We start from the raw sequence: 57,671 nt of genomic DNA, 5'->3' as shown, positions 1-57,671 counted from the left end.
GCGAAGGCGATGTCGTGAAAAAAGGCCAAGTGCTTTTTGAAGACAAGAAAAACCCTGGAGTGGTTTTCACAGCCCCTGCGAGTGGTACTATCACTGTAATTAATCGTGGCGAAAAACGTGTATTACAATCTGTGGTCATTGATGTGCAAGGTAACGATCAAGTTACTTTCGCTAAATATAACGCAGGTGAGCTCAATACGCTTTCTTCTGAACAAGTTAAACAAAACCTCGTTGAATCCGGTTTGTGGACAGCGTTCCGCACTCGTCCGTTCAGCAAAGTGCCTGCCGTAGATGCAGAACCTTCTTCTCTGTTTGTAAATGCGATGGATACCAATCCTTTGGCGGCAAATCCAGAGGCGGTGTTAAAAGAGCATTGGCAAGATTTTATTGACGGTTTAACTGTATTAAGTCGTCTATTCCCAAATAAACCATTAAATCTATGTAAAGCTGGCGATAGCAATATCCCAACCGTGGATTTAGCTAACCTAAAAGTACATGATTTTGGTGGTGTCCATCCTGCAGGCTTAGTGGGCACACATATCCACTTTATCGATCCGGTTGGTGCTCATAAAACCGTATGGCACATCAATTACCAAGATGTGATTGCTGTAGGTAAATTATTCACTACGGGCGAACTTTATGTTGAGCGCGTTGTTTCTCTTGCTGGTCCGCAAGTGAAAGAGTCTCGTCTAGTTCGTACAGTAATAGGTGCTAACCTTTCTCAATTAACGGCAGGTGAGTTAAAAGACGGTAATAACCGTGTGATTTCTGGTTCTGTGCTTTGTGGTCAAACAGCAAAAGATGCTCACGACTATTTAGGTCGTTATGCATTACAAGTTTCTGTGATTGCAGAAGGTAATGAGAAAGAGTTCTTAGGTTGGATCACTCCACAATCGAACAAATATTCGATTACCCGTACCGTATTGGGTCACTTCGGTAAGAAATTATTCAACTTCACTACCGCAGAAAATGGTGGTGAGCGTGCAATGGTACCAATCGGTAGCTATGAGCGCGTGATGCCGTTGGATATTTTACCGACATTATTATTACGTGATTTAATCGTGGGCGATACCGACGGTTCACAAGCGTTAGGTTGTCTTGAATTAGATGAAGAAGACTTAGCGTTATGTTCTTTCGTTTGCCCGGGCAAATATGAATACGGTTCAATCTTGCGTCAAGTATTAGATAAGATTGAGAAGGAAGGTTAAAAATGGGTTTAAAAAATCTTTTTGAAAAAATGGAACCCGCGTTTTTACCAGGCGGTAAATACAGCAAGCTTTATCCGATCTTTGAATCGATTTATACCTTGCTTTATACACCAGGTACGGTAACGCACAAAAACACACACGTTCGTGATGCGTTAGACTCAAAACGTATGATGATTACGGTTTTCCTTGCGTTGTTCCCTGCGATTTTTTACGGGATGTATAACGTGGGTAACCAAGCGATTCCAGCTTTAAATCAATTAGGCAATTTAGATCAATTAATTGCTAACGATTGGCACTATGCGCTTGCAAGTTCATTAGGTTTAGACTTAACCAATAATGCAACTTGGGGTTCAAAAATGGCATTAGGGGCGATCTTCTTCTTACCAATTTACTTAGTGGTATTCACTGTTTGTACGATTTGGGAATTATTGTTCTCAGTAGTGCGTGGTCATGAAGTAAATGAAGGGATGTTCGTTTCAACCATTTTATTTGCGTTAATCGTTCCACCAACATTGCCATTATGGCAAGCTGCACTTGGTATCAGCTTTGGTATCGTGGTAGCGAAAGAAATCTTCGGTGGTGTAGGTCGTAACTTTATGAACCCAGCGCTTGCTGGACGTGCATTCTTATTCTTTGCTTATCCGGCTCAAATTTCCGGTGACTTAGTATGGACTGCTGCAGATGGTTTCTCTGGTGCAACCGCACTTTCGCAATGGTCTCAAGGTGGTCAAGCAGCATTACAACACACTGTAACTGGTCAACCTATTACTTGGATGGATGCATTCATCGGTAATATTCCTGGTTCAATGGGTGAGGTTTCAACGCTTGCGTTATTAATCGGTGGTGCGTTAATTGTATTCACCCGTATTGCTTCTTGGCGCATTATGGCTGGTGTCATGATCGGTATGATTGGTACAGCAACCTTATTCAACTTAATCGGTTCTGATTCTAACCAAATGTTCTCAATGCCTTGGCATTGGCACTTTGTATTAGGTGGTTTTGCACTTGGTATGATCTTCATGGCAACCGACCCTGTGTCAGCTTCATTCACCAACACAGGTAAATGGTGGTACGGTGCGTTAATTGGCGTGATGGCGGTATTAATTCGTACCGTGAACCCAGCTTATCCAGAAGGGATGATGTTAGCGATTTTATTTGCAAACTTATTTGCACCAATTTTCGACTACATCGTGGTTCAAGCAAATATCAAACGTCGGAGAGCAAGAACAAATGGCTAAATTTAATAAAGATAGCGTTAGCGGTACAGTTACCGTTGTTGTGTTGCTAAGTTTAGTGTGTTCTATCGTGGTTTCTGGTGCTGCAGTAGCATTAAAATCCAAACAAGATGAACAAAAAGCACTCGACGTTCAACGTAACATTTTAACTGTTGCCGGATTAATGAAAGAAGATAATGCATCAGTAATCAAAGACACTTACAACAAATTTATTGAACCTCGTTTAGTCGATTTGCAAAGTGGTGATTACGTTCAAGCTTCAGCAGAAGAAATCAGCAAATTTGAACCTAAAGATGCCATTAAAGTTCCTGCAAAAAGCCAAGCAATTCCAGCTGAAGCAGATAAAGCAGGGATTAAAGTTCGTGCAAATCAAGCACGTGTTTATCTTGTAAAAGATGAGCAAGGCAATGTAAGCCAAGTCGTATTACCAATGTATGGTCGCGGTTTATGGTCAACTATGTACGGTTTCGTTTCAGTTGCGCCAGATGCAAATACCATCAAAGGTATTACTTACTATGATCAAGGTGAAACAGCCGGTCTTGGGGGCGAAATTGCTAACCCTCGTTGGCAAGCACAGTTTGTCGATAAAAAATTATTCGATGAGCAAGGTAACCAAAAATTCAAAATCTACAAAGGTAGCTCTGCTGCAGATAAAGAGCACGGTGTAGATGGTTTATCAGGTGCAACTTTAACCAGTAACGGTGTTCAAGGTTCATTTGATTATTGGTTCAGCCAAAATGGCTTTGGTCCATTCTTAGCGAAATTTAAAGCAGGAGAAATCAAATAATGGCTGATGCAAAAGTAAACTTAAAAGGTCTTTTATTCGATCCTATTGTTAAAAATAACCCGATTGCCTTGCAAATTTTGGGTATCTGTTCTGCATTAGCGGTAACGACCCAATTACAAACAGCAATCGTTATGGCGATTGCGGTAAGTTTGGTAACCGGTTTCTCCAGTTTGTTCATTTCATTGATTCGTAACTATATTCCAAATAGTATCCGTATCATTGTGCAACTGGCGATTATCGCATCTTTAGTAATCTTGGTTGACCAAGTATTAAAAGCTTATGCCTATGGTTTATCTAAACAGCTTTCTGTATTCGTTGGCCTTATCATTACAAACTGTATCGTAATGGGTCGTGCAGAAGCGTTTGCGATGAAATCACCTCCGCTAGAAAGCTTTGTTGATGGTATCGGTAATGGTTTAGGTTATGGTGCGATCTTATTAATTGTCGCTACATTACGTGAATTAATCGGTTCTGGTCGTTTATTTGGTTTCCCTGTATTCCAAACGATTCAAGACGGCGGTTGGTATCAACCAAACGGTTTATTCCTTCTTGCACCAAGTGCGTTCTTTATTATCGGCTTCGTTATTTGGGGCTTAAGAACGTGGAAACCTGAGCAACAGGAGAAATAATCAATGGAACATTATATTAGCCTATTCGTGAAGGCGATCTTCATTGAAAACATGGCGCTTTCTTTCTTCTTAGGGATGTGTACTTTCCTTGCAGTTTCTAAGAAAGTTTCTACGGCGTTTGGCCTTGGTGTTGCGGTAACAGTGGTACTTGGTATTGCGGTGCCTGCGAACCAATTTGTATACGAACATGTATTAAAGGATGGCGCATTGGTAGAAGGTGTAAGCCTTGAGTTTTTAAACTTTATTACCTTTATCGGGATTATTGCGGGTCTTGTTCAATTACTTGAAATGACTTTAGATAAATTCTTCCCAGCACTTTATAACGCATTAGGTATTTTCCTTCCACTTATCGCTGTAAACTGTGCGATCTTTGGTGGTGTATCTTTTGCTGTACAACGTGAATACACTTTTGCAGAATCTGCAGTTTATGGTGTGGGTGCAGGGTTAGGTTGGATGTTAGCAATCGTTGCACTTGCAGGCTTAACCGAAAAAATGAAATATGCCGATGTACCGGCAGGCTTAAAAGGATTAGGGATTACCTTTATTACTGCAGGCTTGATGGCGCTTGGCTTTATGTCATTCTCTGGAATTCAGTTATAAGGAGGCATAAATGAGCGAATCTTCAATTTTATTATTAGGTGTTGCGGCATTTACGGTTATCCTTTTAGTGCTCGTTGCGATTATTTTATTCGCTAAATCAAAATTAGTGGATTCTGGTGACATCACCATTTCTATTAATGATGATCCTGAAAAAGCGATCACTTTACCAGCTGGCGGCAAATTACTTGGTGCTTTAGCAAGTAAGGGTATCTTCGTTTCTTCTGCTTGTGGTGGCGGTGGCTCTTGTGGCCAATGTATTGTGAAAGTAAAAAGTGGCGGTGGTGAAATTCTTCCAACTGAGCTTTCTCATATTAATAAACGTGAAGCAAAAGAAGGCTATCGTTTAGCTTGCCAAGTGAATGTAAAAGGCAATATGGACGTTGAACTTCCAGAAGAAATTTTCGGCGTGAAAAAATGGGAATGTACCGTTATTTCTAACGATAACAAAGCCACCTTTATTAAAGAGCTTAAATTAGCGATTCCTGAAGGCGAAGAAGTACCTTTCCGTGCAGGTGGTTATATCCAAATCGAAGCTGATCCACATACGGTTTACTATAAAGATTTTGATATTCCAGAAGAATACCATGAGGATTGGGACAAATACGATTTATGGCGTTATGTGTCTAAAGTGGACGAGCATATTATCCGTGCTTACTCTATGGCTTCATACCCAGAAGAGAAAGGCATCATTATGCTTAACGTGCGTATTGCAACGCCTCCACCTCGTCAGCCTGATGCACCTCCAGGTCAAATGTCTTCTTACATTTGGTCATTAAAACCAGGTGATAAAGTGACAATTTCAGGTCCATTCGGTGAATTCTTCGCGAAAGAAACCGATAATGAGATGGTCTTCATCGGTGGTGGTGCGGGTATGGCACCAATGCGTTCTCATATCTTTGACCAATTAAAACGTTTACACTCTAAACGTAAAATGTCATTCTGGTATGGTGCACGTTCTAAACGTGAAATGTTCTATGTGGAAGATTTTGATCAGCTTCAAGCAGAAAATCCAAACTTTACATGGCACGTGGCATTATCTGATCCGTTACCGGAAGATAACTGGACTGGTTATACCGGCTTTATTCACAACGTACTTTATGAAAACTACTTGAAAAATCATGAAGCACCAGAAGATTGTGAATACTACATGTGTGGACCTCCGGTGATGAACGCTGCGGTAATCAAAATGTTGAAAGACCTCGGTGTTGAAGATGAGAACATCTTATTAGATGACTTCGGTGGTTGATTTTAGTTAATCAAAACATCATGAAAACTGACCGCACTTTGTGATGAAGTGCGGTCAATATTTAAGGTGTTTTTAGAAAATTTTCTATGATTACAGGTAAATTTTGTTTAGTTTGCTAGTAGTTCACAGATTTAGGAAATCCAGATGAAAAAATTAATAAGCGGTATCGTGGCGGTGGCAATGGCATTAAGTCTTGCAGCCTGTGAAAAAGAAACAAAAGTTATCTCATTAAGTGGTAAAACAATGGGAACAACTTATCATGTTAAATACCTTGATGAAGGCTCAATGAAAGCAACATCTGAAAAGACGCATGAAGAAATTGAAGCTATCTTAAAAGATGTGAACGCGAAAATGTCCACTTACAAAAAAGATTCGGAATTGAGTCGTTTCAATCAAAATACCCAAGTGAATACACCGATTGAGATTTCAGCAGATTTTGCCAAAGTATTGGCCGAAGCGATTCGTTTAAATAAAGTGACTGAAGGTGCATTGGATGTAACTGTTGGCCCTGTCGTTAATTTATGGGGATTTGGCCCGGAAAAACGTCCAGAAAAACAACCTACACCAGAACAATTAGCTGAACGCCAAGCTTGGGTTGGTATTGATAAAATTGCCCTCGATATGAGTGCTGCCAAACCGACATTAAGCAAAGCACTTCCTCAAGTTTATGTCGATTTGTCCTCGATTGCTAAAGGCTTTGGCGTTGATCTGGTCGCTGAAAAGTTAGAACAATTAAATGCTCAGAATTACATGGTTGAAATCGGCGGAGAAATTCGTGCGAAAGGAAAAAATATTGAAGGCAAACCTTGGCAGATCGCAATTGAAAAACCAACTACAACAGGTGAAAGAGCGGTTGAAGCTGTCATTGGATTAGACAATATGGGAATGGCAAGTTCTGGCGATTATCGAATTTACTTTGAAGAAAATGGTAAACGCTTTGCTCATGAAATTGATCCGAAAACAGGTTATCCAATTCAGCATCATTTAGCCTCAATTACGGTACTTGCACCAACTTCAATGACTGCAGATGGCTTATCAACAGGGTTATTTGTGCTTGGTGAAGACAAGGCGTTAGAAGTGGCTGAGAAAAATAATCTTGCCGTTTATTTAATCATTAAAACAGATAATGGTTTTGTGACAAAATCATCCTCTGCTTTCAAAAAATTAACAGAAACAAAAGAATAGTTATGCAAACTTTATTTTTTACCCTAATCGTTTTTGTTGCAATTATTGTATTAATGTCTGTCGGCTTTATCTTTAAAAAACAAAGCTTAAAGGGCAGCTGTGGCGGGCTTTCATCACTCGGTATCGCCAAAGCCTGTGATTGCGATAAACCTTGCGACACTTTACAAGAAAAATTAAATGCTGGCGATGAAAATGCCAAAGCTGAATATGAACAAAAATTTGCGAAGAAAGACGATGATTCGCAATTTTATGAAGTGAAATAATTCACGCAAAATCAACAGCACTTTGTGCAATAACCTTAATTTATGGGGCGGAAGTCATTCCGCTATGTTTCAATCATTATCACCAATGTGCTTCGCCTTAACCGAAGTTACGGGAGACTTATGTTAACTTCAAATACTTATAATCAACATTTCGCACCATTGAGTGCAGAACAACTTGCCGAAAATGCCACTAAAAAAGTCATTTGTGGTATGTCTGGTGGGGTGGACTCCTCCGTTTCTGCGTTTATTCTTCAACAACAAGGCTACCAAGTGGAAGGTTTGTTTATGAAAAACTGGGAAGAAGATGACGACACGGATTATTGTACAGCCGCAGCGGATCTTGCTGATGCGCAGGCAGTATGCGATAAGTTGGGGATTAAACTACATAAAATTAATTTTGCTGCAGAATATTGGGATAATGTATTTGAGCATTTTTTAACTGAATATAAAGCAGGGCGCACGCCGAACCCAGATATTTTGTGTAATAAAGAAATTAAATTTAAAGCATTTTTAGAATATGCAGCTGAAGATCTTGGTGCTCATTACATTGCAACAGGGCATTATGTACGTAGGGCTGGTGATGATGAAAATGCAAAATTATTACGTGGTTTAGATGCTAATAAAGATCAAAGTTATTTTCTTTATACCTTAAGCCATAAACAAGTGGGACAAAGTTTATTCCCCGTTGGTGAAATTGAGAAGCCCATTGTTCGCGCTATTGCTGAAGAGCTTGGCTTAATTACGGCGAAGAAAAAAGACTCTACCGGTATTTGTTTTATTGGTGAGCGTAAATTTAAGGATTTCTTAGCTCGTTACTTACCGGCTCAACCTGGTGATATTCGTACTGTTGATGGTGAAATTATTGGTCGCCATGATGGTTTGATGTATCACACGTTGGGACAGCGTAAAGGGTTAGGCATTGGTGGTTTAAAAAATGCGGGTGATGAGGCTTGGTATGTGGTAGATAAGGATGTTGAAAATAATGAGCTTATTGTCGCTCAGGGGCATGACCATCCTCGTTTATTTTCAAAAGGTTTGATTGCTAGCCAATTACATTGGGTTGATCGCGAGCCAATTCGTGAATTAGTACGTTGCACGGTTAAAACACGTTATCGCCAACAAGATATTCCTTGTGTGATTGAACCGATTGATGATGAAACTATTCGAGTGATTTTCGATGAACCTCAATCAGCCGTCACACCAGGACAATCTGCCGTATTTTACCTTGGTGAAATTTGTTTGGGCGGTGGGATTATCGAAGAACGGATTAAATAACCTAACAAAAAAGGCTTGGGATCCCAAGCCTTTTTCTTTGCGAAATTATTCGCCCAAACGCTCTTTAATACGAGCAGATTTACCTGAACGTTCACGTAAGTAGTAAAGTTTAGCTTTACGTACTGCACCTTTACGTTTAACAGTGATTGAATCTACAACTGGTGAGTGAGTTTGGAATACACGCTCAACACCTACACCGTTAGACACTTTACGTAAAGTAAATGCTGAGTGCAAGCCACGGTTACGAATTGCAATAACCACGCCTTCGAATGCTTGCAAACGACGTTTGCTACCTTCAACTACCCATACTTTAACTTCTAAAGTATCACCTGGGCGGAAGCTAGGTACGTTTTGTTTTAATTGTTCTTGTTCAAGTTGTTTGATAATGTTAGACATTGTTTGATCCTTTATTGATCCTAGATGTAACTGAAACTAACTGTTATGCTCGGCTTGGGCCTCTTTTAACAGTCTACGTTGTTCGTCAGTCAGAGCTAGGCCTTCTAGGAGCTCAGGGCGTCGGAGCCACGTTCTTTGTAGCGATTGTTTTAATCGCCATTTGCGAATTTCTTCGTGATGTCCCGACATCAGCACGGGTGGTACAGTTAATCCTTCTAACACTTCCGGTCTGGTGTAATGCGGGCAATCTAATAAACCATCTACAAAAGAATCTTCTTCTGCGGAGGCTTGCTTGCCTAATACACCGGGAATAAAACGCGCAACAGCATCAATTAATGTCATTGCCGGCAATTCCCCACCGGTCAGAACGTAATCGCCAATTGACCATTCTTCATCAATTTCAGTTTGAATCAATCGCTCATCAATACCTTCGTAACGTCCACATACCAAAATCAATTTCTGATTTTGAGCAAGCTCGGTTACACCGCCTTGATCGAGTTTACGTCCTTGTGGCGAAAGGTAAATCACCTTTGCGCCTTCTCTTGCCGCTGCTTTCGCAGCATGAATCGCATCCCGTAAAGGTTGCACCATCATTAGCATTCCAGGACCACCACCATAAGGACGGTCATCCACGGTTTTATGCTTGTCGAATGTAAAATCTCTTGGATTCCAACATTCTACTTGCAGAAGATTATGTTTTACGGCTCTACCTGTAACCCCAAATTCCGTAATCGCTTTAAACATTTCGGGGAATAATGAAATCACCCCTATCCACATAAAAAGCCTACTACATTACGTTTGTGCATACTTGAGATTAGAAACCAGCGTCCCAATCCACTTCAATTGTTTTCGTGGTGAGATCGACTCTTTTAACTACTTGTTCATACAAGAACGGAATTAACCGCTCTTGTTTTCCAAAAGCATCTTTAGTATTGGCTTTCACCACTAATACATCATTAGAACCGGTTTCCATCATCTCTGTTACCGTTCCCATTGCGTAACCTTCTAGGTTGACAACTGAACAACCGATTAAATCGTGCCAGTAATAATCGCCCTCTTCCAGTTCAGGGAAAACAGATAAATCCACACCAATTTCAACATTTGCTAAAATTTGTGCGACTTCACGATCATCAACGCCTTTTAATTTAACGATGATTTCGTGATTATGATGACGCCAGTTTTCTAATTCAGTTGGCTGCCATTCACCTTTGATTTTTAAAAACCAAGGTTGATAATCAAAAATGCTTTCAGCTTGTTCTGTTGATGAATAAATACGTAACCACCCACGAATACCGTAGGTTGAGCCTAATTTGCCCACAACTTCAATGCGTTGTTGTTCCATATTTTTCACCTATCTTAGTTTAAGAACTAAATCAAAAAGCGAGATTATGCTTTTTGAGCTTCTTTTACCAAAGTTGCAACACGGTCTGAAAGTGATGCACCTTGAGCAACCCAGTGGTTTACACGCTCAAGATCAACACGAAGACGCTCTGCGTTACCTTGTGCGATTGGGTTGAAGAAACCTACACGCTCAATGAAACGACCGTCACGTGGTGAACGACTGTCAGTTACTACGATTTGATAAAATGGGCGTTTTTTAGCTCCGCCACGAGATAAACGAATGGTTACCATAACCTTCCTCTAAATGTTTAATTACTAAAAGAATATTCCCAAACTCGAAAGCGATTTAAGAATATAGCTTACTTTTTTCTCTGTATATATAGACAAAAAGCTTGCGAATTTTATACTTTTTGAGCAAACTTGCAAGTTTTCGATGAGCATTCTAATAAGTACGTTATATTCTCTTGAAAAGGTAAACATTATCATTCACATGCAATTTTGTTTTACGTATAATCTAAGAAACTCTCAAATAGTTTTAGGTCAAGTTTACGCGTTAAGCGGTATTTTATATTGATAAAATATCAGTTAAATGAGGTTTATTATGAAAATCGGTTTTCATTCTGTGTTACTTGGATTAGCGTCATGTATTGGCATTCAACAATCTGTGATAGCGAGTCCTCCTCCGTCTTCTCAACAATCAGTATCTACTGAGTCCGCTGAGGCTTTAAAACAACAATTTTCAATCGCTTTAGCCAAACAAGAAAAGCAACAAGTTTCGATTTTACAGAAAAAACTCACCGCACTTTTTTCTTTACCTCCTCAATTCCTAGATAATCAGATCCAAATAAGCGAAAAAATCCTAACTCGCATTTTTAAAACAGATAAAAATCTCACTCCTAAATTTCTTGATTACTTATACTTTGAGCCGATAAATACTGGCGATGCTAATTTAATTCAGGAAATGAAGAAAAACTTATTGGTGTCTTTTTTAGCGAATGAGCAGGCAAAAATTTATATTCGTCAAACAGATAATTCGGAGCAATTTGTTCAGGCTTTACTAGAAAGGGGAGCCAAACCAGATCAAATTATATTATTGTCTTTGGATGCTAAAGGCATATTTCAAAAAATTATTGAACAGATGCGTCAAGATTTTCCTAATCAAACAACTTTTTCTATTACTGAGAATCGAGTGAGTTTGATAACCCCTTCTTCTGAAATTAAGCCCCGCCTAGCTCTAGCCAATATGATGTTTGCTCGCCAATTTAAAGGGGTGGAGGTTGATGATTTTTCGTATTTAGATCAAGCACGTGAAAATCTTCAACACAATAACTATGCTATTCGTTATAAGACTTTCCAAGCAATGCTTGAAGGCTTAAATTAATCCGTTTACTCACAAGGAGCCATTATGTTTTTATCTAAAAAATCAGTTACCTTTGCAGTTAGTGCGTTAGCAATGCTTTGCTCAGGTGCAGCCTTTGCTAAAGAAGCGCCGCAAGCACATAAAGCTGTGGAGTTAAGTATCTTACATATTAACGACCACCATTCTTATTTGGAACCGCACGAAGCAAGAATTAATCTAAATGGTCAACAAACAAAGGTTGATATTGGCGGTTTTTCTGCTGTGAATGGAAAACTTTATGAGTTACGTAAAAAGTATAAAAATCCATTAGTGCTACATGCTGGTGATGCGATTACCGGTACGCTGTATTTCACACTTTTTGGCGGTTCCGCTGATGCGGCTGTCATGAATGCTGGTAATTTCCATTATTTTACTTTGGGTAACCATGAATTTGACGCGGGTAATGAAGGTTTATTAAAACTACTCGAGCCATTAAAAATTCCAGTACTTTCAGCCAATGTTATTCCTGATAAAAATTCAATTTTATATAACAAATGGAAACCTTACGATATTTTCACTGTGGATGGAGAAAAAATTGCCATTATCGGTTTAGATACCGTGAATAAAACGGTTAATTCATCTTCACCAGGTAAGGATGTGAAGTTCTATGATGAAATTGCTACCGCACAAATTATGGCAAATGCGCTAAAACAACAAGGCATTAATAAAATCATTTTACTTTCACATGCAGGAAGTGAAAAAAATATCGAAATTGCTCAAAAAGTAAATGATATTGATGTGATCGTTACTGGGGATTCACATTATTTATACGGAAATGATGAATTACGTGGTTTAAAACTTCCAGTAATCTATGAATATCCGCTTGAATTTAAAAATCCGAATGGCGAACCGGTATTTGTAATGGAAGGTTGGGCTTATTCTGCTGTTGTGGGTGACTTAGGTGTTAAATTCAGTCCTGAAGGTATTGCGTCTATTACTCGTAAAATTCCTCATGTGTTAATGAGTTCTCATAAACTTCAAGTGAAAAATGCGGAAGGTAAATGGACTGAATTAACAGGCGATGAACGTAAAAAAGCGCTTGATACTTTAAAGTCAATGAAGAGTATTTCACTTGATGATCATGATGCAAAAACAGACATGCTTATTTCAAAATATAAAAGTGAAAAAGATCGTTTAGCACAAGAAATTGTTGGCGTCATCACCGGTTCTGCAATGCCGGGTGGTTCAGCAAATCGTATCCCAAATAAAGCAGGCTCAAATCCAGAAGGTTCTATTGCAACGCGTTTTATTGCAGAAACAATGTATAACGAACTCAAAACAGTGGATTTAACCATTCAAAATGCAGGCGGTGTTCGTGCGGATATTTTACCAGGCAATGTAACCTTTAATGATGCTTATACTTTCTTACCTTTCGGGAATACGTTATATACCTATAAAATGGAAGGTTCGTTAGTGAAACAAGTGCTTGAAGATGCGATGCAATTTGCTTTAGTTGATGGTTCTACAGGGGCATTCCCTTATGGCGCGGGCATTCGTTACGAAGCGAATGAAATACCAAATGCGGAAGGTAAACGTTTAGTCAGCGTGGAAGTATTGAATAAACAAACCCAACAATGGGAACCAATTGATGATAATAAACGTTATCTCGTTGGTACTAATGCTTATGTAGCTAGCGGTAAAGATGGTTACAAAACTTTTGGTAAATTATTTAACGATCCGAAATATGAAGGCGTTGATACTTACTTGCCTGATGCGGAAAGTTTCATTAAATTTATGAAAAAACATCCGCACTTTGAGGCTTACACTTCATCAAATGTGAAATTTAATGCTTCTAGTGATGCGTTACCTAAAAAATAAAAGCTAAAATATATTGAAAATAGCGCGTATTTAACACTCGATTTTATACCTCAGGCAAACCCACTTTATAGACCATCTGGTAAAGGTGGGTTTATTTTTTGTCGTTTTATCTCTTTCTATTACATTTCACTTTAGATTGCCATTCAAGCAGTCAGTTTCGTAGAGTTTTTACCATTACCTCATATTAATAAAGTCTGAATTATAAAAAGCGTAAAAAAGCCCATAGCACAAGGGCATTTTCTTGATATTTTGTGCTTGCTTGCATGTGTACTTTCGACGAACCTCTGTAATGGGCATAACTATGTCTATGGTGTTGTTCTGCTTCCGTAAAGTTATGCTCAACCATTTTTGCTAGACGTTTGTAGAGTTTTTCCCTTGCTCCGATGACTTAACTGCATTGGCATTTTGAGTAGTGTAAAAGCGCATTTTGTTCAACAACGTGCCGATATTGTAGAAATGGAAGGAAAAATTTGGCTCAACCTCGCCAATCCTTTAACCTTACTTGGTGTGCATGGTTATGATGAACCTCCACACATAACCGATTGTAAAATTAAAATTTTTATTTCATCTGATTTAGATGATCAGACGTTTGATAAGCTTACTGAAGCTGCATTAAGAAATTGTTTTATCTACAACACATTAAATAAAACGTTTTCTTTTACTGTCTTGTTTGAGCAAGTTTTGTAATTCATTATATCAGTTAAAAATACGACTTAAATTAAATACCATCAATATTTTCCTAATTTGAAATAATTGGTATTTTTTTATACCATAAATGCACTTTTGGAAACAATCCACTCAAATCCTACTGAGCGTTTTCTTCAAAATCGCACTTCTCCGTGCTATCATTTGCGATGGTTCCATCTCACCATTTAGGGCTTAAGGCCTTATTTTATTTAATCTGATTTTATTTTTATTCACTTAATTTTTAAGGGGGAAGCGTTGTCTTTATCTAAATTTATGGAAAAGCAAACGTCGTTCAATCCTTTAGTGATTGGTGCAACGTTATTTTTTGTGGTGTTGCTTGTCGCGATGATTTTAATCGCACCTGAACAAACACAAACTTTATTAAATGCTGCTAAATCGGGCATTTTTGCCAACTTTAGTTGGTTTTACGTATTAGCATTCTCAGTATTTTTGGGCTTTTTAGTCATTTTATCAGTCAGTAGCCTAGGTAATATCAAATTAGGCAATGATGAAGAAGAGCCTGAATTTGGTTTTCTGTCTTGGTTGGCGATGTTATTTGCTGCCGGTATGGGGGTAGGGTTGATGTTCTTTGGTGTAGCAGAGCCATTGACGCATTACTTATCTGATATTACCACAGGCAGCGCAGAGCATAAGCAACAAGAAGCCTTGTTACACACCTTATTCCACTGGGGAATTCATGCCTGGGCGGTGTATGGCACGATTGCGTTGGCATTGGCTTACTTTGGATTCCGTTACAAATTACCTTTGGCATTACGTTCTTGTTTCTATCCGTTATTGAAAGAGCGTATTAATGGCAAGTTAGGCGATCTTATCGACATTATGGCGTTACTTGCCACCTTATTTGGTGTTATCACAACATTAGGTTTTGGTGCATCACAATTGGGTGCAGGCTTACATCAATTAGGCTGGATTAGCGAAAATAGCTTCAGCTTGCAAGTTGTCGTAATTGCCGTGGTAATGAGTTTAGCGATATTTTCCGCGATTTCTGGTGTAGGGAAAGGGGTAAAAATCTTAAGTGAGCTGAATTTAACATTAGCTTTCTGTTTGTTGATTTTCGTATTAGTGGCGGGGCCAACACTTTATTTGTTATCTGCTTTTAGCGACAACATCGGAACTTATCTCAGCAACTTAGTCCAATTAAGCTTCAAAACCTATGTTTATGAACAAGAACATACTGGCTGGTTTAGCGGTTGGACCATTCTGTATTGGGCATGGTGGTGTTCTTGGGCGCCATTTGTCGGTTTATTTATTGCGCGTATCTCGAAAGGACGTACCATTCGCGAATTTATTTTCGGTGTGTTGGTGATTCCTAGCATGTTCGGCATCTTGTGGTTTACCGTATTTGGTAATACGGCCATTTGGTTGAATGATGGGGAAGCTGCAGGTACGTTAGGACAAATGATTTCCTCGCCCGAAACGTTACTCTTTAAATTCTTAGATTATTTACCGCTTTCTGGTGTGACCGGTTTAGTGAGTTTGGTGGTGATTTCTTTATTCTTTATCACCTCAGCAGACTCTGGTATTTATGTATTAAATAACATTGCATCACGCGATAAAAGCCTTGCAGCACCTCGTTGGCAGGCCGTAATGTGGGGCATATTAATGTCAGTTGTTGCCATTGTTTTAATGCAATCGGGTGGTTTGGCTAATCTACAGGCAATGACATTATTAGTGGCGTTACCTTTCGCCACGTTGATGTTGTTGATGTGTTTTAGTTTATGGAAAGGCTTGAATGCGGATAAAAAATATTTTGATACCAAAGTTAATCCAACCAGTATTTTCTGGACAGGGGATAAGTGGAAAGAACGTTTGGAACAAATGATGAACCAAACGCAAGAAAAAGATATTTTACGTTTCCTTAAACATACGGTATTACCGGCTATGCGTGAGCTACGCCAAGAGTTAATTAGTAAATATGAATTGAGTGTGCAAATTAACACGTTATTTGATCAAGATGAACCTGCAGTCGAGTTAGTCATTCAAAAAGATTTGATGCGAGACTTTATGTACGGGGTGAAATCTATCGGTCGTGAGGTGTCAGAGCAATTAATTAATGATGATAACTTGCCACATATCCAACATAGTATGACCTATGAGCCATACACTTATTTCTTTGATGGTCGAGTGGGTTATGATGTGCAATATATGGACCAAGATGAATTGATTGCCGATATGTTGAAACATTATGAACGTTACTTAAGTTTGCTAGACGATGTGGGTCAAGAATTGATGGCACACGAGCAAACAGAACTGGCTGAATAATAAGACTAAAGTGCGGTTGAAAATCCTCTTAATTTTTAACCGCACTTTTTATCTTAAAACAAATATGAAGATACAAAATACTTTCAAAGCAAATGTTATTTGGGGCAGTTTAGGTTTTAGTTTAGCGATTATTGCAGCCCTTTTATTTGATACGCAGCAAACGATATCTTATCTTGCTGCGGCGAAAGCCTTTATTTTCTCTCAATTTAGCTGGTTTTATATTTTACTGAGTGCATTTTTTCTATTCTTTTTACTTTTCTTGGCGTTAGGACGATACGGCGATATTAAACTAGGGAGTGATGAGGAAGAACCAGAGTTTAAATTAGGCTCTTGGATTGCGTTACTTTTTACCTCTGGAATTGGTATTGGCATTGTTTTTCTTGGTGTTGCTGAACCGCTTTCACATTTTCTTTCACCAATAGGTGAATATGAGAAAGTTCGAACAGCATTATTTTTTAGTATTTTTCATTGGAGTATCAGTGCTTGGGCTATTTATGGATTAATTGCACTTACGATTGCTTACTTCGGATTTCGCTATAAATTGCCCTTTTCTTTACGCTCTTGTTTTTATCCCTTACTGAAAGAAAAGATTAATGGAAAAGTAGGGGATATCATTGATATTCTCGGGATTTGTACCACCTTATTTGGCGTAGTCGCAACCTTAGGTTACAGTGCGATTCGGTTGGCTGCAGCATTCCATTCAATGCATTTATTGGATAACTCATCGTATTTGGTTCCCCTTATTTTAGTGAGTGTTTTTATCATTGCTATCTTAATTTCACTGCAAGGGATTGCCAACGGGTTCCGTATTCTTAGTGAGCTAAATCTAGGCGTTACATTTCTCTTTATGCTACTGGTTTTGCTATTCGGTCCGACAATATATTTAATTTCTGCTTTTACGGAAAATATTGGTACCTATTTAAGCGGTTTAATTAGAGTCGGCTTCAAGGCTTATGCCTATGATGTAGAACATTTGGATTGGTTTATGGATTGGACGGTTTTTTACTGGGCATGGTGGTTTTCATGGGCGCCAGGCTTTGGGATTTTTATCGCACGGATTTCTCGCGGACGAACTTTGCGGGAGTTTATTTTCGGCGTATTGATGGTACCAAGTTTATTCTTCGTTTTGTGGTTCACGGTATTTGGTAATGGCGCAATTTGGGTGAATGAACATCTTGCTAAGGGAGCATTAGGCCAAGCTGTAAATAATGTGGGATCACTTCTTTTTGATTTTTTGAGTTATTTACCCTATTCCGGTTTAACTAAAACGTTAGCTTTATTTATTATCACACTCTTTTTTATTGTAACCATTAACTTTGGTATTTATACGCTTAATAATATCGCAATTGAAGACAAAAGCCAGGTTTCACCTCGTTGGCAATCTATGTTTTGGGGTGGTTTATTGTCAGCTGTTACATTTGTTCTTTATCTTTTTGGCGGTATTGAAATACTACAATCAACGATGTTGTTTTTCTCTTTACCTTTTGCTCTGTTGATGTCAGTGATGGCATGGAGTTTGTTAAAAGGTTTACGATTTGAACGACAATATTATTCCACAGAGGTTTCAGATTTGTGGACAGGTGCAAACTGGCGTAGTCGTTTAAGACAGCTAGTGATTGAACCTAAGCGAGATGACGCCATTTCCCATTTAAAAACAACGGCACTTTTAGCAATGAGAGAGTTACGGCAGTTACTCATTGGTACCTATGGTCTAAATGTGACATTACAGCAACGTTTTGACGTCGATAATAATCAACTGGTCCTTTCTATTGAAAATGGATTAGCAGAAGATTTTTTTTACCAAATTACCTTGTTCGAAAAGCCTGAGCCTGAAACAGCACAAGTTCATCATGCATTAATGGTTTCAACCAATATTCAATTGGAAGGTTATCCTTTGAGTATTACAAATGAAGAGGATTTGATCGTGGACATCTTGCAATGTTATGAGCGATACATGAGAGAGCTGGATTTTGTTATTTCATAATTCCTGTCTCATGAGCAAACAGAACTGGCTGAATAATAAGAATAAAGTGCGGTTGAAAATAACATTATTTTTTGACCGCACTTTTAAAATTACCTCTTGAGACAAATGCATAAAAAGAGTATATTCAAGCCCAAATTTTCAATTTAATTCTAACGGAGTTTTTCTATGTTTGGTTTATCCCCAGCACAAATGATTATTTTATTAGTCGTGATTTTATTAGTATTCGGTACAAAAAAATTACGCAATGCGGGCTCTGATCTTGGCGCAGCAGTAAAAGGCTTTAAAAAAGCGATGTCTGATGATGAGCCAAAAAAAGATGCTGAGTTTACTCAAATTAAAGACGGCACAACAACCGCTGAAAAAACTGAAACTGTAAAAGATAAAGAACAGGCATAACCGTGTTTGATATTGGTTTTTCCGAACTTGTTTTATTGATGCTTGTGGGCTTAGTAGTACTAGGCCCTAAGCGTTTACCTGTGGCTATTCGCACGGTAATGAGCTGGGTGAAAACGATCCGTGGGTTGGCAGCTAATGTTCAAAATGAATTAAAACAAGAGCTTAAATTGCAAGAATTGCAAGATAGCATTAAGAAAGCGGAACAACTGAATCTAAAACAGCTTTCCCCAGACTTAAGTAAAACCGTTGAAGAGCTGAAAGAGCAGGCTCAAAAAATGCGTGCAGAGCTAGAAGAAAAAGCGGCTGCAGCGGGCACAACGGTAGAAGAGCAAATTAAAGAAATTAAAAGTGCGGCTGAAAATTCGGCTGATTCTGCTGAAAAACTCGTGGTGAATTCACAAGAAACTACAGAAAAACCAGCTGAAACAGCATCGACAGAGCATGTAGAGAATGAACTTGCTGAAGTTTCAGTACCTGAAAAAACAGAAGTGGATTTGACCGCACTTGAAGCCCATGAACAAGCTGAATTAACCGAGCGTTTATCTGATTACTATTCGCCGGATGATGTGGAACTGCAACCAGCACCTAAATCTGAAGCTAAGTCCTAGAGAATAATTATGAGCAATACGACGGACGATTCCCAACCGTTAATTACCCATCTTGTTGAACTCAGAAACCGCTTATTACGTTGTGTAATTTGTATTTTAGTGGTTTTTGTGGCGTTGGTTTATTTTTCTAATGATATTTATCATTTTGTCGCCGCACCTTTAACGGCTGTCATGCCAAAGGGTGCAACCATGATTGCAACCAATATTCAAACGCCTTTCTTTACGCCAATTAAATTAACCGCGATTGTATCGGTATTTATTTCGGTGCCTTATTTGCTTTATCAAATTTGGGCGTTTGTTGCACCGGCGCTGTATCAACATGAAAAACGTTTAATTTATCCGTTATTATTTTCCAGTACAGTTTTATTCTATTGCGGTGTGGCATTTGCTTATTATATTGTTTTCCCTTTTGTGTTTAGTTTCTTTACGCAAACTGCACCAGAAGGGGTAGCTATTGCAACAGATATCAGCAGTTACCTTGATTTTGCACTAGCATTATTCTTGGCTTTTGGTGTGTGTTTTGAAGTGCCTGTTGCTATTATTTTACTTTGCTGGACAGGTGTCACAACCACGAAAGCATTGGCGGCAAAACGTCCTTATATTATTGTGGGAGCGTTCTTTGTTGGCATGATCTTAACGCCACCAGACGTTTTCTCTCAAACTTTACTTGCTGTACCAATGTGCCTTCTTTTTGAATTAGGCTTGTTAGTTGCACGTTTCTATCAACCGAAAGAGAATGAAGAAGAGACAACGGATGAAGAAAGTGCGGTAGAAAATCAGGCTGATTTGAATCACAAAGATTAAGAAAATGGGCGTAGGTGATACGCCCTTTTAATATCATAAAAAAAACAGGAATATTATTATGACTCAGCAAATTTTAGGCGGTTTCCCAACCCGTCGTCTTCGTCGCTTACGTAAACATGATTTTAGCCGCCGTTTAGTGGCAGAAAATACCTTAACAGCTAATGATTTAATTTATCCGGTATTTATCATTGAAGGCGAAAATCATCGTGAGCCAGTGCCTTCTATGCCTAAAGTTGAACGTTTAACCATCGATCAATTATTAATTGAAGCAGGTCTTTTGGTGAAATATGGTGTGCCTGTGATCGCATTATTCCCTGTGGTTGAGCAAGATAAAAAATCTTTAATGGCAGATGAAGCGTTTAACCCAAATGGTTTGGTACAGCGCGCGGTAAAAGCATTGAAAGCCGCATATCCAGAATTAGGCGTATTAACTGATGTGGCGCTTGATCCTTATACTATTCATGGACAAGATGGCATCATTGATGAAGAAGGTTATGTTTTAAACGATATAACGACAGATATTCTGATCAAACAGGCACTTTCTCATGCTGAAGCAGGTGCAGATGTTGTGGCACCGAGTGATATGATGGATGGTCGTATTGGCCGTATTCGTCAGGCATTGGAAGAGAATGGCCATATCAATACACAAATTATGGCGTACTCAGCGAAATATGCGTCTAATTACTATGGTCCATTCCGTGATGCAGTCGGTTCTGCGGGTAATCTGAAAGGTGGCGATAAGAAAACTTACCAACTTGATCCGGCAAATGGAAATGAAGGCTTGCAAGAAGTTGCACTTGATTTACAAGAAGGTGCGGATATGGTGATGGTAAAACCAGGTATGCCGTATTTGGATATGGTATATCGCGTGAAAGAGTATTTCGGTGTGCCAACTTTTGCTTACCAAGTTTCTGGCGAATATGCGATGCATATGGCAGCCATTCAAAATGGTTGGTTGAAAGAAAAAGAATGCATTATGGAATCATTGCTTTGCTTTAAACGTGCGGGTGCGGATGGTATCTTGACGTACTTTGCGAAGCAGGTTGCAGAGTGGCTTTACTTAGAAGGTAAAAATAAATAAGGACTTTTTAAGTTGAAGTGTTAGCTTAGATACTGATTTTAGATCTTATCTAATAGAAACGGGAAAATATTAAATGTTTTCTCGTTTTTTATTTTTTCTTCATTTTTTCTATAAAAAAACTATTGCTGAATTGATTTTTCTATTGCTATATTGAAGGCACACCGCAAGAAGACGGTGAAATAAAATAATTTTACACACATCATACTCACTCACTACTAGAAGGAAAATCCTATGTCAGCAGTAGCATCCTTAGACGAATTTCTTGAAAAAGTGGCTCAACGTGACGGCCACCAACCTGAATTTTTACAAGCCGTTCGTGAAGTATTCACTTCAATCTGGCCTTTCTTGGAAGCAAATCCTAAATACCGTTCAGAAGCTTTATTAGAGCGTTTAGTTGAACCTGAGCGTGCATTTCAGTTCCGTGTGGCGTGGACTGATGATAAAGGTCAAGTTCAAGTAAACCGAGCTTTTCGCATACAATTCAACAGCGCAATTGGTCCATACAAAGGCGGAATGCGTTTCCATCCATCTGTTAACTTATCGATTTTAAAATTCTTAGGCTTTGAACAGATCTTTAAAAATGCCTTAACCACATTGCCAATGGGCGGTGCGAAAGGCGGTTCAGATTTTGATCCTAAAGGAAAATCAGATGCAGAAGTCATGCGTTTTTGCCAAGCGTTAATGGCTGAGCTTTATCGTCATGTCGGTCCGGATACCGATGTGCCGGCAGGCGATATCGGTGTAGGTGGTCGAGAGGTCGGCTATCTTGCAGGCTATATGAAAAAATTATCAAACCAAGCTGCTTGTGTGTTTACGGGGCGTGGTCTTTCATTCGGTGGGAGTTTAATTCGTCCTGAAGCGACGGGTTATGGTTTGGTGTATTTCGCACAAGCAATGCTCGCTGAAAAAGGGGATTGCTTCCAAGGTAAAACCGTTTTAGTTTCTGGCTCGGGTAACGTGGCTCAATATGCCATTGAAAAAGCGATGGAGCTCGGTGCGAAAGTGGTAACCTGTTCTGACTCGGCGGGTTATGTATATTTGCCAGAAGGTTTTGATCGTGAAAAATTAGCCGCGTTATTAGAACTCAAAAACGTAAAACGTGGTCGCGTAAAAGAATTTGCGGAACAGTTTGGTTTGCAATATGTTGCGGGTAAACGCCCTTGGGAAGTGAAAGCTGATATCGCTCTTCCTTGTGCAACCCAAAACGAATTAGAGATTTCAGACGCTAAAGCCTTAATTGCAAATGGCGTGAAATTAGTTGCTGAAGGTGCAAACATGCCAACCACTATCGAAGCTACAGAGGCATTCTTAGAGGCTGGCGTGTTATTTGGGCCTGGCAAAGCAGCAAATGCCGGTGGTGTAGCAACGTCAGGTTTAGAAATGGCACAAAGCTCACAACGTTTGTATTGGTCGGCTGAAGAAGTGGATAAACAGCTTCATCGTATCATGTTAGATATTCATGCAAACTGTAAAAAATATGGCACTGTCTCGGGTCAAGCAAACATCAACTATGTTGTCGGGGCAAATGTCGCAGGCTTTGTGAAAGTGGCTGATGCAATGTTGGCGCAAGGGGTTTATTAAGCCAATAAATGAATGAAAATTTGACCGCACTTTGTGATGAAGTGCGGTCATTTTTTATAGTGAATTTCTCAAGTTGAAATGGGCTTGTGGCTTGCTTTTTTGCTCAAAAAGTGTAAAATCTTCAGGCTTTTTGTCTATATATACAGAGAAAAAAGTAAGCTATATTCTTAAATCACTTTCGAGTTTGAGAATATTCTTTTAGTAATTAAACATTTAGAGGAAGGTTATGGTAACCATTCGTTTATCTCGTGGCGGAGCTAAAAAACGCCCATTTTATCAAATCGTAGTAACTGACAGCCGTTCACCACGTGACGGTCGTTTCATTGAGCGTGTAGGTTTCTTCAACCCAATCGCACAAGGTAACGCAGAGCGTCTTCGTGTTGATCTTGAGCGTGTAAACCACTGGGTTGCTCAAGGTGCTTCACTTTCAGACCGTGTTGCGACTTTGGTAAAAGAAGCTCAAAAAGCATAATCTCGCTTTTTGATTTAGTTCTTAAACTAAGATAGGTGAAAAATATGGAACAACAACGTATTGAAGTTGTGGGCAAATTAGGCTCAACCTACGGTATCCGTGGGTGGTTACGTATTTATTCATCAACAGAACAAGCTGAAAGCATTTTTGATTATCAACCTTGGTTTTTAAAAATCAAAGGTGAATGGCAGCCAACTGAATTAGAAAACTGGCGTCATCATAATCACGAAATCATCGTCAAATTAAAAGGCGTTGATGATCGTGAAGCCGCACAAATTTTAGCAAATGTTGAAATTGGTGTGGATTTATCTGTATTCCCAGAACTGGAAGAAGGTGATTATTACTGGCACGACTTAATCGGTTGTTCAGTCGTAAACTTAGAAGGTTATACAATGGGAACGGTAACAGAGATGATGGAAACCGGTTCTAATGATGTGTTAGTGGTTAAAGCCAATACTAAAGATGCTTTTGGAAAACAAGAGCGGTTAATTCCGTTTTTGTATGAACAAGTAGTTAAAAGAGTCGATCTCACCACGAAAACAATTGAAGTGGATTGGGACGCTGGTTTCTAATCTCAAGTATGCACAAACGTAATGTAGTAGGCTTTTTATGTGGATAGGGGTGATTTCATTATTCCCCGAAATGTTTAAAGCGATTACGGAATTTGGGGTTACAGGTAGAGCCGTAAAATATAATCTTCTGCAAGTGGAATGTTGGAATCCAAGAGATTTTACATTCGACAAGCATAAAACCGTGGATGACCGTCCTTATGGTGGTGGTCCGGGAATGCTGATGATGGTGCAACCTTTACGGGATGCGATTCATGCTGCGAAAGCAGCGGCAGGAGAAGGCGCAAAGGTGATTTACCTTTCGCCACAAGGACGTAAACTCGATCAAGGCGGCGTAACCGAGCTTGCTCAAAATCAGAAATTGATTTTGGTATGTGGACGTTACGAAGGTATTGATGAGCGATTGATTCAAACTGAAATCGATGAAGAATGGTCAATCGGCGATTACGTTCTGACCGGTGGGGAATTGCCGGCAATGACATTAATTGATGCTGTTGCGCGTTTTATTCCCGGTGTATTAGGCAAGCAAGCCTCCGCAGAAGAAGATTCTTTTGCAGACGGTTTATTAGATTGCCCGCATTACACCAGACCGGAAGTGTTAGAAGGATTAACTGTACCACCTGTGCTGATGTCGGGACATCACGAAGAAATTCGGAAATGGCGATTAAAACAATCGCTACAAAGAACGTGGCTCCGACGTCCTGAGCTCTTAGAAGGCCTAGCTCTGACTGACGAACAACGTAAACTGTTAAAAGAGGCGCAAGCCGAGCATAACAGTTAGTTTCAGTTACATCTAGGATCAATAAAGGATCAAACAATGTCTAACATTATCAAACAACTTGAACAAGAACAATTAAAACAAAACGTACCTAGCTTCCGCCCAGGTGATACTTTAGAAGTTAAAGTATGGGTAGTTGAAGGTAGCAAACGTCGTTTGCAAGCATTCGAAGGCGTGGTTATTGCAATTCGTAACCGTGGTTTGCATTCAGCATTCACTTTACGTAAAATTTCTAACGGTGTAGGTGTTGAGCGTGTATTCCAAACTCACTCACCAGTTGTAGATTCAATCACTGTTAAACGTAAAGGTGCAGTACGTAAAGCTAAACTTTACTACTTACGTGAACGTTCAGGTAAATCTGCTCGTATTAAAGAGCGTTTGGGCGAATAATTCGCAAAATAAAAAAGGCTTGGTTTTCCAAGCCTTTTTTATTTTTAAGTGCGGTCAGAATTAAGACCGCTTCATAATTTCAAAAAACTCATCGTTGGTTTTCGCCACCATAAGTTTGTCGATGAGGAATTCCATCGCTTCCACTTCACCCATCGGGTTAAGGATTTTGCGTAGAATCCACATTTTTTGTAATTCATCTGGTGTGGTAAGTAAGTCTTCTTTACGCGTACCAGAACGATTGAAGTCGATCGCTGGGAATACACGTTTTTCTGCAATTTTGCGAGAAAGATGCAATTCCATGTTACCAGTACCTTTAAATTCTTCAAAGATAACCTCATCCATTTTTGAACCGGTATCCACAAGCGCAGTTGCAATAATGGTTAAGCTACCACCTTCTTCTACATTACGCGCCGCACCAAAGAAACGTTTTGGACGATGTAAAGCATTAGCATCCACACCACCAGAAAGAATTTTACCGGATGCTGGTGTCACGGTATTGTAAGCACGTGCTAAACGAGTAATAGAGTCGAGTAAAATCACCACATCTTTTTTATGCTCAACAGAACGTTTTGCTTTCTCAATAACCATTTCTGCCACTTGAACGTGACGGGTTGCAGGTTCATCAAAGGTAGAAGCAATCACTTCACCTTTTACCGAACGTTGCATTTCCGTTACTTCTTCTGGACGTTCATCAATTAAAAGCACGATAAGCTCACATTCTGGATAATTGTGCGTGATGCTTTGTGCAATGTTTTGTAACAACATGGTTTTACCGGCTTTTGGCGGAGCCACGATAAGACCACGTTGCCCTTTACCAATTGGAGACGCTAAATCCAAAATACGCGCGGTTAAGTCTTCGGTTGAACCATTACCACGTTCCATTCTTAAACGAGAATTTGCGTGTAATGGGGTTAAGTTTTCGAAAAGAATTTTGCTACGAGAGACTTCAGGTTTGTCATCGTTGACTTGGTCGACTTTTAAAAGTGCAAAATAACGTTCGCCTTCTTTTGGTGGACGGATTTTGCCTTCGATTTTATCACCAGTTTGTAGATTGAAACGACGAATTTGACTTGGGGAAACGTAGATGTCATCAGGACCAGCAAGGTAGGAACTGTCTGCGGAGCGTAAGAAACCGAAACCATCGGGTAAAATCTCCAATACGCCGCCACCAAAAATATCTTCACCGCTCTTGGCGTGCTGTTTCAAAATAGCAAAAACAATATCTTGTTTACGTAAACGGGCAAGATTTTCCAAACCCATTTGTTCTTCGCCAAGTTTCACAAGATCAGAAACAGGCGTATTTTTAAGTTCTGTAAGATGCATAATTAATAATGTTGGAATTAATAAGAGTTGATAATACTGAATTGTTTGAATGGTGGGCAATGCCCTTAAGAATGCTGCGTAAATTACCACTAAAATGCAGTACTGTCTAGTTTTTGTTAGAAAAAACAGGGTAAAATAGCGGACGATATAGAGATTATCATTGCATATTGATTAATTATGCGTGATAATTGAATAATTAATCATTTTTATAATCGAGATAAGGATAACTTATGGCTCTCTGGGGTGGTCGTTTTACACAAGCGGCAGACAAACGTTTTAAAGATTTTAATGATAGCCTGCGTTTTGATTATCGCTTGGCTGAGCAAGATATTGAAGGCTCAATTGGTTGGTCCAAAGCCTTAGTGAATGTTGGTGTTTTAAGTGCGGAAGAGCAACAACAGCTAGAGGTTGCCTTAAATGAATTATTAATCGAAGTGCGGTCAAATCCACAAGCGATTTTACAAGATGATGCAGAAGATATTCATAGCTGGGTGGAAAGTAAACTTATCGATAAAGTGGGGAATTTAGGTAAAAAATTACACACGGGTCGTAGCCGTAATGACCAAGTTGCACTTGATATTAAAATGTGGTGTAAACAGCGAGTAGTTGAGTTGCAAGAGTCTGTTCGTAATCTTCAACGTCACTTAGTACAAACTGCTGAAAATACGCAAGATGCGGTGATGCCAGGTTATACCCATTTACAACGTGCACAACCAATCACTTTTGCCCATTGGTGTATGGCTTATGTGGAGATGTTTGAGCGTGATTATTCACGTCTCGCCGATGCTTATAAACGCATGAATAGCTGCCCATTAGGCAGTGGCGCACTTGCAGGAACAGCCTATGCAGTCGATCGTGAACAATTAGCCACCGATCTTGGTTTTGCTTTTGCGACGCGTAATAGTTTGGATAGCGTCTCTGATCGTGACCATATTGTGGAATTGCTTTCAACGGCGTCTTTAAGTATGGCGCACCTTTCTCGTTTCGCAGAAGATATGATTATTTTCAACAGTGGTGAAGCGAATTTTGTGGAATTGTCAGATCGTGTGACTTCAGGCTCGTCTTTAATGCCGCAAAAGAAAAATCCAGACGCTTGTGAATTGATTCGTGGTAAAGCGGGCCGTGTCATGGGGGCATTAACCGGTATGTTGATGACTTTAAAAGGTTTGCCGTTAGCGTATAACAAAGATATGCAAGAAGACAAAGAAGGGATCTTTGATGCGCTAGATACCTGGCAAGATTGCGTAGATATGGCGACTTTTGTACTAGATGAATTAAAAGTGAATACCGACCGCACACGCGAAGCTGCCTTAAAAGGTTATTCAAATGCAACAGAGCTAGCGGATTACCTTGTGGCAAAAGGCGTGCCATTCCGAGATTCTCATCATATTGTCGGTGAAACCGTGGTTTATGCCATTGAAAAAGGCAAAGCCTTGGAAGACTTAACCATCCCAGAATTCCGTCAATTCAGTGATGTGGTAGGGGATGATGTATATGACATTCTTTCACTACAATCTTGTTTGGATAAACGTTGTGCGAAAGGTGGGGTTTCACCACTTCGTGTGGCAGAAGCGATTGCAGAAGCAAAAGCGAGATTGGCTTAATTGATATAAAGCAAAAGAACGGTTAAAAAATGCTGTATTTTTTGACTGTTCTTTTTATTTGTTTTAAAACGACAACACTCAAATTATTTTAATTACTGCTCTTGGATTTTATCTAATCCAGATTAATATTCCGTTTTTGCATTTTTATACTTTGCAAGATATAAAACATAAATTATACTTTACAAGATATAAAATGATATTTATACTCTATGGCGTATAAATTGAAGTTATATGCCGTAGGGTATAAGGAGTAGTAATGGTTATTACCACCGCAAAAATGCTTTCTCATGTAATTCGGGAATTTCGTTATCAAGGTGATCTGTCACAAACTGATGTGGCTAAACTTGCTGGGACTACCCAAGCTAGAATTTCAGCGTTTGAAAATGATCCAGAGCGTACAAAATTAGAAACGTTATTTAAAATTCTAGCTGGATTAGAGCTAGAACTTGTTGTGCAACCACGCAAAAAGTCATCTGATATCATCCGTTCAATCAAAGAACCAACTGCAACATACGATGACGATGAGGCGTGGTGATGAGCAATACTATTCTAAATGTTGCCATGAATGGCTTATTGGTAGGTGAATGGCGAAAACTCACTAGCGGTGCAACTGAATTTCAGTATGCTAAAAAATGGCTAGAATCTGCGCGTTCACGCCCTATTTCATTGTCATTGCCCTTATCGCACAAAATTTATCGAGGCGATTCTGTTTATAATTTCTTTGATAATCTTCTCCCTGACAACGAGCAGATCCGTTCACGGATTCAACAACGTTTCCAAACCTCAACGAAATCCCCATTTGATTTACTTTCAGCGATTGGACAGGATTGTATCGGCGCAATTCAGCTTTATCAGGGCGAAAGTCGCTCGGTACGTCAAATTTATGCAGAACCGCTAAATAACAATGAGGTGGAAAACGTGCTGAAAAACTACCGCACTTTCCCTCTCGGTATGGAAGAAAGCGAAGATTTCAGAATTTCTTTAGCTGGTGCTCAGGAAAAAACAGCACTACTTTATTACCAGAATCAATGGCAGCGCCCTTTGCATTCCACCGCGACTAGCCATATTTTTAAACTCCCAATTGGGATGGTAGCACAAGGGCAGCTTGATCTTTCCGGTAGCTGTGAAAACGAATGGCTTTGCTTGAATATTATGAAAGCCTTCGATTTGCCGGTTCCTCAAAGCCAAATTCAGTATTTCGGTGAAATGAAAGTGCTGATTGTGGAGCGCTTTGATCGCCGTTGGTCTGAAAATAGGAGTTGGCTCATTCGCTTGCCACAAGAAGATATGTGCCAAGCGCTGAATATTGCTCCTGCACGAAAATATGAAAATGACGGTGGGCCAAGCATTCTTCAAATTATGTCGCTCCTCAATGGCTCATCTAATGCTCAAGCAAATCGCAAGCAATTTTTTAAAGCACAAATTATTTTCTGGTTGCTTTGCGCCATTGACGGACATGGTAAAAATTTCAGTCTATTTTTAGAACAAGAGAATCGCTATCGTCTAACGCCTTTTTATGATGTGATGTCTGCCTATCCACTAATCAAACACAACGGACTACAAAAGCAAAAAGTCAAAATGGCAATGGCGTGGCAGGGCGAAAATAAACATTATTTATGGGATAAAATACGACTCCGACATATTTTCAATACCGCTAAACTCGCAGGCTTGGCAAAGGAAGTGGTAGAGGAAATTTTGCATGAGATCAGTGTTAGATATCCAAAAGTAAGTGAAATAAATACCCATGGATTACCTGAGGAAATTGTTGAGCCAATTTTAATGGGATTGGAATCAAAGATGAAAAAGATAAGTTAAAAAAAACGGTGCAGATCATTTTTGACCGCTCTTTCGTTTTTATGGCGTAGGTGGATCCATTAATTCAAGGATTTTATCGGTAGGCTCTTTTATATCGAAACTCGATTCCATTAATAATGAGAAAGTCTCGTCATTTCGTTTGCAAGCAGCATGAGAAATTAGCTTACCTTTCTCATTACGCAAATCGATAGTAACTTGATTGATGCCCGTCTTATCTGCGGCGCTCTCTTTTATTATAGTCCACAACTGATTATTTTCTGTTGGTGGAAGAAAAAGAGTCGCTTCCGTGGCATAAGCTTGTAAGTAAGCATTATCTATCGTTTGATGAGCCACATTCACATCATTTTTCATGTAAGTGAATGTTTTAAGATTATTTAGCGCGACCCAAAGTTTTTCCCCTTTGGTGCTTTCACATTTTACAACATCAATGACGCTATCACCGAGATTCATGGCATTCTCATTTGCGAGCGAACATGCTGGAATTGCAGCCAAAAATACCCACAGATATTTTTTCATTAAATTAATCTCTAAAGTTATTAAATTGGAATGGTTGACCTAATTCAGCGCCTTTCACTAATTGAATAACAGCTTGTAAGTCATCACGGGATTTACCAGTTACGCGTACTTGTTCACCTTGAATTTGAGTTTGCACTTTGATTTTTGAATCTTTCACTAATTTAGTGATTTTTTTCGCCATCTCCGTTTCAATCCCTTGTTTTAATTTAATTTCTTTGGTGTAAAGTTTACCGTGGTGTTCACTTTCTGTTGGAATATCCAATGAGCTATGCTCAATGCCGCGTTTTACAAACGCACCAATTAAGATTTCAATTAATTGCTCTAATTGGAAATCAGATTCGGTCGTCACTTTTACAGTTTCGCTTTTTTCATTTAATTCAATGACCGCTTCCACGCCACGGAAATCATAACGTGTACTTAATACGCGGTTTGCATTTTCAACCGCATTACGCACTTCGTGCATAGTAATTTCAGATACGATATCAAAAGATGGCATAAGTTTTCTCCCAAAATGAATTAAATTCGATCATTTGCACTTAAAAGACATAAAAGTGCGGTTAAGTCAGCAAAGTTTACCACAATTTGCGCTTGTTGTTGCACCTTCGGTTTGGCATGGAATGCTACGCCCAATCCGGCGACATTCATCATCGCCAAATCATTGGCGCCATCACCAATGGCGAGGGTGTTTTTGCGTGGAATATGGTATTCTTCAGCGAGTTTTTGCAAGGTATTCGCTTTGTATTGTGCATCGACTACGCTACCTTTTACATTGCCAGTCAGCGTGCCATCAATAATTTCAAATTGATTAGAAGCCGCAAAGTCGAGGTTTAATAAACTTTTTAAATAATCGGCGAAATAGGTAAAGCCACCAGAAGCGATGGCGGTTTTCCAACCATGTTGTTGTAATGTCTTAATGGTTTCAATTAAGCCTGGCATTAAAGGCAATTTTTCACGTACTTGCTGCAAAATACTTTCTGGTGCACCTTTAAGTGTACCCACTCGACGACGCAAACTTTGTTCAAAATCGAGCTCTCCACGCATTGCGCTTTCAGTAATGGCAGAAACTAATTCACCTGTGCCAGCCAGTTTAGCAATTTCATCGATACATTCAATTTGAATGGCAGTAGAATCCATATCCATTACCAATAAACCTTTTTCTGATAATTTTGCATCAAAATCCAGTTTGGCGATGTCTAATTGCAGGTCGTGAGCATGGGCAATAAAATCGGCTAGCCATTTGCCTTTTAAAAGAACAACGGTATTTTTTTCAACGTTCCATGCATCAAAACACAGGAAAGATTGACCGCACTTTTGTTGGAATTCGAGTAATTTGGCTAAATTCAGCGTTGTACCGTATAAAATAAACGCATGCGATTCATCGGAGTGAGGCAAATCAGACGAAAGTGCGGTGGGGAATTGGGGATATTTTTGGGTAATGCTTGCAAGGTTTTGAATTTGCATAGAAAATCCTGTAAATTGTGAATACTCATCTATTCTAGCCGATCTTGGCGAAAAAATGGAAAAACAACGTGCAATTAATTAAAGAAAAACTTCAAAAATCACTGATGTTTGGACTCATCATTCTGCTTTGTATCGGTGCCATGGCGGTGATTTTATTTGGTGTGAAACAATTTAAGATTGGTTCACAGCTTTCAAGTGTGAATCAAGTAGCAAATTTATCGCATACTTTGGTTCGTCAGCAAGCCAATTTATTTTCAGTTTTATTAACCAATAATGCTAAATCCGATCAGCTCGTTGAAAATTTAGATAATTTAGTTAAAGAGAATTTTGTGTTTGATGCGACCATTTATGATTATAACGGCAAAGAATTGGCACAAAGTACTAATACCGGCAATCTTCGTGAGCAACTTGGCCTAGAACATAAAAATGAAGGTGAATTTTCAACACAACAAATTGTTGAGCCGATTTATTCCGCTTCCAATAATGCCGTTCGTGGCTTTTTGAGGGTAACATTTGATGCCCAATATGCTCAAACGACGCAGAGCAAAATTAATCAAGTCTTCCACCGCTTATATGGTGAAATTGTCGTGGTTTTTTTATTAGGTGCTTTATTCGCCAGTTCCATTCATTATTTTTTAAGTCATTATCGTCGAATATATCGAAAACCAGTAGAAACTAAAACGGTGGTAAATTTACAAGGTAAATCGAGTAGCCAACGTTTCCATCAACGTCGTCGAAGAATTTGATCAAGGTAAATAAAATTGCAGATATTGCTCAAGTCAATCAGTAAATAAGGTAGAATACTCAGAATTATTTAGACAGGAGAAAAACATGGCAACTCGTAGACAACTCGCCAACGCAATTCGTGCGCTATCAATGGATGCAGTACAAAAAGCAAAATCAGGCCACCCTGGCGCACCAATGGGAATGGCGGATATCGCTGAGGTATTATGGCGCGATTTCTTAAAACACAATCCAAACAACCCTAAATGGGCTGATCGCGACCGTTTTGTGCTTTCTAACGGCCACGGTTCAATGTTGATTTATAGCTTATTACATTTAACATGCTACGATCTTTCTATCGAAGATTTAAAACAATTCCGTCAATTACATTCTAAAACGCCTGGCCACCCAGAATATGGTTATGCACCTGGTGTTGAAACCACAACTGGTCCGTTAGGTCAAGGTATCACCAATGCTGTAGGTATGGCGATTGCTGAGAAAACCTTAGCGGGTCAATTTAACCGTGAAGGCCATGAAATCGTAGACCACCACACTTATGTGTTCTTAGGCGATGGCTGTTTAATGGAAGGGATTTCTCACGAGGCTTGCTCTTTAGCAGGAACATTAGGTCTTGGTAAATTAATCGCATTCTACGATGACAACAACATTTCGATTGATGGTCATGTTGATGGCTGGTTCAGTGATGATACCGCAGCACGTTTTGAAGCTTATGGCTGGCAAGTGATCCGCAATGTGGATGGTCACGATGCAGAACAAATCCGTGCAGCGACTATTCTTGCTCAAGCAGAAAAAGAAAAACCAACGTTGATTATTTGTAAAACGATCATTGGTTTTGGTTCACCAAATAAATCAGGCTCTCACGATTGTCACGGTGCACCATTAGGTGATGAAGAAATCGCATTAACCCGTAAAGCACTAGGCTGGGAATATGGTCCATTTGAAATTCCGGCTGAATACTATGCTGAATGGTCTGCGAAAGAAAAAGGCGCTGCAGCAGAAAAATCTTGGGAAGAAAAATTTGCCGCTTATGCTAAAGCATATCCAGAACTTGCGGCAGAATTTACACGTCGTGTAAACGGTGAATTACCAGCAAATTGGGCAGCAGAATCTAAAGAGTTCATTGAAAAATTACAAGCAAATCCTGCAAGCATTGCAAGCCGTAAAGCATCACAAAATGCCATTGAAGCTTATGCACATGTGTTACCTGAATTTTTAGGTGGCTCAGCAGACTTAGCAAGCTCTAACTTAACGTTATGGAGCGGTTCTAAACCAATTCGTGCACACGAAAACGTAGGTGGTAACTACCTTAACTATGGTGTGCGTGAGTTCGGTATGTCAGCGATCATGAATGGTATTGCTTTACATGGTGGTTTCATTCCTTACGGTGCAACCTTCTTAATGTTCTACGAATATGCACACAATGCGGTGCGTATGGCAGCATTAATGAAGCAACGCGCTTTATTCGTTTATACTCATGACTCTATCGGCTTAGGTGAAGATGGTCCAACTCACCAACCCGTTGAGCAAACCGCATCATTACGCTTAATTCCAAATCTTGAAACATGGCGTCCGTGTGACCAGGTGGAATCAGCTATCGCATGGCAACAAGCTGTTGAACGCCAAGATGGTCCAAGTGCGTTGATCTTTACCCGTCAAAACTTAGCCCAAATGGACCGCACTTCTGCACAATTAGATGCGGTTAAACGTGGTGCTTATGTGTTAAAAGACTGTGATGGCACACCTGAGTTAATCTTCATTGCAACAGGTTCTGAAGTAGAATTAGCGGTGAAAGCGGCTGAAGCATTAAGTGCAGAAGGTAAAAAAGTACGTGTCGTCTCTATGCCAAGCACTAACCGTTTCGATAAACAAGATGCAGCGTACCGCGAAAGTGTATTACCAGCAGCTGTAACCAAACGTGTTGCGATTGAAGCGGGTATTGCCGACTTCTGGTATAAATACGTTGGCTTTGAAGGTCGCGTGGTAGGTATGAATAGCTTCGGTGAATCAGCACCTGCGGATCAATTATTCAAACTCTTTGGTTTCACCGTGGATAACGTGGTGGCAAAAGTAAAAGAGATTTTATAATTATTAAAATAGATAAGGGCAGGTAATTACCTGCCTTTCTTTTTTAAGAAAGTGCGGTCAAAAAATAAGAAAATTTTTGACTGCACTTTGATCTGCCCCCCAAAAGTTGGACAGGTTAGTTAACTTAAATATTGAGCTCGGTATTGCACTGGGCTCAATTCTCTTAAACCAAGTTTAATTCGTTTTTGGTTGTAATACACTAAATATTCTTCAATTTCAGCCTGTAATTCAGCAATTGAATGATAAGTTCGAGAGTAAAAGCACTCTGATTTTAATATTGCAAAAAAACTTTCAATCACCGCATTATCGTAGCAATTTCCTCGGCGGCTCATACTTTGAACCGCTTTACCCTCCAACATTTTCACCCATTCCGCCGAACCATACAATACGCCTTGGTCGCTATGAATAATCGGGCACTCTATCGGTTTAATTCGACTAAGTCCTTGTTCTAACATCTTTTTTACCAATGAAAATTTGGGGCGTGTCGCAAAGTTATAGGCAATAATTTCTCGGTTAGCCAAGTCCATTAACGGTGAAAAATAAAGCTTTTCTTGCCCAACCTGAAATTCCGTTACATCCGTTACCCATTTTTGATTGAGTGCCGTCGCTGTAAAATCACGATTCAGTAAATTCGGGGCAATATGTGATGTTTTTCCACGTTTCCCATGTCTTTTTTTGCGTAAAATGGAATGAATACCTAACTCGTTCATTAGCTTTAACACCGTTTTATGATTCAAATGAAAACCCATTTGGCGTAATTTAAACGTCATGGGGCGATAACCATCTCGTTTTCTGTTCTTTTTATACAGCGATAAGATAGCTTCTTTAGCTTCGTGATAATTTCGCTTAATCTCTTTATAGTAAAAGCTTGAGCGAGTCATTTTAGACACATGAAGTAAATCATTTAACGCGTGGTCCAGCTTCAATCTTTCAATGATTTTTCTTTTTTCTGTCGTTGTTTTTGTCGGTCGAACGCCTCCAACTCCTTTAGATAAGCAATCTCCGCACGAGCTAAGGCGAGCTCTCGTTGTAACTTTTTAAACGCTTTAGGTGAAAAGTCTGTAGTTTCTGGAATTTCAATGTCTTTCTTTTTCATCTTTAGCTTCACTATTTTTGGTGTTTGAAGGTTTGTATAAGGCGATTTTACGCCATCAAGCCCTCTTTCCCGAAATGCTTTTAGCCAATAAATGACGAGAGCATGGGAAATTTTATGAAGTTTAGCCACCTCACGGATGCCATAATCCTGTTCGGTGACAAGTTTGATAATTTTCAAACGAAATTGATAAGAGTAGGACATAATCTGCACCTCAAAGTAGGTGTCCAGATTTTGGGGTACAGATCACTTTGTTTTTATCGGCTTTCACCTTGTTATCTAAGCCTTTTTTCGTCAATCCATTGAGTTAGCTTTTTAAGTTTGTTAGAATTTGCAGTACTTTTTGCAATAAGAATAAAACGTAAAAAGTGAGTTCGGAAGAAGGTAGCTGGAGAGTAGGGAATTGCCCCTACGCCGACGAGGTAAAATCTTTCAGGCGCAATCGCAAGATTGCAGGGACTGTTACTGGACGAACCCTTGGAGAGATCCATTGCATTTTATTGATGTAAATGGACGCCGAAGGCGCAAAAGAGCGGTCGATTTTTCGATTGTTTTCCAAACGCTCAGGCAAAAGGACAGGGGCAAAAGACAATCGGTATTATCAAAATATTTCTATCGGGATTCTTCTTGTCTCCTTGTCGAGTTTATTTGTATTTTAAACGACGAGGAATCATCAATGTCATTACAGACAACCTTATCTGCGATTAGCAGCTTTGTATGGGGACCGCCCCTACTCATTCTATTGTCCGGAACAGGACTTTATCTCACCCTTCGTTTAGGTTTCTTACAAATTCGTTATTTGCCGCGTGCATTGGGCTATTTATTTGCTCGAGGTGCGAATAAAGGTAAGGGGGATGTATCTTCTTTTGCCGCACTTTGTACGGCATTAGCGGCAACCATTGGTACAGGGAATATTGTTGGTGTAGCGACTGCAGTACAAGCGGGCGGACCTGGCGCAATTTTTTGGATGTGGCTAGTTGCATTATTAGGCATGGCAACTAAATACGCTGAATGTTTACTTGCCGTGAAATATCGTGTGCGAGATAAATATGGTTTTATGGCGGGTGGACCGATGTACTACATCGAACGTGGTCTTGGAATTAAATGGCTAGCCAAATTATTTGCGCTCTTTGGGGTATTGGTGGCCTTTTTCGGTATTGGTACCTTCCCTCAAATAAATGCCATTACGCATGCGATGCAAGACACATTCAATGTACCCGTTATTATTACGGCAACAGTGGTGACCGTATTGGTTGCGATGATTATTCTCGGTGGTGTAAGACGTATTGCGACTGCTTCTTCAGTGATTGTGCCTTTTATGGCAATCGGCTATGTGGCAACCTCAATTATCATCTTAGTAGTTAATTACGATAAACTGCCCGCTGCGATCGCATTAATTATTCATAGTGCGTTTAATCCACAAGCGGCTTTGGGCGGAACGGTTGGGTTTACAGTGATGAAAGCCATTCAATCAGGTGTTGCACGCGGTATTTTCTCAAATGAATCTGGTTTAGGGAGTGCGCCTATTGCTGCTGCAGCGGCGCAAACGAAAGAGCCTGTTCGCCAAGGTTTAATTTCGATGACAGGGACATTTTTAGATACCATCATCGTATGTACCATGACGGGCTTAGTGCTTGTGATTACGGGAGCATGGAGTAATCCTGAGCTTTCTGGTGCAAGTGTGACCAACTACGCTTTTGCACAGGGCTTAGGCACATCAATTGGTGCAACTATTGTAACCGTTGGTTTATTATTCTTTGCTTTCACCACAATTTTAGGGTGGTGTTACTACGGTGAGCGTTGCTTCCTTTACTTAGTTGGTATCCGTGGTATTAAATTTTATCGCTTCATGTTTATTGTTTTGGTCGGGACGGGTTCATTCCTCACCTTAGATTTAATCTGGATTTTAGCGGATATCGTGAATGGTTTAATGGCCTTCCCGAACTTGATAGCATTAATTGGTTTGCGTAAAGAAATTATTTCAGAAACTAAGGATTACTTCGAACGTTTAAAAGCAACACAACATGATCAAGATGAATTAGCCTAATTCATATCGTAAAAAGAAAAGGGAAGCTGAACGCTTCCCTTTGTTGTTTACAGTTTTACATCATAACAAGTTTATACAGAAAGAAAATTATATTTTTGCAGAAATGAGATCCCGATCATATTTTTGAACATTTGTTTTTTTATTTGACTAAAAGCACTTGAAAAAGCAGTGCAAGGTCGATATGTTGTTATTAAAGATGAACGGAACCGAAGGGTTCATTTAACCAAAAGAGGTAAATGCTATGACACTCAATATCACAAGCAAACAAATGGAAATCACCCCTGCAATCCGTGAACATGTGGAGGGAAGACTTGCAAAATTAGAGAAATGGCACACTCAACTGATTAGCCCTCACTTTGTTTTAAGTAAAGTGCCAAACGGCTTTTCTGTAGAAGCTTCAATTGGAACCCCGTTAGGTAATCTACTTGCGACAGCAACCGCTGATGATATGTATAAAGCGATCAATGAAGTCGAAGAAAAATTAGAACGCCAATTAAATAAACTTCAACATAAAGGTGAATCCCGCCGAGCAGATGAGCGTTTGAAAGATTCTTTTGAAAAATAAAGGATAATGAATAAATTTAAAGGGCGAACATGATGTTCGCCTTTTTATTAGATATCTTGAACCACAAGTTGTAATGCGTGACGTTGGAATTGTTGTGCTTTACGGTGTTTAAAACGTCTTAGACGTAAATTACGTGAGGCTGAAATATCTCTTGATGCTTTTTTCTTTAAAAAGGTTTTTCGTTTTAACATCTTTTTCTCCTTGTTTTCTTTCTATTCAATCAAAATTCTATTTTTTCTGACCACACTTATTCTGTTGCAGTTGCTTGGTTTTCTTGAACACGATGATAATTCACAATACTGTTCATGTAACGGCGAATATTCTCGACATATTGGTAGGCTTCATAGCCGCGAGCGTAGCCATATTTTAAGTTTGAATAATGACGCTTTTCCGATAATAGCTGAAGATTATTTTTTACATCTAACCAGTTATCAGGATTGCCGCCTAATTTTTTAGTTAGGCGACGTGCATCTAAAATATGCCCTAATCCCATATTGTATGCCGCTAAAGAATACCAAATTCGATCTTCTTCTGGAATACTGTCAGGCATTTGGTCGAGTAGCCAATGTAAATACTCAGATCCGGCCTTAATACTTTGTTCGGCATCTGTACGATTGTTAATATTCATACGTGCAGCCGTATCTTTAGTTAGCATCATCATCCCGCGTACACCGGTTGGAGAGGTGGCATAAGGGTCCCAATGTGATTCTTGATAGGCCACAGCGGCTAATAATCGCCAGTCTAAATTCCCTTTATATTTTTCAAAGAGCGGTTGATATTGAGGGAGAATTTTTTCAACTGCCTCTAAATAAGCCTGAGTATCTACATAATCAAAGGCAGTAATATGGCGGAAATATTTTTCCTCAATGCGATCAATTAATCCTGTTTCAATGGCATTATTCATAAAATCCAACAAACCTGCTTGCAATTCATTATAGGATTGATTGGAGAGATACCAATGCACGGTCATTTCATCCGTTAGATCAAATGCAATCGCTAAGTTAGGACGAATTTGTTGTGCCGCCGCCACATCAATACTATTTGCAATGGTGTAAGGAATTTTGCCTTCTGCCACTTGAATCAGTAATTCTTCTTGAGTCAGCTGCTTATTGTTTTGCCATTTGAGCGCGGGGAGTTTTTTCTGTGCTTGAGATAGTAATTTTTCTAAGTCTTCTCCCGCAGAAATAATAATTTCTTGCTGTACTTGAGCTAAATCTTTCGGACGATTTTCACCTTTTTTATACACAAGCTGCCAAGAGGCAGAAGTATAAGAGGGCCCTAACTGAAATTTTTCTGTACGTTGAGGCTGGAACAAAAGATTCGCAGCAGCAATATCAATATTGTTGTTCTCTAATTCGTTAAAAAGTTGATCGTTATTTTCTAAGGTTTTAATTTGTAAACGAACCCCCAAGTAATCAGCAAAGTTTTTTGCTAATTCGTATTCCAAGCCAGATTCGCCCTCATTCCCAATAAAATAGTAAATGGGATTGTTAATAGTGCCGACAATAAGGCTACCGCGATTTTTGATCGCAGTGTAAGGGTTTTGCTCCGATTGCATAATTTTTTGCCAAGGGAACACCATATCCACTGCCCAAAGTAATAATGCAAAGGCAGCAATAATACGTAAAAATAGACCTTTCAATAGATAAACCTTATAAATTAAGATAAGAGACGATTGTAACGAGAATTAAGACAATAAAAAAGCCCCTTTTACTTCAAGGGGCTGTTAAATAAGGATTAACGTTGGCGATCTCGGCGACCACGTTCATTAAAAGTGCGGTCGTTTTTATCGTTAAATTTACGCTGACGACGTTCACCATTACGCTCACCACGGAAGCGATCTTGACCACGCTCTCCGCGCTCATTACGTCGACCATCACGACGGCCTTTTCCACCAAAATCGTTACCACCGCGTCCGCTGTCTGATTGTGTTGCGCCCATAAAGCTCATTTGCATTTGTTTATTTAAAACGCGAGTTTTAACGAATTGTTGAAGTAATTCTTTCGGCATGCCTTGTGGTAATTCAACGGTAGAGTAGTCATCATAAAGTTTGATGTGGCCAATGTAACGGCTGTTAATATCACCTTCATTTGCGATAGCACCTACAATATGACGCACTTCTACACCATCTGCACGACCTACTTCGATACGATATAAATCCATCGGTTGTGGGTTGCCATAGCCTTTACGTTCGCCACGACGTTCAGCTGAACGTGGATTTTCACGACGATCACCGCGATCATTACGGTCACGACGACGTTTATCCATTGGTGGATCAGGTGGAAGAATGAGTTTTTGTTTGCCTTGAAGCAACATCAACATTGCAGCAGCAATATCTTCTTGATCCTGATCTGCCGTGAATAAATCTTCCAATAAGCTACGATACATTTCGAGATCGTGATGTTCCAATTGTTTGGTAATCTTGTCTTGGAATTTCTTACGACGACACGCTTGTAACACTTCATGATTTGGTAATTCAACTTCGTTGATTGGTTTTTTCATTAAGTGTTCAATATTACGAAGTAAACGGCGTTCACGTGGTTCAACGAATAATAATGCGCGACCAGAACGACCAGCTCGGCCAGTACGACCGATACGGTGAACGTATGACTCTGCATCAAGTGGGATGTCATAGTTTACTACAAGACTGATTCGTTCAATATCGATACCGCGCGCAGCAACATCGGTTGCAACGACGATATCAAGACTACCATTACGTAAGCGATCTAAGGTTTGCTCACGTAATTGCTGAGTCATATCACCGTTTAAGGCTGCAGCACGGAAACCGTGTTTTTCTAATAATTCAGTCACATCAAGTGTGCCTGTTTTAGTACGGGTAAAAATGATTGCCGCATCAAAATCTTCCACTTCTAAGAAGCGTAATAATGCATCATTTTTACGGAAACCTTGAACATACCAACAATTTTGCTCAATATCAGGTGCATTATCGTTATTTACTTTGATTTTCACTTCTTGCGGATTGTTCATGAAGCGTTTTGTGATGCGACGAATTGGCTCTGGCATGGTTGCTGAGAAAAGGGCGGTTTGGTGCTCTTCCGGTAATTCAGCCATAACGGTTTCTACATCATCAATAAAGCCCATACGAAGCATTTCATCAGCTTCATCAAGTACGATCGCTTTTAATTCAGATAGATTTAATGTGTTACGACGGATGTGATCTAAAATACGACCTGGTGTACCCACAACAACTTGTGCACCTTGTTTTAATGCACGTAACTGGATGTCATAACGTTGACCACCATAAAGAGTCACGATATTGATGCCTTTGGCATATTTCATGAAGTGTTCGCAAGCATCAGCAACTTGAATGGCAAGTTCACGTGTTGGTGCCATCACCAATAATTGTGGATGTTTTGCGGCAGGATCAATTTTTGCCAAAATAGGTAAAGAGAATGCGGCAGTTTTACCACTACCGGTTTGTGCCATACCAAGTACATCTCTGCCTTCTAAAAGAGCAGGAATACAAGCTTGTTGGATTGGCGAAGGTGTTTCAAAACTAAGGTCAGAAACGGCTTTTAGAATGAATTCAGGCAAGCCTAAATCATTAAAAGTGATTTTGTCTGTCATTAAAATACTCGAATGTAAGTAAGGAAAGCTCAATTTAGCTTTCAGGTTTATTTGTTATAAAAGAAGAAGGCAAGTCTAAAAAACAGCTGTTTTTGTGACCACACTTTTTTCTTCTTTTTCGTCTTCAGTTTGAGCCGGTTTCAATTTCATCAGCTCTAACACGGCAAAACGATACTCAACAAAGTTATACACCTGATTCGCAATAGCAAGTTTGAATAAAGCCGCAGCTTCATCAATTTGCCCCAAATTGAGTTTTTGTTTTGCTAGATAAAAGTAGGTTTCGGTTAATATTTCTGCATATTGCTGCGAGTTTTCTGCAAATTTGGTTGCCCGCTCTTGCAAGTCACTCACGGAAATATTACCTAAATAGTATTGAACGATATTTGTTCCCCAGAAGTCCTTAGATAGCCCTTTAGCTCGTTCAACAAGGTTGGCATGGGCTTCTTGTGGTTTTAATTTTTGTTCGTTCAAATAGAGCCAGAGTACGCGATAAGGATCTTTGGTATCGGCTTCGTAAAACTTCATCAAATCGTCTTCAGCAAGGTTATAGCGTTTGACGTAATAAAAATTTAAACCACGATTAAGGTGGGTATAGTCATAACTTGGATCCAATTCAAACACCGCATTAAAGGTTTCTAATGCGCTGTCGTAATCTTCTTCAAGCAGTAAGTAAAGCCCTAAATAATTGTAAACGGAAGCCATCTTTGGCTGTAACGCGAGGGCTTGTGTAAAGTCATAACGTGCGAGACCCCATAAACCGAGGGAATCGTATAATACGCCACGTTCAAAGTGAAGCGTCGCTCGTTCTTCATTACTCATTTTTCCAACTAATAAAACCTGCCCGATTCGGGTAATTATCACTTCTTGTTCGAAGTGCGTATTCGGGGTTTGATCTGCTAGCATGACTTTATTTGGTGCAACAAACACGTTTCCCGATTGCACACAACCGGAAATAAATAAAATCACACTTAGGCTAGACAACGAAACTAGAAAACGGAATAACCGAAAATACTGCATTATTTTATAAGTTAGTTTGATAATCAAAACGGGTGTGTAAATTGAATTCACACACCCTGTGAGATTATTCTTGTTCTTCTGAAATATCTTCTGCTGGTGCAGATTCTGCTTCAGTTTCTTGTTTTGGTGCAAGATCTTTCATGGTTAAGCGGATACGACCTTGACGATCGATTTCAACCACTTTAACAGTCACTTCTTGACCTACTTGAAGATAATCACTCACTTTCTCTACGCGTTCTTCTGCGATTTGAGAAATGTGAACTAAACCTTCTTTATTTCCAACGATAGCGACGAATGCACCGAAGTCAGCAAGACGAGTCACTTTACCTTTGTAAATTGCGCCCGCTTCAACTTCAGCAACGATTTCTTCAATACGAGCCATCACATTTTTCGCTGCACTGCTATCTACTGCGGCGATTTTCACTGTACCATCATCATCGATATCGATAGACGTACCAGTTTCTTCAGTTAATGCACGGATAGTTGCACCACCTTTACCGATAACATCTTTGATTTTCTTAGGATCAATTTTCATGGTGTGAATACGCGGCGCGTAGTCAGAAATATCTGCACGTGGTGCAGGGATTGCTTGTTCCATTACGCCAAGAATGTGCATACGAGCACCTTTTGCTTGGTTTAATGCAATTTGCATAATTTCAGGAGTGATACCTTCAATTTTGATGTCCATTTGAAGTGCGGTGACACCTTCACGTGTGCCCGCCACTTTAAAGTCCATATCACCTAAGTGGTCTTCATCACCTAAGATATCTGAAAGAACCACGAATTTCTCTTCTTCTTTCACTAAGCCCATTGCGATACCTGCAACAGCAGCTTTGATTGGAACGCCCGCATCCATTAATGCTAAAGACGCGCCACATACAGATGCCATAGAAGAAGAACCGTTAGATTCAGTGATTTCAGATACAACACGTACTACATACGGGAATTCTGCAAGGCTTGGCATAACGGCTGCTACACCACGTTTTGCTAAACGACCGTGACCGATTTCACGACGTTTTGGTGAGCCAATCATACCGGTTTCACCTACAGAGTATGGAGGGAAGTTGTAGTGGAATAAAAAGTGATCTTGACGTTCACCTGTTAATTCATCAATGATTTGAGCATCACGTTCAGTACCTAACGTTGCTACGGCTAGTGCTTGTGTTTCACCACGGGTGAAAATTGCAGAACCGTGTGTACGTGGTAATACACCAGTACAGATATCTAATGCGCGAACGGTATCAACGGTACGACCATCAATACGTGGTTCACCTGCAATGATACGGCCACGAACAATTTGGCTTTCAAGAGCAGTGAAAATATCTACGATTTTACCTTCGCTGCTCTCTTCATCTTCTGCTGTAATTTGTGCAATCACATCCGCTTTAATTGCATCGATTTGTTCGTAACGTGCTTGTTTTTCAGTAATGCGGTATGCATCGCCTAGACGCGCTTCAGCAATCGTTTTTACTTTGTTAATTAAATCTGTGTTTGGTTGTGGTGCAACCCAATCCCAACGTGGTTTACCTGCTTCTTTCGCAAACTCTTTGATTGCTTCAACTACAACTTGTTGTTGTTGATGACCGAATACTACTGCTGCTAACATTTGTTCTTCAGTTAAGATATCAGCTTCAGATTCAACCATTAATACGGCTTTGTCAGTACCTGCAACCACTAAGTCCAAACGGCTTTGTTTTTGTTCAGCCATAGTTGGGTTTAATACGAATTGGTTGTCGATAAAACCAACACGTGCTGCACCGATAGGGCCATTGAAAGGCACACCAGATAAGGTTAATGCTGCAGAAGCACCGATCATTGCCACTAAGTCAGGGCTGATTTGTGGGTTTACAGAAACTACAGTTGCCACAACTTGGATTTCGTTGAAGAAACCTTCTGGGAATAATGGACGAATTGGACGGTCGATTAAACGAGCAATTAAAGTTTCGCCTTCAGATGGACGACCTTCACGTTTGAAGAAACCACCAGGGATTTTACCCGCCGCATAAGTACGCTCTTGGTAGTTTACGGTTAATGGGAAGAAGTCTTGACCTTCTTTTACATCTTTTTTAGCAACAACAGTCACGAATACTGTAGTATCGTCCATGCTTGCCATGACCGCTGCAGTTGCTTGACGTGCAATCGAGCCGGTTTCTAGAGTAACGGTATGTTGACCGTATTTAAATTGTTTAACAATTGGATTCACAATGTTTTCCTTCAAAATAATATTTAAAACAAAGCTTTATTTTCCAGATTGCGACTAGCAAAAGAAATCTTTCGAAAAAATGACCGCACTTTGGGCGTTTAAAAATCTCTTTTGATAGCCGCACGCTAATGCAGAAAATAAAGCTCGCTTATTATACAGAGTTTTAAATTTATTGGTAACTTTATTTAATATAAGCAACTTGTTATCATATTCTCATACAAATACATACGTAAGGAGACACTATGATTATCAGTGCATTAAATAACCCAAATTTCAAAGTGGGTTTACCAAAAGTTATCGCGGACATTTGCGATCATCTCAACACGTTAGATCTTGAAGCATTAGAAAATGGTCGTCATGATTTAAGCGAGCAAGTCTATATGAATGTCATGGAATTTGATACGGTTGAAGCGGATAGCAAACAAGCTGAACTTCACCATAAATATCTAGATATTCAATTACTTATTCGTGGTGAAGAGAATGTTGAAGTAAGCGCAACTTATCCAAATCTCAGCTTATACGATGAATATCGTGATGCAGATGATTACCAACTTACTCCACAAATTGAAGATAAAAGCACCGTAACACTTTTACCAAAAATGTTCGCGGTTTTTTTCCCTTATGAACCACATAAACCAGGTTGCACCGTAAATGGCAAATCAAGTTTCGTGAAAAAACTGGTGGTGAAAGTACCAGTAGAATTGATTTAATTATTTCGATTCATTAAAGAAAAAGTGCGGTTAGAAATTTATATATTTTCTGACCGCACTTTTAAATTTATCTCTCTCTTAATGCTTGTTTCATTCGCGTAATTGGTTTTATTAAATATTGAAACACTGTTTTCTCACCAGTTTTAATATCTACTGTTGCAACCATCCCAGGAATAATTGGCATTTCGTTCCCGTTTTTATCAACAAGATGGCTCCCTGACGTTTTCACCAATATGCGATAATACACGTTATTCATATTTAGCTTTAATTCACTAGCATTACGTTTTTCATCACTTAATGTATCTGGGCTGATTAACGTCACTTCGCCTTGTAAACCACCATAAATGGCATAATCATAAGCGCTGAGTTTTACAACTGCAGGCAAACCAGGGCGGATAAATGCAACATCATTCGGACGAATATAAGCCTCAACTAGAAGATTATCTTCAATCGGTACAATTTCAAGAATATCCTGCCCAGCATTAACAACCCCACCAATCGTATTAATGCGAATATTTTTTACAATCCCTTTCATTGGTGCACGAATTTGTGAACGTTCAACGGGGTCAGCTCGCATTGCCATATTTTCCTTAGCCTGTGCGAGTTCCGATTCTGTTTTTACTAACTCATTACTTGCATCTGTTGTATAACGGTTTTGACGTTCTGTAATTTGTGCTTCTAAATCATGTGAATCACGTTGCATACGTAGAAGATCAACTTGTGACATAACGCCACGTTTTACCATTGGTTCTGCTATAGCTATTTGCTGTTCAAGCACATTTTTACTTTGTCTCAATCCAGAAACTTGTTCTTCCATCGCTCTACGACGAGAAACGTAAGCAGCTTCTTCACGCTTTTTTAATTCATCTGAAATATGGTCAGGGAAAACAAGATTCGTATTGTAAGCCTCTGCCTGTAAACGAGCTACCATAGCTTCTAAGTTTTCTACTTTTGCTTGGCTTTCACGTAAAATAGCAGAACTACGGGTATCATCTAATCTTAAGAGAATTTGCCCTTTTTCAACGGTATCCCCTTCCTTGACTAACATTTCTTGAATCGTTCCTGGATCGAGGCTTTGTACGATTTGCTCACGGCTACTTGGAATAATTCGTCCTTGTCCTTGGGCAACTTCTTCGAGCGGACTAAAATATGCCCAAATGATAAAAGCAATGATAAAAGACAAAAATAAACTAATTATTGAAAAATAACCTGTATGTTTTTCCGATTGTAAGGCTGCATTTAGATCGTTAATCAGCTTTAAATCCTCTTGATTGATATTTTCTCTTTGCTGATTTGACATATTACTCACCTTTTTCTTCTTTTTTCTCAGCGGCAACCTGTGCAACATTTTGCGCTTTTGCCTGTGCTTGTCGCTCTTCATTTTCACGCAATTTTGCAATAACTGCATCTCGAGGGCCATCAATCACGACACGGCCATTATCAACAACAACGACACGATTAACCATTGGTAACACTTGTAAACGATGCGTCACCACTACAACGGTTTTATCTCTAGCCCATTGAGCTAACACGCCTAGCGCTTGTTGTTCAGTTTGCTCATCTAAACCTGTTGTTGGTTCATCTAATAAAACAACACGCGGATGGCGTAAAGTCAAACGTGCTAATGAAACAATTTGTTTTTGTCCACCAGAAAGCCCCAAACCATCTTCACCGAGTGGCATATCCAAACCTTTAGGATGGTTACGAACCAACTGATCTAAATGGAAATTACGCAATGCACCAAGCAATTCCTGGTCTGTTGAATAACCATCCATTCGAGCTAAATCTAAGTTCTCACGTAATGTCCCAAGGAATAAACGTGGGGATTGATTAAGTAAAGTGACTTTATCACGTAGGAAATTCGGATCAATTTGGCGAATATCTACATTATCTAACAAGATATTTCCGCCCGTTGGCTCATATAGCCCACTCGCTAATTTCAATAATGTACTTTTACCACTACCGATTCGTCCTAATATTGCAACTTTTTCACCAGGACGAATGGTTAAATTAAGGTTTGCAATAGCAGGTTGCGAATCTTTATTATATTGAAATACGACATTGTTAAAGGTTATCTGACCTTGTACTTGATCAAGTGTTACATAAGAACGTTCTGGATCTCGTTCAATTGGTCTTTCAACAATGGAGTTTACACCTTTGAGTGCATTCTTAGCTTGTTGATATCGAATGGCTAATCCTGCAATTTTCCCAAGAGATGAAAGTGCGCGGCCAGAAAGGATTACCGAAGCAATTACCGCACCCATTGTAATACGAGCTTCAACGACATCATCGTGAATTAAATAAGTACCTAATACAACTAAACCTACGGTATTTAATTGCTGTAGCCCCACTGTAAAGTTAGAAACAAATTCATTGATCTGCTTAACTTTCATTGAACTGATAGCTGTTAAAGCATTGAGTCTATCCCAACGCTGCTGAGCCCAGTTAGTTGCGTTATTAACCTTTAATGTTTCAATGCCTTCTACCGCTTCAACTGCTAGCCCCTGACGTTGAGAGCTCTCTTTCATACTTTCATTGATACGTTTTGCTAATGTTGGTTGCACTGCAAAAGAAATTAGCAACACTAAAGCGCAAGTCACTGCAGGTACAATAACCAATTTTCCACCAATAACAAACATGACAAATAAGAAAAGCAATAAGAATGGCGCATCAACTAATACCAATAAGCTAGCACTTGTCATAAATTCACGCACTGCCTCAAAATCGCGTAAATTATTCGCATAAGAGCCTGAAGAAATTGGACGTTCAATTAAACGTAATGCCATTACTCGTCTAAAAAGTGCCGAGCTGACTATTAAATCAGCTTTTTTACCAGCAATATCGGTTAAATGCGAACGTATCATTTTAGCAATAAATTCAAAGGTAATAGCTAAGAATACGCCTATACTTAACACCCATAATGTTGAATATGCTTGGTTTGGAATCACTCGATCGTACACATTCATCACATAAAGTGAACTCACCAATGCCAAAATGTTGATTAAAAAAGAAGCTAAAATGACTTGGTAGTAATATTTTTTAAAGCGACCAATAACCTTCCAAAACCAGGCTTTTGGTAAATGATATTCTGGTAATTCAGAACGGTGATCCGCAGTTAATTTTGGCTTAATAAACCAGCAGAATCCCAAATATTGTGCTTCAAGATTTTTATGGCTAACCTCATGTGCTGGCGCATCACCTTGGCGAACAACATAAACACGCTCTTCGCCACGCCCTTTTACCTCACTCACAACAGCAGCTTCGTCATTATGTAAAATAATAATAACTGGCATCGCAAGTGAAGGAATCTCAGCTAACTTACGGCGAGAAATATGGTTTTCAAATCCATAACTACGCAATACTTCGCTAAGTGATTGAATATTCGCATTTAAATTTCGATCCCTTGCGACATTTGCGGCTAACGCCTCTTCTGCAACAGGTTGATTGAGTAGCTTTGTTGCAATAGCTAAATGTTTAATAATTGAATTCATAAAATTTATCTATAAAATGCCTTCTACTTAGAACTGACTATTTGCATTAAAATCTGGGATTTTTGCCCATTTTGCTAAACTTGCTTTCGCCAATAAATATGCCACAGCTGCATCGCGGTAATCATTTTGTGCTTCCACATAACTTGTCTCTGTTGCGGCTAATTCTGCATAAGAATCTAATACTTCTAGCAAAGTGCGGTGAGAAATATAGAATTGTTGCTCATAGTCTTGAGCAACTTGAGATTGTGTCGAAATCAGTGATTTTACAATTTTAGCGCGTTGCTCACTTTGCTTCATATCCACTTTGGCTGTTTCTGCTCGTTCCTGGATATCACGTAATAACTCATCTGAACGCGCTCTAGCAGATCGTATTACTGCGTGGCTCTTCTCTAGTGCATAATCAGCAGATTTATTATAAAGATCCCAAGTCATCGTTACCGCAACACTTCTATCATGACGAGTTGCACTTCCTTCTAAATTAATAGACGGATATTTTGAAGCTTTTGCAACTTCAGCATCCGATAATGCACTACTGTATTCTGATTCTTGCGCTTTCACACTTGGATGTTCAGTGATTGGCACTTTATCGAATAGTGCAATAAGCTGTGCTGAATTCTGTTTATTAAATGGATCGACGATATCTTTTTCAGTTAAACGTTTTGAGCTATATTTGTTTAATTTACTCAAAGTAACCGATAACGTTTTCTGTAAACTCGCTTCTGTTGATTGTGCTTGTAAATAACGGGATTGTGCCTGTGTCATCTCTGAACGACGACCAGAATCATATTCACTAATTACTCGCAAATCTGCTAAGAATTTCTCATGGCGTTTAATATTTTTTTTCGCAACTGCAATGGATTCTTTTGCACGAAGTGCGGTTAAATAAAGAGTGCTAATCGTGTTGGCTAACTCTTCGCGCGTTTCATAATATTTATGTTGATAATATTCCATTTTATGTTTATCACGCTCAACAGCAGCTTGAATTCCACCCCAAGCATATAAATTTAAACGCGATTTAATGCCAACATCATCACGCATTCTGGAATTATTAGAAGTATGTTGCTGGGCGACAACATTTTGTCCAGTTAACGAAAATGTTGGATAGTGCCCAGCTTTAGATGCTTCCATTTCATTATAAGCGCCTTCTGTATTAGCGCTCGCCTCAAGTAATGCAGGATCATTTCGCAAAGCATTGCGAAGAATATCAGCAAGTTCTTCCGCAAAAGCAGATGGAGATTGCAATGCACCAAGGAGTAGCAATGCAATGATTTTATGATGTGCAAGTTTCATGGAAAGGCTCTCTTATAGAGTAATCAAAATAAAATTTTTTAATGTTTAATTATAGCTCAAATCAGTTAAGAGTAATAATTAAAGATGCAAACTACTCGTAAAATTCAACCGCTTGTAAAGGCAGTGTTCAAGATAAATATTGCATAAAGCTGCGCTAAAAACATCCCAGCTATACCTCTTTTTTATTCAGCATCAAGCAGTCAAACGTTCTCGATTTTTACAAAAAACGCACCCGAAGGTGCGTTTTTCTAATAGATGTTACAAATTAAGCAACGGTAATATCTGAATCAACCCAGAGTTCATTAGAACCAGTGTTGTAAACATTATAAGTATTGCCTTCATAAGTAACTTTTGAGCTTGTAGTTTTGCTAATCTCACTTAAATTCACTTTATCGCCCTCATTACCATCAACAATTAACACGTTGTTGTGAGATTTACCACTGTCATCAACCGTTGCTTTAGCGTTGTGGTTTCTCTCAACATCCTCTTTTTGGATATTAACTGTTTTGTATCGCATACCTGTAATATCAATTTTCTCAAAATTAGAGATCATTGAAATAGTGGTTGTAATCGGTTTATCGTCTAGGTTCACAAACTTAAATGTATCGAAACCATCACCACCATCAATAGATGCTTTTGGGATAATGTCGTTAGATATCCTTACAATATCATTACCGCTACCCATATCAAGAGTATTGCTACCGTGCTGAACACCAGTTTCATAGATTGAATCATCACCAGTATTACCTGATGCATCTGTTGCTTTGGCTGTCACCTCTGAACCATCTTTTACTTTATCTGCTGATATAGTTATAGTGGCTCGAGTATAACTATTATCAACTTTCACATCTGGGTTATTTGAAGTCCAGCTACCATAATACTCGCTTCCATCTGGAAAGTCTCCTGTTAAAACAGCATTTTGCGGATTGCCATTTTCATCAATATAGTTTACTTCTATTTTCACCACATCTTCATCTGTTGGCGGAGTGATATTTACTGAACCATCCGCATTGGTAGATATAGTAGGTTTTCCTGGTGGAACGTTATCAGGCGGAACAGTTAAATAAGATACTACACTGCCTTTCGTTCTATCATTAGTAGTATTAATATTATTCCATCCATTATTTAATGATTCATCATCATTAGGATCATTAAAGAAATTATCAATTGCATCTTTCTCAATATGTTGTGCTGAAATTTTAGAAGTAGGCTTAAGATTATTGAGAATATAGGTATATTCATCAACTTTAGTTATATCTTTTTCCGGTTCTCGAGATTCAGTATCAATATCCCAACCTGTAGCTGTTTTGTAAAATTCTATATCAAGAGCTCTATTGTAATCATATTTTCCACCAATAGTGTTGAGATAAATCAGATCTCCTTCGTTAACCTGCTTAGGAAGTGTAAGAACTACTTTGCCTTCCTCATTTACGCTAAGTCTAGCTGGATCTAAAGGAGCTGTAGTTTCAACTTTATTACTTACATTACCCATAGAATCTTTTGTAACTACCGTTACTTTGCTTAAATCTTCCACTTTATCTTCTGGAATGATTACGCTATTTTCGCCAGCTTTTACATTTGGTACGGCTGATTCATTGTCAGATGTCCAGCTACCATCAGCTTGCTTAGTTAATGTGACCGTTATTGGTGTTGCATTACCCGATACAGTATCTGGAGTAATAGTCACTTCGACCATATCACCCGTTTTTGCATTGCTTGGTACTCCAACAGTTACTGAACCATCAGTAGTTGATGAAGTCACTTCTGGTGCGTTTGGCACAGTGTGGTCTACGTTATTACCCGCATTCGCTGTACCTTCTTCTCCAGTATTACCTGATGCATCTGTTGCTTTGGCTGTCACCTCTGAACCATCTTTCACTTTATCTGCGGATATAGTGGCTTCACCATTTTTATCAACTTTCACATCTGGGTTATTTGAAGTCCATTGTTCATAATGCGAGTTTCCATCCGGAAGGTCTCTCGTTAAAACAGCATTTCGCGGATTGCCATTTTCATCAATATAGTTTACTTCAATAGTTCTCACATCTTTATCTGTTGGCGGTGTGATATTTACTGAACCATCCGCATTGCTAGACACAGTAGGTTTTCCTGGTGGAACGTTATCAGGCGGAACAATTACATAAGATACTACACTGCCTTTTGTTCTATCACTAATAGTATAAAATTTACCAAATCTATTATCTGATGATGAATCATCAGCATTATTAGGGAAATTTTCAACTGCGTCTTTCTCAATATGTTGTGCTGAAATTTTAGAAGTAGGCTTAAGATTATTGAGAATATAGGTATATTCATCAACTTTAGTTATGTCTTCGTCCCGACGAGTTTCAGAAAAGTAACTCCAACCTGTAGCTGTTTTGTAAAATTCTATACCAATAGCCTCATTGTAATAATAAGTTGGATCTCCTCCAATAGCGTTGAGATAAATCAGATCTCCTTCGTTAACCTGCTTAGGAAGAGTAAGTACAACGTTGCCTTCCTCATTTACACTGAGTTTAGCTGGATCTAATGGGGCTATAGTTTCTACTTTATTACTTGTATTACCCATAGCATCTTTTGTAACTACGGTTACTTTGCTTAAATCTTCCACTTTATCTTCTGGAATGATTGAGCTATTTTCACCATCTTTTACATTTGGTACGGCTGATTCATTGTCAGACGTCCAGCTACCATCAGCTTGCTTAGTTAAGGTTACCGTTATTGGTGTTGCATTACCCGATACAGTATCTGGAGTAATAGTCACTTCGACCATATCACCCGTTTTTGCATTGCTTGGTACTTGAACAGTTACTGAACCATCAGTAGTTGATGAAGTCACTTCTGGTGCGTTTGGCACAGTGTGGTCTACGTTATTACCCGCATTCGCTGTACCTTCTTCACCAGTGTTACCTGATTCATCAGTTGCTTTCGCTTTCACCGGAGAGCCATCTTGTACTTTATCCGCTGGGATCGTTGCTTTACCAGTCGCTGGATCTAGTGCAACATCTGGATTGTTTGAAGTCCAGTTACCATCGTTACCTTTAGTTAAGGTTGCTGTTTTCGGTGTACCTGCTTCATCAGTGTAGCTTACTTCTACAGACTTGGTATCTGCATCTGCAGGAGGAGTTACTTCCACTGAGCCGTTGTCTTTTGCTTCAACAGTTGGTTTAGCTGGTGCTGTTGTGTCTTTAGCAGTATTGCTATTGTTATTAGCGTTATTTGACGAGCCGCCACCATGACTGCCACTTGCTGCTGCGATAATACCACCTACAGCAGCCACACCTGCCGCCACCCATAACCAGCTTGGATTGAATGCCCAGAATGGTGCAGTTACGCTGTTCCCGCCTAATGCTTGTGGTGCAAAAACTTGATCTGCAAGTAATGTCACCGCATCGCTTTCCACACCACTTTGTGGAACGTAAGCATAGTATTGACCATCTTCGGCCATACCTAATACTAATTCAGTATTATCATGTTCATAATAGCCTTCTAACACTAAATCGCTTTCTTTATTGATATCGGTGCCTTCAAAGGCAATATGAAGATCGTTGCCAACACGTTTGGTGTCGATCATTTCAGGGGCATATTGTGTGGCTTCATCAACCAATTCATAGTTCACATGAGGTTGTGCTTTGATGATAACTTTTTGATTTGCTGAATTTAATTTGACGGTTTCAATAGTTTTATTACCGGTATTAATCTTTACGCTAATATTTTTTGACATAAATAATCTCCCTTAATTGATTAATGAGTTGCACAAGCGGTGTTGTTTACACGAGAAATAGTATTAGCTTGATGCTTAAGCATTTTTAAAGCTTCTTGTGCTGTTGCTGCATCCACCTCTTTTAATTGAGGTTTTGATGTATTAGAGGTATCGACGTAGAAATAATGAACAGATTGCTTCGCGAGATTGACAGTTAAGTTTGTTGCAGGTTTCATTGCAACATAGTGCGCTTCAAGTGCGGTCGGTTTTGCACAAATTTCAGTTTTAGTGAAACCGCCTACTTGAAGAGAAGAAAGGTATTCGTCATTTACTTTGATATTTACTGCGATTGGGTTTGCCCCAGCATCAGTGCGATAGAAAATTAAGCCAGCATGATTTTCTTGAGGTGCCACACTCGTTGATTGATTATCAAAGTTTGACCAACGTTCATTGCTTAGTGTACAAGCTGTTAGTACAGAAACAGCAAATGCTGTTACTAATAATTTATGAAGTTTCATATTAGTGTCCTTTTATAATTGTAAAATAGTTTAGAAAAAACACGAGTGATTAAAAACTGAACGCTCGTAGACTTGTTAGTGTCGCATTCTAGCTGAAATTTAAAAAAAGAAAGGAGAAATTAAGAAATTTACACTTTATTTACAATGTAATTTTAACTAATTGATTTTATTATTTTTCTTGTTTTTTTTGAGTGCTTGGCTAGCTATTCTGACCAAGCTAATTGAAAATATATTTAGGATTTGATTTGTGTGTTATTTAACCACTGTAATTGACCATTTGGCATCGTCAATTTGTTCAAAGCTTGTGACTTCATAACCTACTTTTCTCGGTTTTTACAAAAAACGCACCCGAGGGTGCGTTTTTCTAATAGATGTTACAAATTAAGCAACAGTAATATCTGAATCAACCCAGAGTTCATTAGAATTGGTGTTGTAAACATTATAAGTATTGCCTTCATAAGTAACTTGCGAGCTTGCAGCTTTGCTAATACCACTTAAGGTCACTTTATCGCCCGCATTACCATCAACAATTAACACGTTGTTATGAGATGTACCACTTGCATCAACAGTTGCTTTAGCACTGTGGTTTCTCTCAACATCTTTATCACTGATAGTAACCGAGTTGTTTAACGTGCCGGTAATATCAATTTTCTCAAAGTTAGAGATCATTGAAATAGTGGTTGTAATCGGTTTACCATCTCGGTTCACAAACTCAAGTGTATCGAAATCACTGCCTCCATCAATAGTGGCTTTTGTGTTAGTGTCGCCAGATGTCTTTACAATGTCATTACCGGAACCCATATTAATAGTTGGGTTACCACCAACTAAATAGAAGAACGGGCTGCGTGTATCACGCGCTTCAAGAATATCGTTACCATCTCCCATGTTTATAGTACCGGCGATTTTGCCAAAGCTAGCAAAGTCATTACCGCTACCCATATCAAGAGTATTACTATGGTATTGAACTCCAATTGCATAGACAGAGTCATCACCGTCACCAGTAGTCAGGCTAGATTTAATTAATGAACCTAAGTCACCAGTACCACCTTTAGTACCAATTAAGATAACATCATTTTCACTACCATAACTATCATTGGTATTAGCCCCATAACGACGGTAGTAAGTGTAGGCAACGTCCTTAGATATAGTGTTACCCGCTAAGTCTGTTTCAACTACAGTGTAAGGTACTCTCTTCGCTGTTGCCTTTGGATCAATACCTGTAGCAACCTCAAACTCACCATTGGCATTAGCTTGACCACTTCTATTATTGATAGAAATCGTTGAATTTTTCTCAGCTGTTCCGATTAAATTCATACTATCATCAATAATCGCATGGAATTCCTCTGCTTTTTGGTCAAGAGTCATATTTAAGGTGTCGCTGGTTGATGCCGCATTACCTTTCACACGAGCTTGTAAGTTGTATACAATACCACCCACTTTGGTGTTGTCTGGTAAGGTAAATGAGGTACCAGAACCAGAAGTCCAATTTTGACCACCGTCTGTACTGTATTCCCATTCAGAACCTGATGGAATACCAGACACGTTAACTTGACCATTTTTAGTATAGTTATCGTTACTAGACGCACCAGTATCTTCTGCAAGTGATAGTTCAAGTTTAACAACTTTATTGTTACCTGCATTCGCTTTAGCCGGTGTGCTTTCGTTGCCTGAAGGATCTTTCGCCTGCGCAGTCACTTCAGAACCATCTTTCACTTTGTCTTGTGGAATGGTTGTGCTGCTCTGACCTGCTTCAACATTTGGTAACGTTGTAGGGTTGCTTGAAGTCCAGCTGCCATCTGCCTGTTTAGTTAAGGTGACTTTTTCAGGGGTGTTAGAACCTTCAGGAGTTACTGTCACTTCTACAGTATCACCTGCTTCTGCATCGCTTGGCACTTTCACTTTTACTGAGCCATCAGTGGTTGATGGAGTGACTTCCGGTGCGCTTGGTGCAGTGTGGTCTGCATTATTACCCGCATTACCTTTAGATTCAGCACTTTCATTACCTGCTGGGTCTTTCGCTTTCGCAGAAACTTCAGAACCATCTTTCACTTTATCTTCAGGGATAGTGGTGCTGTCTTTACCTGCTTCAACGTTTGGCACGATCGCTGGTTTATCAGAAGTCCAGCTGCCGTCCGGCTGTTTAGTTAAGGTCACTTTTTCAGGGGTGTTAGAACCTTCAGGGGTGACCGTTACTTCTACAGTATCACCTGCTTCTGCATCACTTGGCACTTTCACTTTCACTGAGCCATCAGTAGTTGATGGAGTCACTTCCGGTGCGCTTGGTGCTGTGTGGTCTGCGTTATTACCCGCATTACCTTTAGATTCAGCACTTTCATTACCTGCTGGGTCTTTCGCTTTCGCAGAAACTTCAGAACCATCTTTCACTTTATCTTCAGGGATAGTGGTGCTGTCTTTACCTGCTTCAACGTTTGGTACGATCGCTGGTTTATTTGAAGTCCAGCTACCATCCGCCTGTTTGGTCAAGGTGACTTTTTCAGGGGTGTTAGAGCCTTCAGGGGTGACGGTTACTTCTACAGTATCACCTACTTCAGCATCACTTGGCACTTTCACTTTTACTGAGCCATCATTGGTTGATGGAGTGACTTCCGGTGCGCTTGGTGCAGTGTGGTCTGCATTATTACCCGCATTACCTTTAGATTCAGTACTTTCGTTACCTGCTGGGTCTTTCGCCTGTGCAGTCACTTCAGAACCATCTTTCACTTTATCTTGTGGAATAGTGGTGCTGTCTTTACCTGCTTCAACGCTTGGCACGGTTTCAGGTTTGTCTGAAGTCCAGCTACCATCCGGCTGTTTAGTTAAGGTCACTTTTTCAGGGGTGTTAGAACCTTCAGGGGTGACTGTTACTTCAACAGTATCACCTGC

51 protein-coding genes, 1 pseudogene and 1 riboswitch (1 of these 53 running past the window's edge) are annotated in these 57,671 nt (G+C 39.4%); of the genes and pseudogenes, 31 read left to right on the top strand and 21 right to left on the bottom strand.

Annotated features, from left to right (window positions below; all coding sequences use genetic code 11):
* From A9500_RS08065 to mnmA, 9 genes are all read left to right on the top strand, one after another.
* On the top strand, positions 1–1,208 hold the 3' portion of the coding sequence (locus A9500_RS08065; protein WP_065244532.1) for a Na(+)-translocating NADH-quinone reductase subunit A. The gene continues 136 nt to the left of window position 1, outside the view; the window shows 1,208 of its 1,344 coding nt (coding positions 137–1,344); its start codon lies beyond the left edge, outside the window; the stop codon is at positions 1,206–1,208.
* A 2-nt stretch (positions 1,209–1,210) separates the two neighbouring features.
* On the top strand, positions 1,211–2,446 hold the full coding sequence (locus A9500_RS08060) for an NADH:ubiquinone reductase (Na(+)-transporting) subunit B (RefSeq protein WP_049358020.1): 1,236 nt from the start codon (positions 1,211–1,213) through the stop codon (positions 2,444–2,446).
* Positions 2,439–3,230, top strand: coding sequence for a Na(+)-translocating NADH-quinone reductase subunit C (locus tag A9500_RS08055; RefSeq protein ID WP_065244531.1), 792 nt, complete (start codon positions 2,439–2,441; stop codon positions 3,228–3,230). Before A9500_RS08060 ends, A9500_RS08055 begins: the two co-directional genes overlap by 8 nt.
* Entirely contained in the window at positions 3,230–3,859 is a 630-nt protein-coding gene (locus A9500_RS08050) for an NADH:ubiquinone reductase (Na(+)-transporting) subunit D (RefSeq protein ID WP_005695375.1), read from the top strand. The genes A9500_RS08055 and A9500_RS08050 overlap by 1 nt, the downstream gene beginning before the upstream one ends.
* A gap of 3 nt (positions 3,860–3,862) precedes the next feature.
* The gene (gene nqrE / locus A9500_RS08045; RefSeq protein WP_049362633.1) at positions 3,863–4,459 is read left to right on the top strand and encodes an NADH:ubiquinone reductase (Na(+)-transporting) subunit E; all 597 of its coding nucleotides are present in this window, start codon (positions 3,863–3,865) and stop codon (positions 4,457–4,459) included.
* A 10-nt stretch (positions 4,460–4,469) separates the two neighbouring features.
* Entirely contained in the window at positions 4,470–5,705 is a 1,236-nt protein-coding gene (nqrF, locus tag A9500_RS08040; RefSeq protein ID WP_049362635.1) for an NADH:ubiquinone reductase (Na(+)-transporting) subunit F, read from the top strand.
* Positions 5,706–5,849: 144 nt separating this feature from the next.
* Entirely contained in the window at positions 5,850–6,890 is a 1,041-nt protein-coding gene (locus A9500_RS08035) for an FAD:protein FMN transferase (RefSeq protein ID WP_005695379.1), read from the top strand.
* Positions 6,891–6,892: 2 nt separating this feature from the next.
* Positions 6,893–7,153 carry a (Na+)-NQR maturation NqrM gene (gene nqrM / locus A9500_RS08030; protein WP_065244530.1) on the top strand — a complete coding sequence of 87 codons (261 nt, stop codon included), beginning with the start codon at positions 6,893–6,895 and terminating at the stop codon, positions 7,151–7,153.
* 120 nt (positions 7,154–7,273) lie between these two features.
* Positions 7,274–8,428 (top strand): tRNA 2-thiouridine(34) synthase MnmA, encoded by a 1,155-nt coding sequence (gene mnmA / locus A9500_RS08025; RefSeq protein ID WP_049375791.1) that lies wholly within the window; start codon positions 7,274–7,276, stop codon positions 8,426–8,428.
* Positions 8,429–8,473: 45 nt separating this feature from the next.
* Here mnmA and rplS (A9500_RS08020) read toward each other — a convergent pair whose 3' ends face one another.
* The 4 genes from rplS (A9500_RS08020) to rpsP (A9500_RS08005) are packed head-to-tail and all read right to left on the bottom strand — an operon-like array spanning position 8,474 to position 10,456.
* Complete coding sequence (gene rplS, locus A9500_RS08020; RefSeq protein WP_049358025.1) at positions 8,474–8,824, bottom strand: 50S ribosomal protein L19; 351 nt, start codon at positions 8,822–8,824, stop codon at positions 8,474–8,476.
* Between the two features lie 36 nt (positions 8,825–8,860).
* Positions 8,861–9,601, bottom strand: coding sequence for a tRNA (guanosine(37)-N1)-methyltransferase TrmD (trmD, locus tag A9500_RS08015; RefSeq protein ID WP_065244529.1), 741 nt, complete (start codon positions 9,599–9,601; stop codon positions 8,861–8,863).
* A 37-nt stretch (positions 9,602–9,638) separates the two neighbouring features.
* Positions 9,639–10,166 carry a ribosome maturation factor RimM gene (gene rimM, locus A9500_RS08010; protein WP_065244528.1) on the bottom strand — a complete coding sequence of 176 codons (528 nt, stop codon included), beginning with the start codon at positions 10,164–10,166 and terminating at the stop codon, positions 9,639–9,641.
* 44 nt (positions 10,167–10,210) lie between these two features.
* Positions 10,211–10,456, bottom strand: coding sequence for a 30S ribosomal protein S16 (gene rpsP / locus A9500_RS08005; protein WP_049374354.1), 246 nt, complete (start codon positions 10,454–10,456; stop codon positions 10,211–10,213).
* Between the two features lie 310 nt (positions 10,457–10,766).
* On the opposite strand from rpsP (A9500_RS08005), the gene A9500_RS08000 reads away from it, so the two are divergent.
* From A9500_RS08000 to rplS (A9500_RS07935), 14 genes are all read left to right on the top strand, one after another.
* Positions 10,767–11,546, top strand: coding sequence for a hypothetical protein (locus A9500_RS08000; RefSeq protein WP_005645774.1), 780 nt, complete (start codon positions 10,767–10,769; stop codon positions 11,544–11,546).
* Between the two features lie 24 nt (positions 11,547–11,570).
* Complete coding sequence (gene nadN, locus A9500_RS07995; protein ID WP_049357781.1) at positions 11,571–13,382, top strand: NAD nucleotidase; 1,812 nt, start codon at positions 11,571–11,573, stop codon at positions 13,380–13,382.
* 456 nt (positions 13,383–13,838) lie between these two features.
* Positions 13,839–14,069 carry an OsmC family protein gene (locus tag A9500_RS07990; protein WP_111394280.1) on the top strand — a complete coding sequence of 77 codons (231 nt, stop codon included), beginning with the start codon at positions 13,839–13,841 and terminating at the stop codon, positions 14,067–14,069.
* Positions 14,070–14,324: 255 nt separating this feature from the next.
* A complete protein-coding gene (locus tag A9500_RS07985) occupies positions 14,325–16,352 on the top strand; it encodes a BCCT family transporter (protein WP_065244527.1) in 2,028 nt (675 codons plus the stop codon).
* Positions 16,353–16,416: 64 nt separating this feature from the next.
* Positions 16,417–18,336, top strand: coding sequence for a BCCT family transporter (locus A9500_RS07980; protein WP_065244624.1), 1,920 nt, complete (start codon positions 16,417–16,419; stop codon positions 18,334–18,336).
* A 165-nt stretch (positions 18,337–18,501) separates the two neighbouring features.
* Positions 18,502–18,732: a twin-arginine translocase TatA/TatE family subunit gene (gene tatA / locus A9500_RS07975; protein WP_005695386.1), complete on the top strand. Its 231-nt coding sequence runs from the start codon at positions 18,502–18,504 to the stop codon at positions 18,730–18,732.
* Positions 18,733–18,734: 2 nt separating this feature from the next.
* Positions 18,735–19,340, top strand: a complete 606-nt coding sequence (gene tatB, locus A9500_RS07970; RefSeq protein WP_065244526.1) for a Sec-independent protein translocase protein TatB — start codon at positions 18,735–18,737, stop codon at positions 19,338–19,340.
* A 9-nt stretch (positions 19,341–19,349) separates the two neighbouring features.
* Complete coding sequence (tatC, locus tag A9500_RS07965) at positions 19,350–20,144, top strand: twin-arginine translocase subunit TatC (protein ID WP_065244525.1); 795 nt, start codon at positions 19,350–19,352, stop codon at positions 20,142–20,144.
* Between the two features lie 58 nt (positions 20,145–20,202).
* The gene (hemB, locus tag A9500_RS07960) at positions 20,203–21,225 is read left to right on the top strand and encodes a porphobilinogen synthase (RefSeq protein ID WP_065244524.1); all 1,023 of its coding nucleotides are present in this window, start codon (positions 20,203–20,205) and stop codon (positions 21,223–21,225) included.
* A 231-nt stretch (positions 21,226–21,456) separates the two neighbouring features.
* Complete coding sequence (gdhA, locus tag A9500_RS07955) at positions 21,457–22,806, top strand: NADP-specific glutamate dehydrogenase (protein ID WP_065244523.1); 1,350 nt, start codon at positions 21,457–21,459, stop codon at positions 22,804–22,806.
* A 226-nt stretch (positions 22,807–23,032) separates the two neighbouring features.
* Positions 23,033–23,278 (top strand): 30S ribosomal protein S16, encoded by a 246-nt coding sequence (gene rpsP / locus A9500_RS07950; protein ID WP_049374354.1) that lies wholly within the window; start codon positions 23,033–23,035, stop codon positions 23,276–23,278.
* A 44-nt stretch (positions 23,279–23,322) separates the two neighbouring features.
* Entirely contained in the window at positions 23,323–23,850 is a 528-nt protein-coding gene (gene rimM, locus A9500_RS07945) for a ribosome maturation factor RimM (protein WP_065244522.1), read from the top strand.
* Positions 23,851–23,887: 37 nt separating this feature from the next.
* Positions 23,888–24,628: a tRNA (guanosine(37)-N1)-methyltransferase TrmD gene (gene trmD / locus A9500_RS07940; RefSeq protein ID WP_065244521.1), complete on the top strand. Its 741-nt coding sequence runs from the start codon at positions 23,888–23,890 to the stop codon at positions 24,626–24,628.
* Between the two features lie 36 nt (positions 24,629–24,664).
* A complete protein-coding gene (gene rplS, locus A9500_RS07935; protein WP_014064141.1) occupies positions 24,665–25,015 on the top strand; it encodes a 50S ribosomal protein L19 in 351 nt (116 codons plus the stop codon).
* A 60-nt stretch (positions 25,016–25,075) separates the two neighbouring features.
* Here the strand turns inward: rplS (A9500_RS07935) and rho are convergent, their stop codons facing one another.
* A complete protein-coding gene (gene rho, locus A9500_RS07930) occupies positions 25,076–26,338 on the bottom strand; it encodes a transcription termination factor Rho (protein WP_014064140.1) in 1,263 nt (420 codons plus the stop codon).
* A gap of 230 nt (positions 26,339–26,568) precedes the next feature.
* Between rho and argH the strand changes: the two genes are divergently transcribed.
* From argH to A9500_RS07915, 3 genes are all read left to right on the top strand, one after another.
* Positions 26,569–27,942: an argininosuccinate lyase gene (gene argH / locus A9500_RS07925; RefSeq protein ID WP_065244520.1), complete on the top strand. Its 1,374-nt coding sequence runs from the start codon at positions 26,569–26,571 to the stop codon at positions 27,940–27,942.
* A 256-nt stretch (positions 27,943–28,198) separates the two neighbouring features.
* Positions 28,199–28,477, top strand: coding sequence for a helix-turn-helix domain-containing protein (locus A9500_RS07920; protein WP_065244519.1), 279 nt, complete (start codon positions 28,199–28,201; stop codon positions 28,475–28,477).
* Positions 28,477–29,757: a type II toxin-antitoxin system HipA family toxin gene (locus A9500_RS07915; protein WP_083180398.1), complete on the top strand. Its 1,281-nt coding sequence runs from the start codon at positions 28,477–28,479 to the stop codon at positions 29,755–29,757. Before A9500_RS07920 ends, A9500_RS07915 begins: the two co-directional genes overlap by 1 nt.
* Before the next feature lie 39 nt (positions 29,758–29,796).
* Here A9500_RS07915 and A9500_RS07910 read toward each other — a convergent pair whose 3' ends face one another.
* From A9500_RS07910 to serB, 3 genes are read right to left on the bottom strand one after another with little or no spacing between them, the layout of a single operon-like run.
* A complete protein-coding gene (locus A9500_RS07910; protein ID WP_257005684.1) occupies positions 29,797–30,249 on the bottom strand; it encodes a hypothetical protein in 453 nt (150 codons plus the stop codon).
* A gap of 28 nt (positions 30,250–30,277) precedes the next feature.
* A complete protein-coding gene (locus A9500_RS07905) occupies positions 30,278–30,769 on the bottom strand; it encodes a YajQ family cyclic di-GMP-binding protein (RefSeq protein ID WP_005695407.1) in 492 nt (163 codons plus the stop codon).
* 20 nt (positions 30,770–30,789) lie between these two features.
* Positions 30,790–31,734 (bottom strand): phosphoserine phosphatase, encoded by a 945-nt coding sequence (gene serB, locus A9500_RS07900; protein ID WP_065244517.1) that lies wholly within the window; start codon positions 31,732–31,734, stop codon positions 30,790–30,792.
* Between the two features lie 68 nt (positions 31,735–31,802).
* On the opposite strand from serB, the gene A9500_RS07895 reads away from it, so the two are divergent.
* Together A9500_RS07895 and tkt are read left to right on the top strand one after the other, a co-directional pair.
* Positions 31,803–32,480, top strand: coding sequence for a YtjB family periplasmic protein (locus A9500_RS07895; RefSeq protein ID WP_143421590.1), 678 nt, complete (start codon positions 31,803–31,805; stop codon positions 32,478–32,480).
* 85 nt (positions 32,481–32,565) lie between these two features.
* On the top strand, positions 32,566–34,563 hold the full coding sequence (gene tkt / locus A9500_RS07890; RefSeq protein ID WP_065244516.1) for a transketolase: 1,998 nt from the start codon (positions 32,566–32,568) through the stop codon (positions 34,561–34,563).
* A gap of 119 nt (positions 34,564–34,682) precedes the next feature.
* On the opposite strand, the gene A9500_RS07885 is transcribed toward tkt, so the two are convergent.
* Both A9500_RS07885 and A9500_RS07880 read right to left on the bottom strand, forming a co-directional pair.
* Complete coding sequence (locus A9500_RS07885) at positions 34,683–35,501, bottom strand: IS3 family transposase (RefSeq protein ID WP_306452695.1); 819 nt, start codon at positions 35,499–35,501, stop codon at positions 34,683–34,685.
* Positions 35,486–35,860, bottom strand: coding sequence for a transposase (locus A9500_RS07880; RefSeq protein WP_065244515.1), 375 nt, complete (start codon positions 35,858–35,860; stop codon positions 35,486–35,488). The genes A9500_RS07885 and A9500_RS07880 overlap by 16 nt, the downstream gene beginning before the upstream one ends.
* Before the next feature lie 263 nt (positions 35,861–36,123).
* Positions 36,124–36,245, top strand: a riboswitch (glycine riboswitch).
* 87 nt (positions 36,246–36,332) lie between these two features.
* Between A9500_RS07880 and A9500_RS07875 the strand changes: the two genes are divergently transcribed.
* On the top strand, positions 36,333–37,703 hold the full coding sequence (locus tag A9500_RS07875; RefSeq protein WP_065244514.1) for a sodium:alanine symporter family protein: 1,371 nt from the start codon (positions 36,333–36,335) through the stop codon (positions 37,701–37,703).
* Between the two features lie 241 nt (positions 37,704–37,944).
* Positions 37,945–38,268, top strand: coding sequence for a ribosome hibernation-promoting factor, HPF/YfiA family (hpf, locus tag A9500_RS07870; protein ID WP_005695412.1), 324 nt, complete (start codon positions 37,945–37,947; stop codon positions 38,266–38,268).
* A gap of 47 nt (positions 38,269–38,315) precedes the next feature.
* Here the strand turns inward: hpf and A9500_RS10765 are convergent, their stop codons facing one another.
* The 5 genes from A9500_RS10765 to pnp form a co-directional block, all read right to left on the bottom strand.
* A complete protein-coding gene (locus A9500_RS10765; RefSeq protein WP_014064130.1) occupies positions 38,316–38,459 on the bottom strand; it encodes a hypothetical protein in 144 nt (47 codons plus the stop codon).
* Positions 38,460–38,515: 56 nt separating this feature from the next.
* On the bottom strand, positions 38,516–39,910 hold the full coding sequence (gene mltF / locus A9500_RS07865) for a membrane-bound lytic murein transglycosylase MltF (RefSeq protein WP_065244513.1): 1,395 nt from the start codon (positions 39,908–39,910) through the stop codon (positions 38,516–38,518).
* A 95-nt stretch (positions 39,911–40,005) separates the two neighbouring features.
* Positions 40,006–41,856 (bottom strand): DEAD/DEAH box helicase, encoded by a 1,851-nt coding sequence (locus A9500_RS07860; RefSeq protein ID WP_065244512.1) that lies wholly within the window; start codon positions 41,854–41,856, stop codon positions 40,006–40,008.
* 75 nt (positions 41,857–41,931) lie between these two features.
* Positions 41,932–42,873, bottom strand: a complete 942-nt coding sequence (gene nlpI / locus A9500_RS07855; RefSeq protein ID WP_065244511.1) for a lipoprotein NlpI — start codon at positions 42,871–42,873, stop codon at positions 41,932–41,934.
* A 64-nt stretch (positions 42,874–42,937) separates the two neighbouring features.
* The gene (gene pnp / locus A9500_RS07850) at positions 42,938–45,076 is read right to left on the bottom strand and encodes a polyribonucleotide nucleotidyltransferase (RefSeq protein ID WP_065244510.1); all 2,139 of its coding nucleotides are present in this window, start codon (positions 45,074–45,076) and stop codon (positions 42,938–42,940) included.
* Between the two features lie 242 nt (positions 45,077–45,318).
* Here pnp and nanQ point away from each other — a divergent pair, with 242 nt between their 5' ends.
* A complete protein-coding gene (gene nanQ, locus A9500_RS07845; RefSeq protein WP_014064125.1) occupies positions 45,319–45,786 on the top strand; it encodes an N-acetylneuraminate anomerase in 468 nt (155 codons plus the stop codon).
* A 67-nt stretch (positions 45,787–45,853) separates the two neighbouring features.
* Here the strand turns inward: nanQ and A9500_RS07840 are convergent, their stop codons facing one another.
* From A9500_RS07840 to A9500_RS10755, 6 genes and pseudogenes are all read right to left on the bottom strand, one after another.
* Complete coding sequence (locus A9500_RS07840) at positions 45,854–47,086, bottom strand: HlyD family type I secretion periplasmic adaptor subunit (protein WP_065244509.1); 1,233 nt, start codon at positions 47,084–47,086, stop codon at positions 45,854–45,856.
* Between the two features lies 1 nt (position 47,087).
* Positions 47,088–49,277: a type I secretion system permease/ATPase gene (locus A9500_RS07835; protein WP_065244508.1), complete on the bottom strand. Its 2,190-nt coding sequence runs from the start codon at positions 49,275–49,277 to the stop codon at positions 47,088–47,090.
* A gap of 27 nt (positions 49,278–49,304) precedes the next feature.
* Positions 49,305–50,567 (bottom strand): TolC family protein, encoded by a 1,263-nt coding sequence (locus A9500_RS07830; protein ID WP_065244507.1) that lies wholly within the window; start codon positions 50,565–50,567, stop codon positions 49,305–49,307.
* A gap of 265 nt (positions 50,568–50,832) precedes the next feature.
* Positions 50,833–54,186, bottom strand: coding sequence for a hypothetical protein (locus A9500_RS10760; protein WP_179854568.1), 3,354 nt, complete (start codon positions 54,184–54,186; stop codon positions 50,833–50,835).
* A 125-nt stretch (positions 54,187–54,311) separates the two neighbouring features.
* On the bottom strand, positions 54,312–54,788 hold the full coding sequence (locus A9500_RS07820) for a hypothetical protein (protein WP_065244505.1): 477 nt from the start codon (positions 54,786–54,788) through the stop codon (positions 54,312–54,314).
* Between the two features lie 381 nt (positions 54,789–55,169).
* Positions 55,170–57,671 (bottom strand): annotated as a pseudogene (locus tag A9500_RS10755) (hypothetical protein); the annotation flags it as partial.

The sequence above is a fragment of the Haemophilus sp. CCUG 60358 genome (assembly GCF_001679485.1).
GTDB lineage: Bacteria > Pseudomonadota > Gammaproteobacteria > Enterobacterales > Pasteurellaceae > Haemophilus_D.
Note: the sequence above shows the minus strand (reverse complement) of the source record. Positions and strands in the feature narration are given on the sequence as shown.

What these genes read in the sequence shown, in the direction of transcription:
- A9500_RS07830 (WP_065244507.1), bottom strand. Translation starts at nt 50,567, where the DNA reads ATGAAACTTGCACATCATAAAATCATTGCATTGCTACTCCTTGGTGCA.
- A9500_RS07880 (WP_065244515.1), bottom strand. Translation starts at nt 35,860, where the DNA reads ATGTCCTACTCTTATCAATTTCGTTTGAAAATTATCAAACTTGTCACC.
- serB (WP_065244517.1), bottom strand. Translation starts at nt 31,734, where the DNA reads ATGCAAATTCAAAACCTTGCAAGCATTACCCAAAAATATCCCCAATTC.
- rho (WP_014064140.1), bottom strand. Translation starts at nt 26,338, where the DNA reads ATGCATCTTACAGAACTTAAAAATACGCCTGTTTCTGATCTTGTGAAA.
- tatA (WP_005695386.1), top strand. Translation starts at nt 18,502, where the DNA reads ATGTTTGGTTTATCCCCAGCACAAATGATTATTTTATTAGTCGTGATT.
- A9500_RS07840 (WP_065244509.1), bottom strand. Translation starts at nt 47,086, where the DNA reads ATGTCAAATCAGCAAAGAGAAAATATCAATCAAGAGGATTTAAAGCTG.
- A9500_RS08000 (WP_005645774.1), top strand. Translation starts at nt 10,767, where the DNA reads ATGAAAATCGGTTTTCATTCTGTGTTACTTGGATTAGCGTCATGTATT.
- nqrF (WP_049362635.1), top strand. Translation starts at nt 4,470, where the DNA reads ATGAGCGAATCTTCAATTTTATTATTAGGTGTTGCGGCATTTACGGTT.
- rimM (WP_065244522.1), top strand. Translation starts at nt 23,323, where the DNA reads ATGGAACAACAACGTATTGAAGTTGTGGGCAAATTAGGCTCAACCTAC.
- nqrM (WP_065244530.1), top strand. Translation starts at nt 6,893, where the DNA reads ATGCAAACTTTATTTTTTACCCTAATCGTTTTTGTTGCAATTATTGTA.
- rplS (WP_014064141.1), top strand. Translation starts at nt 24,665, where the DNA reads ATGTCTAACATTATCAAACAACTTGAACAAGAACAATTAAAACAAAAC.
- tatC (WP_065244525.1), top strand. Translation starts at nt 19,350, where the DNA reads ATGAGCAATACGACGGACGATTCCCAACCGTTAATTACCCATCTTGTT.
- trmD (WP_065244521.1), top strand. Translation starts at nt 23,888, where the DNA reads ATGTGGATAGGGGTGATTTCATTATTCCCCGAAATGTTTAAAGCGATT.
- nanQ (WP_014064125.1), top strand. Translation starts at nt 45,319, where the DNA reads ATGATTATCAGTGCATTAAATAACCCAAATTTCAAAGTGGGTTTACCA.
- tkt (WP_065244516.1), top strand. Translation starts at nt 32,566, where the DNA reads ATGGCAACTCGTAGACAACTCGCCAACGCAATTCGTGCGCTATCAATG.
- rpsP (WP_049374354.1), top strand. Translation starts at nt 23,033, where the DNA reads ATGGTAACCATTCGTTTATCTCGTGGCGGAGCTAAAAAACGCCCATTT.
- A9500_RS07905 (WP_005695407.1), bottom strand. Translation starts at nt 30,769, where the DNA reads ATGCCATCTTTTGATATCGTATCTGAAATTACTATGCACGAAGTGCGT.
- rplS (WP_049358025.1), bottom strand. Translation starts at nt 8,824, where the DNA reads ATGTCTAACATTATCAAACAACTTGAACAAGAACAATTAAAACAAAAC.
- argH (WP_065244520.1), top strand. Translation starts at nt 26,569, where the DNA reads ATGGCTCTCTGGGGTGGTCGTTTTACACAAGCGGCAGACAAACGTTTT.
- A9500_RS07920 (WP_065244519.1), top strand. Translation starts at nt 28,199, where the DNA reads ATGGTTATTACCACCGCAAAAATGCTTTCTCATGTAATTCGGGAATTT.
- A9500_RS07980 (WP_065244624.1), top strand. Translation starts at nt 16,417, where the DNA reads ATGAAGATACAAAATACTTTCAAAGCAAATGTTATTTGGGGCAGTTTA.
- A9500_RS08060 (WP_049358020.1), top strand. Translation starts at nt 1,211, where the DNA reads ATGGGTTTAAAAAATCTTTTTGAAAAAATGGAACCCGCGTTTTTACCA.
- nqrE (WP_049362633.1), top strand. Translation starts at nt 3,863, where the DNA reads ATGGAACATTATATTAGCCTATTCGTGAAGGCGATCTTCATTGAAAAC.
- A9500_RS07835 (WP_065244508.1), bottom strand. Translation starts at nt 49,277, where the DNA reads ATGAATTCAATTATTAAACATTTAGCTATTGCAACAAAGCTACTCAAT.
- A9500_RS08050 (WP_005695375.1), top strand. Translation starts at nt 3,230, where the DNA reads ATGGCTGATGCAAAAGTAAACTTAAAAGGTCTTTTATTCGATCCTATT.
- A9500_RS08055 (WP_065244531.1), top strand. Translation starts at nt 2,439, where the DNA reads ATGGCTAAATTTAATAAAGATAGCGTTAGCGGTACAGTTACCGTTGTT.
- trmD (WP_065244529.1), bottom strand. Translation starts at nt 9,601, where the DNA reads ATGTGGATAGGGGTGATTTCATTATTCCCCGAAATGTTTAAAGCGATT.
- A9500_RS07875 (WP_065244514.1), top strand. Translation starts at nt 36,333, where the DNA reads ATGTCATTACAGACAACCTTATCTGCGATTAGCAGCTTTGTATGGGGA.
- rimM (WP_065244528.1), bottom strand. Translation starts at nt 10,166, where the DNA reads ATGGAACAACAACGCATTGAAGTTGTGGGCAAATTAGGCTCAACCTAC.
- A9500_RS10765 (WP_014064130.1), bottom strand. Translation starts at nt 38,459, where the DNA reads ATGTTAAAACGAAAAACCTTTTTAAAGAAAAAAGCATCAAGAGATATT.
- A9500_RS07820 (WP_065244505.1), bottom strand. Translation starts at nt 54,788, where the DNA reads ATGAAACTTCATAAATTATTAGTAACAGCATTTGCTGTTTCTGTACTA.
- A9500_RS07990 (WP_111394280.1), top strand. Translation starts at nt 13,839, where the DNA reads ATGGAAGGAAAAATTTGGCTCAACCTCGCCAATCCTTTAACCTTACTT.
- A9500_RS07860 (WP_065244512.1), bottom strand. Translation starts at nt 41,856, where the DNA reads ATGACAGACAAAATCACTTTTAATGATTTAGGCTTGCCTGAATTCATT.
- nadN (WP_049357781.1), top strand. Translation starts at nt 11,571, where the DNA reads ATGTTTTTATCTAAAAAATCAGTTACCTTTGCAGTTAGTGCGTTAGCA.
- nlpI (WP_065244511.1), bottom strand. Translation starts at nt 42,873, where the DNA reads ATGCAGTATTTTCGGTTATTCCGTTTTCTAGTTTCGTTGTCTAGCCTA.
- hpf (WP_005695412.1), top strand. Translation starts at nt 37,945, where the DNA reads ATGACACTCAATATCACAAGCAAACAAATGGAAATCACCCCTGCAATC.
- mnmA (WP_049375791.1), top strand. Translation starts at nt 7,274, where the DNA reads ATGTTAACTTCAAATACTTATAATCAACATTTCGCACCATTGAGTGCA.
- A9500_RS07915 (WP_083180398.1), top strand. Translation starts at nt 28,477, where the DNA reads ATGAGCAATACTATTCTAAATGTTGCCATGAATGGCTTATTGGTAGGT.
- rpsP (WP_049374354.1), bottom strand. Translation starts at nt 10,456, where the DNA reads ATGGTAACCATTCGTTTATCTCGTGGCGGAGCTAAAAAACGCCCATTT.
- gdhA (WP_065244523.1), top strand. Translation starts at nt 21,457, where the DNA reads ATGTCAGCAGTAGCATCCTTAGACGAATTTCTTGAAAAAGTGGCTCAA.
- A9500_RS08035 (WP_005695379.1), top strand. Translation starts at nt 5,850, where the DNA reads ATGAAAAAATTAATAAGCGGTATCGTGGCGGTGGCAATGGCATTAAGT.
- hemB (WP_065244524.1), top strand. Translation starts at nt 20,203, where the DNA reads ATGACTCAGCAAATTTTAGGCGGTTTCCCAACCCGTCGTCTTCGTCGC.